This is a genomic window from Clostridium pacaense, assembly GCF_020709765.2.
GTDB lineage: Bacteria > Bacillota > Clostridia > Lachnospirales > Lachnospiraceae > Enterocloster > Enterocloster hominis.
In genome coordinates this window covers 1-57,671 of sequence record NZ_JAJFEB020000022.1, presented here as the reverse complement: position 1 = coordinate 57,671, position 57,671 = coordinate 1, and the positions used below count along the sequence as shown (strand labels likewise).

The window sequence follows — 57,671 nt, the reverse complement described above, 5'->3', positions numbered from 1 at the left end:
ATGGGCGAGCGCTACGTGGTTCTGGGACAGCAGGACGGATGGATTCAGATAGAAGAAGGATATATTTCCGCTGATTACGCAGAAGTATCCTATTCCCTGAATGAAGGCCGTAAGCTGGATATGAAGGCCATGGCCATCAACCAGTATGATAACCTGGTCATTTCCAAGGTGAATAATTATCTGAATGTCCGCGAGGAACCTAAGAGCGACGGCAAGATCATCGGTAAGATGACCAGTAAGGCGGCCGGAGAGGTACTAGAGACCTTGGACGGCTGGTATAAGATTAAATCCGGCCCCATCATCGGATATATTTCCGCGGACCCCCAGTACACGGCGACGGGGCAGGAGGCCAAGGACATTGCCATGCAGACCGCAACCCTGCGTGCGGTCATCAACACGGACGTGCTGAATGTGCGCACGGAACCCACTACGGATGCCAAGATATGGACCCAGATTGTTAAGGATGAGCGTTATCCTGTTGTGGCCCAGCTGGACGGATGGGTGGAGATTGAACTGGATTCCGTGGATGAAGAAGACGGTACCACCACGGACAAGGCTTACATTTCCACAAGGGATAATAACGTGGAGGTGCGCTATGCCCTTAACGAGGCAATCAAGTTCTCGCCGGCAGAGGTTGCGGCCAACAATGCCGCGTCCCGCCGTTCACAGATTGTCAACTATGCGCTCCAGTTCGTGGGCAATCCATATGTATGGGGAGGCACCAGCCTGACAAAGGGCGCGGACTGTTCCGGTTTCACCATGAGCGTCCTGTCCAAATTCGGGGTGTCACTGCCTCATTATTCAGGCTCACAGGCCAAGATGGGCAAGGCGGTGACCTCAGGCAACATGAGGCCCGGCGACCTGATATTCTACGCGGGCAGCGGCGGCCAGGTAAACCACGTGGCCATGTATATCGGCAACGGACAGATTGTCCATGCAGCCAGCCGTAAGAGCGGCATCAAGATATCTACCTGGAACTACAGGTCCCCGGTGGCTATCAGGAACGTGTTAGGCGATTAATGAGATAAAGAATGGATGAAATAAAGATTTCCGGCAGCAGCCAGCCTTCATGGGACAGACATGGGGCTGGCTGCTTTTTCTTTTGTTTTCTGTTTCATGAAAACATATCATGCATATTTTCGTCCCGGAAGTGCAGACTAATGGATAAAGTGTACCAACACAGGATGATTCATGAAAGGAAGTTGCGACCATGGGACAGGCGAAAAACAGCAAAAAGAAAATGGATGACCAGGAGCCGGTAAAAAAGGATGACGAGGCTAAAAGACTGGAACGTGAGATAGAAGAAAAAGAGGACAACCGTCTGGAGGAATACGGACAGGTTATCCTGGAGGACAACCAGAAGCAGAGGAAAATCCATCTGATTACCATCATCGGCGAGGTGGAAGGACATGAGAATTCCTCCGGCAGCAGCAAGACCACCAAGTATGACCATATCCTCCCGAAGCTGGCTGAGATAGAGGATGATGACAGCGTGGATGGCCTTCTGGTCCTGCTTAACACGTCGGGCGGTGACGTGGACGCGGGCCTGGCCATTGCCGAGATGATTGCATCCTTAAGCCTGCCCACGGTATCCCTGGTACTGGGCGGCAGCCACTCAATCGGTGTGCCGCTGGCTGTTTCCACCAATTACTCCTTCATCGTGCCCTCAGGGACCATGATGATCCACCCGGTGCGCATGACCGGCATGGTAATCGGCACGGCCCAGACCTATGAGTATTTTGAAATGATCCAGGACAGGATCCTTACCTTTGTGGCCAGCCACGCCGACATTGCATATGACCAGTTAAGGGACCTGATGCACAATACAAAGATGCTGACCAGGGACCTGGGAACCGTGCTGGTGGGGGAACAGGCAGTGGAGGCAGGGCTCATCAACCAGGTTGGCGGGATTAAGGAAGCCCTTGGGAAACTTTATGAGATGATTGACGGGAGAAAGCGTTACAGATAGCGTTACAGATAGATTGGCGGATACGGAGAGATTGGCGTATACAGACAGCCCCAAAATGTTAAAGTTGCATTTCTTATGATTTTTTTGTATACTAAATGTAACTGGGCCCAAATGGAAGAAATGGATATGCCGGATACGCGGGCCTGGCAAAAAGACTTGTAAGAGAATGACAGGGGGCTATGTTTGTGGCTGAATCAAGTAAACGACAGCAGAGTGGGAACAGAAAACCGGGAAGGCCAAAGGGCAGTACCGCAGGGAAGAAGACAACTCCCTCAAAGGGCCGCAAAGCCTCAGGTAAAAAAGGGTATACGGAAGAGAATACAGAGTTTATAAGAGCAGAAGTGGTCATCATCTGCTCTTTTGCTGTTGCCATTCTTTTGTTTTTAAGCAACTTTAAGTTATGCGGCGTGGTCGGCGATGTGCTGAGGGGCGTACAGCTGGGGATTTTTGGTATGGTGGGTTATCTCCTGCCCATATTGATATTCGTGGGTACCTGCTTCCATCTTTCCAACCAGGGCAACCTCCATGCAGCCATGAAGCTGGCTGCCGTGGTGGTGGCGGTCCTGGTGATATGCGGCCTGCTGCAGCTGTTTTTCGGGACAACCCCGGCAGGGGCGCCCTGGGGGGATTATTATAAGCAGTCCACCCTCAGCGGTGTGGGAGGCGGATTCCTGGGCGGTATCCTTACCTCCTTCCTGGTGGTGGGCCTGGGTAAGCCAGGGACCTTCCTGGTGCTTGCCGTGCTGTTCATCATCTGCATGGTGTGCATCACGGAGCGCTCCTTTGTCAGCGTGGTGAAAAAGGGCGGGGACAAGGCTTACCAGTATGCAAGGGAAGACATGGACAGGCGCAGGGAAATCCACGCCCAGAGGGCGGAAGAGAGGAAGCGTCTCAGGGAGGAGCAGAAGGTACGGGGAGTCAATCTGGACGCTACCCGGCTGACTGCCTATGATGAATACGACGGGGACGGCGGATACGATGAGTATGACGAGGAGGCATTTGACCGGGAATACGGCGCGGATTTGGAGCCGCTGGAGGAACCATATGAGGACGAGGCTTCCCTGGGCCGTGTGGGGGCTGCCGCTGCGCCGTCCCTGGACCGCGGGGCCGCTGCTGCGCCGGTCAATGAATTCAGAGGTAAATTCGACCCGCCATTGGAACATGGGACCGGGGAAGATGCCTCCTTTGACATGGATGACGTGGGGGCCTTGGCCCGTTCCATCGAAGGACACAGGCACAGGCGGGAAGATGCTCCGGTGGTGACCGGCATAACCGTGGAGGAAGATGGATTTGGCTTGGAAGGCAGCCAGGATGTCATCCATGTACATAAGGATTCCCGCACCCTGGAAGAAATGGATATGGCTGTGGCTGCACAGGGGAACGGCTGGCCCGAAGAGGAGGTCCCGTGGGATTCAGGGACTGAGGACCCAGGGACAGGGGACGGCGCCAGAGGGCAGGAGGAGGATTTCCCTGAAACGGATACATATATGGAGGATGACTCGGAACAGGGGCTTAATTATGACAGCGTGTTTGTGCCGGAGGAACCAAAACGTGTGGTGACCGCTTCCGGCAAGGTCATAGAAACAGAGACCGAACTGCTTAAGAAAAAGATAGAGAAAAAGAAAGAAGGGACTGCCAAAGGGGATACGGAGATTTCCGTGGCAGAGGAGATTAAGAAGAAGGAAGAGGTGGTCAAGAAGGAATATGTATTTCCTCCCACCACCCTGCTCAAGAAGGGCAGCAAGAGCGCAGGCGCATTTTCAGGTGAAGAATACAAGGCCACGGCCATCAAGCTGCAGCAGACCCTGCACAACTTCGGGGTGGGCGTTACCGTGACCAACATAAGCTGCGGTCCTGCGGTGACAAGATATGAACTGCTTCCGGAACAGGGGGTTAAGGTCAGCAAGATCGTGGGCCTGACCGATGACATCAAGCTGAGCCTGGCTGCCGCAGACATAAGGATTGAGGCGCCGATACCAGGCAAGTCCGCAGTGGGCATTGAGGTGCCCAATAAAGAGAACAACATGGTCTATCTCAGGGAACTTCTGGAGGCGGAATCATTCATCAGCCACAAGTCACGTCTGGCCTTTGCAGTGGGCAAGGATATCGGCGGGCAGGTGGTGGTGACGGATATTGCCAAGATGCCCCACCTTTTAATCGCAGGCGCCACGGGTTCCGGTAAATCCGTATGCATCAACACCCTGATCATGAGCATCATCTTCAAATCAAAGCCTGAGGATGTGAAGCTGATCATGGTGGACCCCAAGGTGGTGGAACTGAGCGTCTATAATGGAATCCCGCACCTGCTGATCCCGGTGGTCACGGACCCCAAGAAGGCGTCCGGCGCCCTTAACTGGGCCGTGGCTGAGATGACGGACCGCTACAAGAAGTTTGCGGAATGCAATGTCAGGGATCTGAAGGGATATAATGAAAGGGTTGAAAAGATTAAGGATATTGAGGATGAGAAAAAACCTCAGAAACTGCCCCAGATTGTCATTATCGTGGATGAGCTGGCAGACCTTATGATGGTGGCCCCAGGCGAGGTGGAGGATGCCATCTGCCGTCTGGCACAGCTGGCCCGTGCAGCAGGCATCCATCTGGTCATTGCCACCCAGAGGCCTTCAGTTAACGTCATTACAGGCCTTATCAAGGCCAATGTGCCGTCCAGGATTGCATTTTCCGTATCTTCCGGCGTGGACTCCAGGACCATCATTGACATGAATGGGGCTGAGAAGCTGCTGGGCAAGGGGGACATGCTCTTTTATCCGGCAGGCTTTCCAAAGCCCCAGCGTGTCCAGGGCGCCTTTGTGTCCGATGAGGAAGTGGGCCGGGTAGTGGATTTCCTTACGGAACAGGGAATGGTGGCTGAGTACAGTCCTGAGGTGGAGAGCAGGGTATCCTCGCCTTCCATGGACGCGGGAAGCAGCCAGAGCGACAGGGATGAGTATTTCATCCAGGCCGCCAGGTTCATCATAGAAAAGGACAAGGCATCCATCGGCATGCTTCAGAGGATGTTCAAGATTGGATTTAACCGTGCCGCGCGTATCATGGACCAGCTGGCGGAAGCAGGCGTGGTGGGGGAGGAGGAAGGAACCAAGCCCAGGAAGATACTTATGAGTGCACAGGAGTTTGAGGAGTTTATGGAACAGTAAACATAAATGATATAAAAAACAAGGAGGATATACCCATGAAGTCAGATATCGAGATTGCTCAGGAAGCAGTAATGCAGCCCATTAAGGAGGTTGCGGCGTCTTACGGGATTTCCGAGGATGACCTGGAACTGTATGGTAAGTATAAAGCCAAGCTGACAGATAAGCTGTGGGACAAGGTTAAGGACAGGCCGGACGGAAAGCTGGTGCTGGTGACGGCCATCAACCCCACCCCGGCCGGAGAAGGTAAGACCACCACAACAGTGGGCCTGGGTGAGGCATTCGGGCGCATGAAGAAGAGCGCCATCATCGCCCTGCGGGAACCGTCCTTAGGACCCTGCTTTGGAATCAAGGGAGGCGCTGCAGGAGGCGGATTTGCACAGGTGGTTCCCATGGAGGACTTAAACCTGCATTTCACAGGGGATTTCCACGCCATCACCTCGGCCAATAACCTGCTGGCAGCCCTCCTTGACAACCATATCCAGCAGGGCAATGCGCTGGGAATCGACCCAAGACAGGTGATGTGGAAGCGCTGTGAGGACATGAATGACCGGGCGCTGCGCAATATCGTCATCGGCCTGGGGGCAAAGGCGGACGGCATGGTGAGGGAAGACCACTTTGTCATCACGGTTGCCTCCGAAATCATGGCAATCCTCTGTCTGGCTGACAATATGGAGGACTTAAAGGCCCGTCTGGGCAGGATCATCGTGGCCTATAATTTTGCAGGACAGCCAGTAACCGCAGATGACCTCCATGCAACCGGCTCCATGGCAGCCCTTTTAAAGGACGCCTTAAAGCCCAACCTGATCCAGACCCTGGAGCACACAGGCGCCCTGGTGCACGGCGGACCATTTGCCAATATTGCCCATGGATGCAACAGCGTAAGGGCCACCAAGACTGCCCTTAAGCTGGCGGATATTGTTGTGACAGAGGCCGGGTTCGGCGCCGACCTTGGGGCAGAGAAGTTCCTGGACATCAAGTGCCGCATGGCGGGCCTTAAGCCGGACGCAGTTGTGCTGGTTGCCACGGTAAGGGCGCTTAAGTACAATGGCGGTGTTCCCAAGGACCAGCTGTCCGGGGAGAACCTGGATGCGTTAAAGCGCGGTATCGTCAACCTGGAAAAACACATTGAGAATATCCAGAAGTACGATGTGCCTGTCATCGTGACCCTCAATTCCTTCATAACCGATACAGAGGCAGAATATGCTTATATCAAGAAGTTCTGCGAGGACAGAGGCTGCGAGTTCGCCCTTTCCGAGGTCTGGGCCAAGGGCGGCGAGGGCGGGATTGCCCTTGCACAGAAAGTGCTTGAAACCCTGGAGCACAGGCCGTCCAATTTCCGTGTGCTGTATCCCGATGATATATCATTAAAGGATAAAATCCACACGGTTGCCACGGAGATTTACGGAGCGGACGGTGTGTCCTATGCGCCAGCTGCCTTAAAGGCATTAAAGAACATAGAGGACATGGGATTCGCCAACCTGCCCGTATGCATGGCAAAGACCCAGTATTCCCTGTCCGATGACCAGACAAAGCTGGGCAGGCCCACTGGCTTTACCATCAATGTAAGGGATGCCTATGTGTCGGCAGGCGCAGGTTTTGTGGTTGCCCTCACAGGCTCCATCATGACCATGCCGGGACTTCCTAAGAAACCGGCGGCTGAGAATATTGATGTGGATAAGAATGGAAGGATAACAGGACTTTTCTAGTACAGCTGGCGGAAAGCAATTTTCAAACACGCCCAAGGCAGAACAGACAGAGAGGACTTCATAATGGTATTAAGAGATTGGCTTAAAGGACTTGAATATGAGTGTATCAGGGGCAGCCTGGACACGGAAGTAGCGGAAGTGGTTTATGACTCCAGAAAGGCTGCGCCGGGGGCGGTGTTTGTGTGCATGGCAGGAACCAGGGTGGATTCCCACCGGTTTGTGCCGGATGTGCTGAAGGCAGGCGTCCGGGTATTGGTGACGGAGCGGGGGATTGAGGAAGAACTTAAGAAGGCAAAGGAGGAAGGCGGACTGACAGAGGAAGCTCTGTCTGAGGTCACGGTCCTTCAGACAGGGGACGGACGGCATGCCCTGGCCCTTCTGTCAGCCGCCAGGTTCGGATATCCGGCAGCAAAGATGGTTACCATCGGCGTCACAGGCACCAAGGGAAAGACCACCACCACCCATATGATTAAGACAATCCTTGAGGCGGCAGGCAAAAAGGTGGGGATGATCGGCACCACGGGCACCGTCATAGGCGATAAGGTGACCCCGACCATGAATACCACCCCGGAATCCTGGCAGCTGCACCAGGCATTTGCACAGATGGCAGACAGCGGCTGCCAGTATATGATCATGGAGGTTTCCTCTCAGGGCATCAAGATGCACCGGGTGGATGGGATTACCTTTGATTACGGTATTTTCACCAACATTTCCCCGGACCATATCGGGCCGGATGAACATGCGGATTTTGCGGAATATCTGTACTGTAAATCCAGGCTCCTGAATATGTGCAGGATTGGCCTGGTAAACCGGAATGACAGCCACTTTGAGGATATCATTAAGGACGCGGACTGTGAGCTTTATACCTACAGCGTGACGGAAGAAAGGGGCGGACTTCACGGAAGCGGGGAGTCCGGGGCTGATTTTACGGCTTCAGATGTCCGTTATGTGTCCCAGCCGGATTTCGTGGGCACTGAATTTGATGTGAAGGGCAGATATGAGATGGATGTCCGCCTTGGGATTCCGGGACTTTTCAATGTGGATAATGCCCTGGCAGCAGTCAGCGTGTGCAGCTTCCTGGGGCTTAAGAAAGAGTGCGTCAGCCATGCCCTGGAGCATATCCGTGTCAACGGCCGCATGGAAATCGTACACACCTCTGCCAGGTGCACCGTGCTTGTGGACTATGCCCACAATGCGGTAAGCATGGAAAGCCTGCTGACCACCCTGCGCCAGTATCATCCGAAGCGCCTGGTGGTGGTCTTTGGCTGCGGGGGGAACCGTTCCAAGGACCGCAGGTATACCATGGGCGAGATTGGCGGACGGCTGGCTGATTTAAGCATCGTGACCGCAGATAATTCCCGCTATGAAAAGGTGGAGGACATCATTGCGGATATCAGGGGAAGCATCGAGAAGACCGGAGGCGCGTTCCTTGAGATACCTGACAGGCGGGAGGCCATTGAGTACAGCATAAGCCATGCAATGCCCGGGGACATGATTGCAGTCATCGGCAAGGGACATGAGGACTACCAGGAAATCAACGGAGTACGCCACCATTTCCTGGACAGGGAAGTGATAGAAGAGGTGGTGGGAAAGCTGGGTGGAGAGGCATGAGCATGGATGGATTCACGTGCAGGGATTTAGTCCTGGCAACAGGAGGAACACTTCTTTTGGGAAAGGAAGATACGCCCATCCGGCATATCAGTCTGGATTCCCGGAAGATGGAGGGGGATGACCTCTTTGTTCCCATCATCGGTGAAAATGTGGATGCCCACGGATTTCTCTGCCAGGCCATCGTCAATGGGGCCGCCGCGGTATTCACCAGCCGCCACCGCCAGCCGGAGGAGGTCAGGGCGGATATCATCAGACAGTGCGGGGATGATGTCCCCAGGATGGAAGCTGTCATGTCCGCTGCCTGGATTGGGGTAGCGGATACCAAAAAGGCGCTTCAGGATTTCGGTATATACTGCAGGAGCCGCCAGAAGCTTCCCCTAGTGGGGATTACCGGCAGCGTGGGCAAGACCACCACCAGGGAGATGATAGCGGCTGCCCTGAGCGCCGGCTTTACCGTCTATAAGACACCGGGCAACAGCAACAGCCAGGTGGGGGTCCCCATCACCATAGCAGCGATTCCAAAGCAGGCCCAGATCGGCGTTATTGAGCTGGGCATGAGTGAACCCGGGGAGATGACAAGGATAGCCAGGATAGCCAGGGTGGACTGCGCCGTCATGACCAATATCGGCGTCACCCATATCGAGCAGCTCGGCTCACAGGATAATATCCTGAAGGAGAAGCTGCATATACAGGATGGGATGGCAGAAAACGGAAGCCTGATATTAAACGGGGATGACAGATTATTAAGGTCCGTCATCCCCGAGGGGAACAGGAGGAAAATCCTTTACGGCATGTCGGATGACTGCCAGTACCGGGGGGAGGACCTGCACCTTGTGAATGGATATCCGGTGTTCAGCGCGGTCCATGAAAACAAGAGGGTCACGGTCCGCCTGCGGGTCATGGGAAGCCACATGGTAAGCAATGCCCTGGCAGCCCTGGCAGTGGCCCATGAATATGGGATACCCATGGAAGCCGCCGCCGCTAAGCTGGAAGAATTTGAGGGGTTTAAGGGACGCCAGCAGATTTTCACGCTGAAGGGCGGTATAACGGTCATCGACGACAGCTACAACGCAAGCCCTGTGTCCATGAAGGCCGGGCTGGAAGTCCTTGGTTCCATGGAACCGGAAGGAACCGGGCGCAGGATTGCAGTGCTGGCCGACATGAAGGAGCTGGGACCGGATGCGCCCAGGTTCCACCGGGAAATCGGGGAATACATAGCAGTACATCCGGTGGGCCAGGTAGTTCTTTTAGGCGGACTGGCGGCTGAAATCGGACACGGGCTATGCGCATCCTCATCCCCGGTGCCCGTGGTGTTCTGTGAGGAACTGGAACAGGTAGGGCAGTGGCTTAATGGGAACCTGAAGCAGGGGGACTGTGTCCTGTTCAAAGGGTCCAACAGCATGAAGCTTTCACAGGCGGTCAGGCATCTGGAAGAATGGAAAGGGCGGGAAGGCTCTTAAGATCCTTAAAATAGTTCCTGATGCAGTTTAAAGCAGTCTTTTCCTGGTCACGCAGACTGGCTGCCCCGCGGTGGAGCAGGCACAAATACATGGTATTGGGATTCTGCTCTGTTTCAATGAGCGGAATTGCTTTAAAAAGATGATGGTTATCTCCGGGCGCGCTGCAGATGGCCAGGCCGGGCAGGATGGCAGCCATGTTCTGGCTTAAGATGCTCCGCCTGATTAGGGCAATGTTGCTGAAAATAGTGTAACGGTTGTCCGGTCCCAGGGTTTTAAGATAGACCGGACAGGTTTCCGATGCAACATAGTGTTCTAACATGGCCAGGTCAATGTTCTGCAGTTCTTCCTGGGAAATCTGCCTCCTTCCTGCCAGAGGATGGTCCCTTCGCACCAGGAGGTAAAAATGGTCGGTATACAGGCAGTCTGTCCGTATCTGGTAACGGGATGCAATCATGCGGTAATTTTCCTGGCTTTCTTCCGTAAAATAGGTCAGGCCAAGATTACCGCTATTTTTAATCAGACGGGACCCCACGTCCATTCCCTTCACAATCTGGAATTCCAGCCTTCCCCTGGATTCCTGCTCCCAGAACAGCTGGTTGATGGGAACCGCCAGTGCGCTGTGGATACTGGGGGATATGACGATGGACACGGGCTGGGTAAGCAGGGCGTTGACCGTACTGAGCTTTTGTATATCCTCAAAACATCGATACATTTCTTCCATAAGGGCCAGGGCTTCCTCGCCTTCAGTGGTCACCTTCACACCTCCCTGTACTCTCTGGAACAGGGGGAATCCCAATTCTTTTTCAGCACCTTTCAGGATGGAACTTAAGGTAGTGTGGCTCAGGTATAGCTTCCCGGCTGCGGATGAGATTGAACGGCTGCGCCCGATTTCAATCAGATATTTAAGCTGTTCAATCTTCATGCACTGCCTCCTCCTGGTCATTGTCTTTTCTCCGGCTGACTGTTCGGAAATATCTCCTGATACATGTGGCCAGGACTTCTTCCTGGTGTTTCAGCTTCCGGTCGCTGCATGTGACCATGCAGAGGTAGAGCTGGTTTGGATGTTCCGTGTTTTTTAAGGAAATCATGGAAAAGTCCCTGATATCTTCAGCAGATTCACCGCCCGCTGAAAATCCGGGGATAAAACCAACCATTCCCTGGTTCTGTATTGCCTGATACATGGCACTCATGTCTGCGAAGCTGGTGACGCTGGGGCAGAGGGAGGGAAGGGAACCGAGCACCATATCATTTTTCATCAGTTTTATGGTGGCCAGCCGTTCCAGGGGAATGGAACGGGCATCAATTTCCCTGAGTCCGGCCAGCGGATGGTTTTTGGATACAAGTAGGTAAAGGCTGTCTTCCAGCAGTGGTTTGATGGAAAGGGCCGGATTCCCGCTGCCATGCCTAAACTGGCAGATGGTATCTCCGGACAGGTAAAGCAGGCCTATATTTGCCCTGTGTTCCAAAATAAAACCAGGGATGTCCTCGCTGGAACATTCTTCCAGGGACAGGCCGCCCGGTATATTAAGACGGTAAAACTGCTCCAGGAGAGGTATGGACAGGCGCACGGAAATGGTGGGCGCCATCAGCACATTGATGGATGGGGCCCCGGCTGTTGTGCGGCGTTTGAGCGCCATCAGCTTTTCGTACTGTAAATTGATTTCCCAGGCAAGGGTCATGAATTTTTCTCCTGCTGAGGTGGTCAATACTCCTTCCGGCACCCTCTGGAAAATCTGGAACCCGGCCTCCTCCTCAGCCGCCTTGACAATCGCGCTCAGGGTTGTCTGGCCGATGTGAAGCTTACGGGAAGCGGCTGAGATGGAGTGGAACCTGTGGATTTCCAACAGATAATGAAAATGTTCTAGTTTCATGAAAGCAGTGACCTCCTTGTGTATCAGGATAAGTCCCAAAATAAATATGAGAAAATACCCCTTTGTCTAGTGTAACGCATTTTGAAATAAAAATAAAGTGTGTAAAACTTCTGCGCAGCATATCTGCCCTTTCAAATCCCATTATTTATCTACCATTTTTTTCGTTGGATAGTACTAATTCCTCCTTTTTACAAATCAAAGTTATAGTGTTATATTTATAACAAGAGATGTGAAAAATAACCAAAAAAAATATGTAAATCATAAAAAAATATGCAAAATGATTGACTGCAGCAGTCGTTTCCATAATAAAGCCATATCAAAAGGAGTGATGGCAGGTGTACTACTTATTGAGGAAAGGAAGTTGTTCATGAAAAAAATTGGAATTATCGGCGCGGGAGCGACAGGTATCGCGCTGGCGGCAGACATGTTGTTAGGTGGTCATAAGGTAATCCTTTTTGAAGAACCTGAATGCAGCAGCAATTTAGATGATTTGAGGAAAGCGGGCTGCATACATAAAGCAGGATGCTGTAAGCAGCAGGATGTCCCGCTTCCTGAACTTACCACGGAGATGGGGAAGGCTTTGGATGATGCGGACATTGTATTTGTCGCTACGGTGGCAAACCGTCATCCGAAACTTTGCGGACTGATGGCGCCACATTTAAAGGATGGCCAGACAGTATGCTTTTTTAATGGAAACTGCGGCTCAATCTTCCTTAAGCCTTTCCTGGGGGGGAAGGATATTCTGGTCGGGGAGACAATGGGGGCGTATTCTTCCATAAGGTATCGCGGGAATGCAGTTGTATATTACTGTATGCCTGTGGCAGAAAAGGCGAAAGGGGTTGCCGCATATCCTGCCAAAGACAGCAGGCGTTTTGTGGAAAGCCTGAAAGAGTGTTATGACTGCGTCTGTTATCCCGACATTCCTCAAAAGAATGTTTTAGAGATAGCTTTAAATGCTCCGAATGTGGCAATCCATCTGATTGCTTCCACTGTTAATATAGCTGCGGTTGAGCGGTCGGCTGATTTCAGGCTGTACAGGGATGGTCTTTCTGCTTCAGTTGTGAAGCTGATTGAAGCGGTTGAAAAGGAGCGGGATGCCGTGTTTGGGAAATTTGGTTTCAGCGGGCGCAGCAATATGGAAATGATGAATGCATGCCTTAACTATGTGGATTCACCGAAACCGGAACTGCTGGGATTTTATCTTACGACCACAGGACCTGATGGGGTTGCACACCGTTACTACACAGAGGACGCATATGCCGGCAATTGTCTGCTGTTATCCATGGCAGATGCAGTTGGCATGAAGATGCCTTTGATGTCCTCTGCTGTTACAATCATATCGGCTGTAAATGGAAAGGATTATAGACGGGAGGGTATTACTTTGGAAAAGCTCGGCTTTGCAGGGATGGATCCAACAGAAATCAATCATCGTCTTTTTGAGGGGTAGATAGCTAGTACAGCCTTACGCAAGGCTGTACCAGGAAGATCATGAATGTATATGGAGGGAGAATAATGGGTAACAGGAGTTTGAACAAAAACGTTTCTTATTACATGATAGTTGCGGCGAGTCTCTTCCTGATGTTTTTTGGAGGAATCATAATACCTCCCTTTGCTTCTGAAATAACACAGACAGGTATGCAGATTCTCTGTATTTTTGTATCCATGGTCATCTTATGGTCCACGGTTGGCGGAATTGTCTGGCCCAGCATACTTGGCATCATAGCCCTGGGGCTTACAGAATATACAACCGTTGGAAACGCAATCACGGCTGCTATTGGGCAGAGTACCATCTGGCAGGTAATGATGTGTCTGACCCTTGCTTCTGCAATTGCCCAAAGTGGCGCAGGTGAACTGGTAGCCAGATGGGCGCTTAGCCGGAAGGCCATGCAGGGCAGACCACTGCTGTTCAGTTTCATTTTCCTGTTTATTTTAAGAATGATTTCCGCTGTCAGCAATCCGCTTGGCATGATCCTGCTTGGCTGGGCGATTATTGAGGGGGTTGCAAATGTTTTGGATCAGGATCTGTCTGAGAAATATTTCCGCTGTATGACGGTGTTCGTGGTGGTGACCTGCGTGAACGGTGATATGATCATTCCCTTTAAAACATGGCTTACTGCCATGTGGAATGCGTTTGGCGAGATGATGGGTTCGGAACTGAATTTCATGACATATCTGGCAATTGTATTCATATTCGGCACCCTAACGGAATTGGCATGTGTTCTATTCATAAAGCTGGCAAAAATCGATGTATCCTTTATGAAGGATATGGACAATGAATCCTTAGCAAAAGGGAGTACCAGGCTGAACAGCAGGCAGACCGCTTACTTCCTGGCCATGCTGGCCTCCATCATCATTGGTCTTTCCGGATATATATTCCCAACGACAAATATCCTGTGTAAGATTTCAAAGACCCTTACCATGGCAGGTGTATTCAGCGTTGCGGTTGCAGTCCTTATTCTACTTCGCGATAAAGATGGACGCCCTATGCTTGACTGGAAAAAAACGATGGCACCTGGTGCATTCTGGGGATCCTTCTTCATTATCGCAGCGGCAATCCCATTGTCTTCTGCCCTGATAAGTGAGAGCACTGGCTTTTCTGTGTGGCTTACCTCCGTGCTTGGACCGACCTTCAGTTCCAGTTCAACCCTTAGGATTTATCTGTTGGTTATGGTCTGCGCGACACTCCTGACCAATATTGCCAGCAATGCGGGCATTGGCATGATGCTGCTTCCGATTGTCCTTCCTGTGGCAGATGCAGCTGGTGCTAATAAGTTTGTGGTTGGTATCTGCTGTATCATGTCTGCATGCTTTGGACTTATGACTCCTGGTGGTTCTGCGGCCGCGGCGCTTATTTTCGGCAGTAAGGACCAGCTTAAAGTCAGCGTTAAGGATATCATGGGATACAGTGCGGTGTTCATTCTGTTTTATTTTGTTGTTGGCGCCATTGTATTTCCAATATTAGATAAAATCATTTAATTATTTTCGAAGATGTCTGAGATTTTTTCAAGCAGGGCATTTTCTGCCTCGGATAGGCAGTTACCATGTTTATGAACCAGAAAACTATGTTTCGTGCAGCTGGGTGGTCCATCAAGAAGTTTAATCTTTTTGATGGAGGTACCGCTGCAGAACCAGTCTGTTTTCTGGCTTGTACAGGGAATATAAAAGGCAATCATATTTTCCTGTTCAACGGCTTTGCGAACAAGATGTATATTTGCAAGGATAACCGGATTCCCCAGGACCTTGGCGTGTTCCGGCGTATGGAAGGTATGGTAGCCATTTTCGGAAATCGCCAGCCTCTCACCATACAGTTCATAAAGGGATACGGATTCCCTCCCGGCAAACCTGGACATTGAGTTTACATACAGATAGGTTTCATGTATGCCTAAAGGGACAAAATGGAAGTTGTTTTTTACAAATAAGGCTTTTACATGAACCATGTCATCCGGAGCAGTTAATCCGATACCCATTTTGAAGTTCCCTGTCAGCATCTGAGGGATGAAATCATTCTGCAGGATTGTGGCAATGGACAGGCTCCCCTGGGGCGCAAGCTTCCGGTATGCACTGAGAAAAAGAAGCGAATACTGGTCGGCTATGATAGTGGGGGTAAGCAGCAGTGAATTTTGGTTTTCCGGTTGTTTAAGCGAAAGTGACAGGATCTGCTCCCATTTGTCTATGATTTCCTGGGCAAGGGAGACGAGTTCCTTGCCGGCATCTGTAAGAACAATCCCGTTTTTATTGCGGGTAAAGATTTCAACACCGGTAGTGGTCTCTATATTCTTGATTGCTGAACTTAAAGTGGTCTGGTGAAGGAAAAGACGGTCAGCTGCATCGGTAATCGATGTACATTGCGCGGTAACAACAAGATATTGCAGTAATTCAATCTTCATAATCCATGCTCCATGTGGTCATATGCCGGAATGATGGGAACTGTTTTAAGAATAGCTTATTGTTAAAGAATTTGCAAGTCAAAAAGGAGGGGATTTCATGTCAGGATGGCGCGCAAGGATTGGTTTGATATGTCCTATAGGGGAAAGCATTGAAAGAGCTTTCAATCTGTATGCACCGGAGGGGGTTGCCATTAATTCAACAAAATTATGGTTTCCTGGTCCTACCATAGAAGGTCTGGTGTATTTGTCAGACCAACTTGAAACGGCGGCGGGAATGTATAAAAAACAGCGCCATGAGTTATTGGTTTTTGGATGTACATCAGGAAGCATGGTAAAAGGTTATGGCTTTGATAAGGAGTGTATCCGCCGCATGGAGCTTGCAAGCGGGGTTCCTTCCATCACTACCAGCACAGCGGTCCTTGAAGCATTTGATTGTTTAGGAATGCCAAAGACAGCCGTGATCACACCTTATCCGGATGAAACCAATGCCATGGAAAAGAGGTTTCTGGAAGATAATGGCGTACACGTTACGTCAATTGCCGGAATGGACTGCAGTCCCATACGCCAGTTCGGGGTACCGGATATATCCCAGGGAATCGTGCGTGTAAAGGGGGATATGGCAGATATTGAACCCAGTCAGATATACCGTGCGGTACGTGAGATGGATTTAGGGGATGCACAGTGCCTTTTCATCAGCTGTACAGGTCTTAACACCATGGAAATCATTTCCTTGCTGGAGCAGGATTTGGGGATTCCGGTCATTACCAGCAATCAGGCAAGCCTGTATGGTGCGTTAAGGCACTGCGGCATAGGAACCTGTATTCCCGGACTTGGACGTTTATTTGCTGATACTTAATGAACGATTTAACATTTGGAGGTAAAATATATGAATACGGATTTTGCAACAAATTATACTAAGACCTTGGCAGGGTATTTTGTCAACCTCAGATACGAAGACATACCTGCAGAGGTCCTGGAACGCGCAAAATTGCTGACCCTGCATGCATTGGGGGTTTCCCTTGCGGCTTCGAAGATAAAGATGGCTGGGGATGCGGCAATGATTGCAGAAAATATGAACGGCGGTCAGGGCGGGGATGCAACCATCTGGTATAATGGCAAGAAGGTCACACCGGCACTGGCTTCATTTGCCAATAGTGTTGCATGTGACATACTTGACTGGGAGGACTGTGCATGGACAGGGCATCCTCTTTGCGGGGCGGTCCCCGCAGGCATTGCATTTGCAGAGGCTGGAAAAAAGAGCGGGAAGGATTACCTTGCGGCATTGGTTGCAGGACTGGAAGGCTACAACCGGATTGCCATGGCAGTACAGCCGCTTCCTGATTTTGACCATATGAAAGGGTGGGCGATTTGCAGCTGGCAGATTTTTGCTTCTAACATTACTGCTGGCAAACTCCTTGGTCTCGATGAAACGCAGACAAACAAGAGTGTCAGTCTTGCCGGTTCCCTTGCAAAAAATGGAAGTAATATTTCCCAGGCAACCATGTCGGACGGATATAAATACGAGCAGGGTTCTGCCGCGATTTCCGGCTGTATAGCAGCGCTTTGCGCACAGGCTGGCATACATAACATGGAGGATGGGCTGGATATACCATATGCTTTCTGTGAACAGTATACCCCGGAGGTGCACCGTGAGTGGTTGGACCGTGGCCTGGGAAAAGATTATTATACCATGGACATCCTGGTAAAACACTGGCCTGCTAATATGTGGGTGCAGACCCCTGTGGAATTGACACGCAACATGGTCAGGGATTATGGTATCAATGTGGATGATATTGAGGAAATCATGATTGACCCTCCCACCCAGTACCGCATGCGTTTTAAAGAAGATGGTTATACATCCCTTACCGAAGCGCAGTTCAGCATGCCTTATGTGGTAGCTGCGTCACTTCTGAATCCTGTACCTGGAGCAAACTGGTATACGGATGATATGATGAAGAATCCGAAGCTGATTGAACTGGCAGGGCGCATTAAAGGTGGTCCCAGCCAGGAGCATACATTGATTGCATCTTTCAATCTCTATCAGGGAGGAAGCCATCCAAAGAAGACCGCAACCATCCGTACGAAAGACGGAAGGGTCTATGTGGATTCCATGTCTGCACACAAAGGACATCCTGCCAATATGCTTACAAAAGAAGAGTTTTGTGAGATGTTCCGCCTGGAAACGCAGGATGTGCTGTCACGGGAGGCAACGGAAAAGATGATGGATTTTATTCTTAATATTGAAAAGATAGAGGATATGTCCATGTTCAGCCAGCTTCTAAAGTAACAGCATTGCGGCCGTGACCGCTTGTTCATGTGATAACAATAAGAAAGGAGAAATTATGATTGCTCAAAAGAAAGTGATGGAATGTGATTTACTGATTGCCGGTGGCGGCGCTGGCGGTATGCAGGCAGCAATTGATGCTGCTGAAGCTGGTTTGAAGGTGATTGTCGCTGAAAAGGCAAATACCAGGCGCAGCGGTAATGGTGCTACCGGTAATGATCATTTTATGGTCTACATTCCGGAAATTCATGGTTCAGAACAGGACTTCATGAACCATCTTGTCTATGCCCAGGAAGCAAAGGGCGGTAAGGACAAGGATTATCTCGTGGCATTTATGCGCAATAGTTTTGATGTTGTTAAGGCCTGGGAGTCCTACGGCATTCCGATGCGCCCTCACGGTGACTGGGAATTCACCGGGCACTGCCGTCCGGGCGTACAGGGGATTTATCTTAAGTATGAAGGCCTGAACCAGAAACCGCTGCTCACAAAAGCAGCATTAAAGAGAGGGGTTACGATTCTGAACCGTTGTCCTCTCACCGAAGTCATCACAAATAAACAGGATGAGGTCTGCGGCGGCATCTGCATTGATCTGAATGAAGAGGAGCCGATGGTACAGGTCATCCGTGCCAAGAGCGTGCTTATTGCAACTGCGGGTTCCATGATGATGAACGGTTCAAGTTCCATGGGCTGGATGTTTAACATGATTGGATGTCCTGCAAGCACTGGCGTCAGTACTGCGGCTGCATACCGGGCGGGTGCAAGGCTGGTCTGCCTGGACGGGGCTGTCGCGCCCATCGGTGTATCCGGCTGCAAGTATTTTAACCGGGGCGGCAAAGCCACATGGGTCGGGGTTTATACTGATATAGACGGAAATCCTCTTGGGCCTTTTGTTAAAAAGCCTGATTACAGATATGGCGATTTTACCGCGGATATCTTCCCGCAGATGTTCAATATGAACTTTGAAAAGGGAAATCCTGTATTTATGAACTGTTCTGAGGGTACGGACTACGATATTGAATATATGAAATGGGCCTTGCTTCATGAGGGCAACGGTGCAACCCTCCAGCACCTTGAGGACGAGGGCTTTGACTTCAGAAAACACATGGTTGAGTTTAATGCCAAGAAAGGCGGAGGCGGTGGAAAGGGAGTGGGCATCGATACATATGCCAATGGTGAAACCACTGTTAAGGGCCTGTATGCAGCCGGTGTTTCAAGCGGTAACGGCATGGTCGGTATAGGGCCGGCAGCAACGACCGGACGTATTGCAGCCCGCAGTGCGGCAGAATACTGCAGGAACCGTGAAATAGAGGCGGCAGAGGATATGGATATCGTTGCGGAGGCAATGGCGTATTACAATGGGATCCTTTCCAATGAAGTCGGTACCGCCACCCCTACCTGGCAGGAAGCAATTGTTGCAATCCAACAGACCATGTGGGATTATCTTGGAAGCGGTGTCCGCAGTGAGAAACTTTTTACAGTAGGAATAGGACATCTTAGCCGTCTGGAGGAGAAGATTAAGACCCTGCATTGTGAAAATAACCATGAGTTCCTTCGGTGTCTTGAGGCTATGAATACGGTGCAGGTAGCGAAATTGTGTATGGAATCCTCGCGTTCACGAAAAGAGACCCGGGGTGCGCATAAACGTGCGGATTACCCATTTACGGATCCCTCTTATGATGGAAAGCTGATGACGGTTCAGAAGATAGATGGAAAACTTGTTACTGGAATCCGCGATATGCGTAAGTGAAAGGAGAGATGGATTATGCCACCTATTATCGATAAAAGTAAATGTAATGGTTGCATGAACTGCGTCACAATCTGCCCTGTTGATGCATTCGGCCATCAGCAAAAGGAAGCAGCCTATCCAGTGGTTCAATATCCTGATGAGTGCTGGCACTGTAATTCCTGTGTACTGGAATGTCCTGCCAAGGCGTGCACGCTCCGTGTCCCGCTGCCTGCCATGATGGTGTTTGTGGATGCACCGAAGAAGGATGGATGAGCAGGAACACGCCATGGTGCCGCCCGGCGTAAATACGCCGGGCGGCACTGGCTTGATGCGGCAGCCTGATATGTATCAGAGTTCCTTGTAGATATCCTCCATCCCTATATCCTCTGCAAACCCCAGATTCCCAAGGGTGCGGCCGCCGTTTATATAATCCCGGTCATTGATTGCACCGGCCACGCCTAAAAAGGAGCGCAACACCGGCATGTCAAGGCCGAGACGCTGGGCAGCGGAGAGGACGAATGCGCCTCCGCAGCTGCAGTCTTCATGGAGATAACGATGATCTACGGCATTGGGACCGTCCATATACTCATAGAATACATGAACCTCCGGGTGATTGTCAAGGTCCAGTACCTTGTCAATCATCCCGATGGGATTGCCGTGGACCGTCAGGCCCATGGCTTCAATCACCTGCTTCCTTTCCTCGCTGATTTTCCGTATGCAGCGGACCACGGAGGGGGTGAATGCATACTTGAATAAGGAAAACTGATTTCCCTTTCGGTCGATTTCAGGAGTGGACAGGACGGTGCTGGCGATGTGGTTGATGACATTGCCTGCATTGACCACGCCTTCAAATACATTCTCATTGGCAGTGTATTCCACTACGCCTTCTAATGCTTTCAGCACCTTTTCCGTGTCAGAGGCGGGAAGGGAGGCTGCCTTTCCCTTTAAGTTTAACGGCATGCCGACCGTGACCTCGGCGGGGGCGGAGAGACGGCAGGGACAGAAGTTGCCTTCCTTTTCCGTCAGGGTGACCTTTGCAGTAACACCCATTTCCTTAAACACATCCCTGAAAATGAACGATCCCAGGTTTCCCGGAATGATGAGGATGTGCTGTCCGTCCCTGACATAAGGGGCAATCCGGCGTGCAATTTCCTCGTGGCGGTCCGAGGGGACGTGGATGAAGATGGCCTCTGCATGTTCAACGGCTTCCCCTGGGTCCAATGTGATTTTTGCCGGCGTGCCGGTCCCGTGGACCTTGCCGCGCAGCTGGATGAATCCCATTTCTTTTACGGCATCCAGCTCCTTCTGGAAACGCGCGTCATCATGGAAGGTTACCTGAAAGCCCCTCTGCGACATGATGGCGGCAACCGCATGACCGGTGGAACCGGCTCCGATTACAGTGATATTCTGGATCATTTTGAATTCCTCTCTTTCTTACACGATTTTATCATTCATCCCGCAATCAGCTGGGCGATGGAGAATACAACGGTAGTTGTTATAAGGATGAGCAGCGCGCCGAAGCAGACCACCTTGGTACGCATGGCGGCATCCGGTATCTCGCTCCGCCCATGGAAAATGGAGGCCGGGGCGGATGCGCCGGGAAGGACAATCCCGATGTTGGCAATCCAGATCAGGGCAGCGCCCGCTATGACCGGGTTCATGCCCGCGGCCATTACAAAGGGACTGACCACGGGAATCATGGCCCCTCCGAAGGCAATATTGGACCCGATGTTGGTAAGGATCATCATCACGATGATGGTGAAGATTAAGATAAACAGCGGACCCCTTCCGGCAAATAAGGGTTCGAATATTCCCGTAAGCCAGGGAAGGATCCCGGTTGCCTCGTTGGTCATGGCAGTGGCCAGGGGGATGGTGATTGCGCACATCATGATGACGGGCCAGCTGACCGCTGCGTCAGAGTGCTTGATGTCATTAAACACAATGGCTGCCTTTTTGTCCCCCTCGCCGCTGGGAAGGACCATCAGGATGGCGGAGCACAGGCAGTACAGACCGCCCACGGTCAGGGTGTTGTTGACGAAATTGGAAACCGGGTTTTTGGTAAAGGTCCCGGCAAAAATGGACAGCAGCATGATGATGACATAAACAATGATGATGCGTTTGGCCCTGGGCCTTAAATGCTTACTGTCCTCACCCATTTTTTCCACGTCAAAGCCCTTCATGATGCTGAAATCCACCTTGAAAAGCTTGGCGCCCAGGATGACGTAAGCCGTCATCACGATGGTCCCCACCAGGCCGGTGAGAAGGAACATGAATCCCAGGTTGACGATTTCCCCGGTAACATCGGCCCAGGTCGTTGCAAGGCCCAGCATCCAGCTCTTATAGGGAATCATCCCTCCGCCCATGACCATGGACAAAAGGATGCCGCCAAAGCCGTAATAGCGGAATGTGCTGTCCTTGTCATAGCCGCAGGAATCAGCGATATCCGTCCAGATGGCGTAGAGCAGCAGGGCCATGGCTATCTGGCTCAATACAATGGCGGACCACATGAAGATGAACATGAAGCACCATGTGTAAAACAGCGGTTTTCCCTTAAATGCCTTCTGGGACAGGGACCAGCGGATGAACCATTTCCCAAAACCATATATTACAATGGCCCCTGCGGTAAAGTACTGGGTGATGATCTGGAACACGGTAGAACTTCCCATGGTGGCGGATATACCCGCGTTCATGCTGCCCGGGAACCCGCTTAAGCCGTAAGCGATGAAGGCGAAAAGGGAGGGCCAGATGATCTCGCAGGTGGAATATCCGTAAATAACGCCCAGGAACGTGCCTAACAGCCTCATACCCATGGGGGTAAGGGTGGCAAAGGGCGGAATGAAACCAAAGCCGAACATAAGAAACAGCGTGATGATGATGTGCACATACATCATAGGTGAATAACCTTTCTTCATACCAATCTTCTCCTTATTCTTTGTATCACTAGATGAAGCATTAATCTGTCGGTTAATTTGTCCGGCACCTGGGGCAGGGTGCAAGGACAATGTTGCAAGGAGCAGGTTGGGGCTATTATATCATCTGTGCGGAAAAATAAAAGACATTCCAAAGAATCTGCCTGCACGTTTCTTTGCTAATGGATACCAAAAATATCGGATGGCAAAAGGTGCCAAGGGTTGCTAGAATGATGGCAGGAGCAGACAGGGTCAGGGGCATGACTACAGGAAAGGAATGGGAGAAGCGAATTATGTATGGTTGGAGAGCGAAAATCGGGCTGATTACCCCAATGAGTGAAAATGCCGAGCATGCGTTTCACATTTATGCACCGGAAGGAGTTTCCTTTGCATCAATGAAAATCAACTTCCCGGGGCCGACCCCGGAAGGACTTATGATCTTAACGGACCAGCTGGAGGAGACGGCTGCCAGGTATAAAGGATATGATGTGGACCTGGTGGTGTTCGGCTGCACATCCGGCAGCTGCATCAAGGGCGCCAACTGGGATAAGGAATGCATCCGCAGGATAGAAAATGCCTGCAATATACCGGGCCTTACCACCAGCACCGCGGTATTGGAGGCTTTTCAGGCGCTGGGAACAAAGAAGGCGGCTGTATTAACCCCTTATCCGGAGGCAACCAATGAGGCGGAAAAGAAGTTTTTAGAGGACAATGGATATGAGGTTACAAGCATCATCGGCATGGACGTAAGCTCTATACGCCGGGACGGACATAAGCTTGAGGAGGCGGATGAATATTTCCTCTACCGCAATGCCATCAACATGGATTTAAAGGGGGCAGATACCTTTTTCTTAAGCTGTATGGGCCTGACTACCATGGAAATCATCGATGATCTGGAGACTGCCCTTAAGATACCCGTGGTCACCAGTCATCAGGCAACTTTATGGAGCGCGCTGCGCCACTGCCGGGTAGGGGCAAAGCTTCCTAAAATGGGCAGACTGTTTACGCTTTGAAGGAGGAATGGGACATGTATAGTTTACGGGCAAGAATCGGTGTGATCGCCCCCTTGGACGATCAGGTGGAATATGCATTTAATAAATATGCCCCGGAAGGGGTCTCCTTTGACAGTACCCGGCTTTCCTTCCCCGGCCCGACGCCGGAGGGGTTGATTTATCTGTCGGACCAGCTGGAGGAAGCCGCCAGGATGTATAAGAAAAAGCGTCATGACGTGGTGCTTTTCGGCTGTACCTCAGGCAGCTGCATCAAAGGTTATGGATTCGATAAGGAATGTATTGAACGGATTGAGAGGGCCTGCGGATGGCCGGGGCTGACCACCAGCACGGCGGTGTTAGAGGCGTTTAGGGCCCTGGGGCTTAACAGGACCGTGGTCATGACCCCTTATCCGGAAGAAACCAACCAGGCTGAGAAAAAGTTCCTGGAGGACAATGGAATTACGGTCACCTCCATTACCGGAGTGGGATTCAACCGGGTGGGTGAATACTCCCATCCGGGCAAGGCCTTTTTATACCGCCAGGCCAAGAAACTGAAAACAGAAGGGGCCGAGGTGTTTTTCTTAAGCTGTATGGGACTGGCCACCATGGAGCTGGTAGAAATCCTGGAGGAGGATCTTGGGATGCCGGTCATTACCAGCCATCAGGCCAGCCTGTGGTCCTGCCTGCGCCACTGCAGGGTGAATGATAAGATTGACGGGCTGGGCAGGCTGTTCACAATTTAGGTAACAAGGAGGATGGAAAATGGGTTTTAATGTTCATGAAATAACAACGGATATGACGAAACAGCTGTGTCATTTTATAAAGACACTGAAGTATGAGGATATTCCGCCTGCAGTCATTGAGCAGGCGAAAATGATGGTGATGCAGACCTGCGGCGTCAGCCTGTGCAGCGCACAGCTAAAGCAGGTCAGGGATGCAATGGAAATCTACAAGGAAATGAGCCCGGGGGAAGAGGGCTGCGCTACCCTTTGGGCGGACGGTAAGAAGGTAAGCTGGGAGGCTGCTGCTTTTACGGCAGGCACAATGGGGGACGCCCTGGACTGGGAGGATTGTTCCGTGACAGGGCATCCGTCCGCAGGTGTGATCCCGGCAGCCGTGATTGCCTCGGAGGTGCTGCACCGGAGCGGGAAGGAACTCCTGACCGCCGTGGTGGCTGGATACGAGGTGTACCAGAGGGTGGCGCTGGCGGGGAGGAGCAGCATTGCCAGCTACAATATCTTTGGGATCCTGCCGGTGCTGATGAAGCTCCTGGACCTGCCTGAAGAGAAGATGAACCAGGCCTTTGGCGTGGGAACCGCCTGTGCCATCATACCGGCCAATGTCCACGAAATCACCATGTCGGATTCCCTGAATTACCTGTACGGTTACCGCATGGAGAACTGCGTGACCATGATTAAGACCGCCTTAAATGGTATCGAGAACATGGAGGACGCCTTTGACGACCCCACCGCATACCTGGCCCACTGCGGATATCAGGAACCGGAATGGCTCACAAAGGAACTGGGGACCCACTGGATGATGATGGATATGCTTCTGGTAAAGCACTGGCCTGCCAATGTATTTGTCCAGACCTATGCGGAGCTGGCTTCCCGTCTGGTGACCAGATATTGTTTTAACCCGGATGAGGTGGACGAAATCATCATACGCCCGTCCGTTGCCTTCCGCCACTGGTACAGTGAGACAGGATATGAGTCCCTGACACAGGCCCAGTTCTCCATTCCGTATGTGACGGCCTGCGCCATGTATCATCCGGAGCCGGGAGCGCTGTGGTATCAGCCCGAAACCATGAAGGATGCGCGGATCATCGCCCTGATGAACAAGGTAAAGGCAGATGGATTTGTGAAAATGTCGGGGATGAAATTCATTAAGGACCTGATTGACGGCAAGCATCCGGAGAAGTTCATGATTGTCCGTTTAAAGGATGGGACCGAGTATACGGAGAGTGCCTTCACCCATCCGGGCCACCCGCGCTACATGCTGACAAGGGATGAATTTAAGGAACGTTTCCGCCTGGAGACAAAAAATATCCTGTCCAAGGAGAAAACAGAAGGCGCCATCGAGTGCATCTGTCATTTGGAGGAATGCCCGGATGCGTCCGTGCTTCCCGGTTTCTTCCATTAATCCGGCGTTCCATTTTTTATCATTCAGCCACTGCGGGAAGCTGGTAAAAGACCCGGCTCCATATCAGTGGAATGTATTGCACATCAGCGCAAAAACAGGCGCCGTAAGCGCCTAAAAGACAGGTGCTGAGTGCTCATAACGAGGAGGTACAAGTATGCGGTATAACCGGTTATATAAAGACAATGATTTCCTTACTCCAACTACATATACCCAGGAACTGTCGGAGTATGCGGAACAATTATCCTATGAGGACATCCCGCCGGAGGTGGTGGAGCGGGCCAAGATGATCCTGCTTCAGACCATTGGCGCGGCCCTGGCTGCCAAGGGAACCCCCATTGCAGAAAAAGCAGGGAAAATGGCCAGGGAGGCCAACGGCGGCCCCGGCGGCCCTACAACGGTCTGGGGCATGGATGGGAAAATGGCTGCGGTCAATGCGGCCCTTGTCCTGGGTACCATCAGCGATGCCCTGGACTGGGAGGACTGTTCCTGGACCGGTCATCCGGCGGCAGGCGTGATTCCCTGCGCATGGCTGGCGGCAGAGGAAAAGCATAAAAGCGGCAAGGACCTGATTACGGCCATCGTGGCCGGGTACGAGGTATACCAGCGCATTGCCATGGCGGTCCAGCCATCGGACGAACGGTGGAAGACAAAGGGCTGGGGATTGACCAGCTGGCAGATATTTGCCTGCATCCTGCCGGTTGTCAAGATTTACGGACTGGATGCCAGGAAGATTAACCAGGCCATCGGAATGGGCTGTGAGTGCAGCACCCTTCCGGTTGCCTACCATGCAACTACCATGTCGGATTTCTATCACTATGAGCACGGTTACCGGGCCAGGGACGGCTTCCTGATTGCCAAGTCCGTGGAGAAAGGAATCCATAACCAGAGGGATGCCCTGGATGAGCCCAGATGCTACACCGGCGTCATCTGCGGGGATGACGGCTCCAACGGTTCAGCCGATACCACAATCAGATCCGGGGAAGCGGACCTGTCCTGGCTTACCAGGGAGCTGGGGGAGCGGTATCTGATCATGGATACCCTGCTTAAGCACTGGCCCGCCAATATGTGGGTGCAGACCCCGGTGGAACTGGTGAACGGAATGGCAAAGGAACACGGATTCGGACCGGATGACATTGAGGAAATCATCCTGGACCCGCCTATCCGCAACCGCATGTGGGCTCCGGATGAAGGCTTTACCTCCGTAACCCATGCCCAGTTCTCCGCCCCCTATGTAATCGCCACCATGCTGCTGCATCCCAATCCCGGCGCCTACTGGTATACGCCGGAGATGATGAAGGACAGGGAGGTCATTGCACTGGCTAAGAGGGTGAAGCCGGGAACCTCTCCCGAGGATTCGCCTATGACGGGCTTTAAGCAGTTCCGGAACGGTTCTTATCCCATGAAGACAATCACGGTAACGTTAAAGGACGGACGGACCTTTACCGGCTCCATGGACTGCCATCCGGGCCATCCGGCCAATATGATGGAACGCGGCGAGTTTGTAAGCAGGTTCCGTATCCAGGCATCCCCTGTGCTGCAGGGAGAAAAGCTGGAGCAGGTCATTGAGACAATCTGCAATATTGAACATGTGGACGATATTGCTTCTGTCAGCGGAATGCTTGCCTAAGCGGAGGACTTTATGAAAAGAATAGCCATTATCGGTTTTGGCGGCGCTGGTTACAGCGCTGCCAGGGAAATACGCAGACTGGATCCGCAGGCTGTCATTGATGTGTATTCGGATACGGATACAGGGCCGTGCAATCCCATGCTCACAACCTATTATGTGAAGGACTCCCTTTCCTATGAGGGGATGTTTCCCTTCGGGACCCTTGAGGAGATTGCAGGAACCCTTGATTTGAATGTGAACTGCCGGACGCCGGTGGCAGGACTGGTTCCCGGTGAGCGGAAGATAATACTTTCAGACGGCAGCCGGAAGGTTTATGATCAAATATTAATCAGCACCGGGGCGTCTGCCGTCATGCCTCCTGTCCCCGGAATCCAGATGCCCGGCGTATTTAAGATGAGGACCCCGGAGGACGCCGTGGATCTTAAGCAGAAGCTGGACTCGGGAAAGGTGCGCAGCTGTGTGGTGATAGGCGCATCCTGGGTGGGAATCAAGGTGGTGGAGGACCTGAGGTCCAGGAACATTCCCTGCACCCTGGTGGACGGGGCGCCCTGGATGTTTTATACCGCTGCATTTGAGGAAACCGCCAAAAGGGTCCAGGCAGACCTGGAACAAAAGGGGGTGGCCGTATCCTGCGGCCAGATGCTCTCGGCCATTGAGCAGGAGGAGGATGGACGCCTGTCAGCCGTCATGGAAAGCGGAAAACGGTTTACGGCCGACCTGATTGCGGTCTGCGTGGGCGTGCGGACCAATACTGCATTTTTACGGGACAGCGGACTCGCAATGGGACGGGCAATTATGGTGGATTCCAGGATGCGGACCAATTATGAGGGGATTTATGCGGCCGGGGACTGCTGCGAGGCCATTGACACCCAAAGCGGGAAAACCAGGAACATAGGGGTATGGCTGAATGCCGTCAAACAGGGACGGACAGCCGGGGCGAACATGGCTGGTGTGCCGATGGAATTTGACGCCAATGTGCTTGTGAACCTGGCCCATTATCTGGACTATGATTTTATCAGCATCGGGGATATCAGCGCCTGCGGCCCGGAGGACCTGGTTTATGAATATGAGGATGAAACATATTATATCCGCGGGACGAAAAACAAGGGCAGGATCCAGTGTATCAATGTCATTAACTCTTCGGACAGCAATGGCCTGTTAAAAAGCATTTTCATCAAATCACTGAAAAGCCCGGATGCCGGTCTGGATGTCCAGAGCATCTGTTATCTGATGGATAAGGGCTTTCCGGCAGGCTTTATAGAATTTTTAGGAGGAAAATCCGTTGACTGAACTTGAGAAAAAAATAAAGGCAAAGATTCCGGGTGAAGATACCGGAATTGAAATAAGACATTCCCTGTGCGCAATCTGCAGTCCGGGCCATCACTGCGGTGTGGACTGCTATGTGAAAGACGGGGAAATCATCCGGGTGGAGGGTACGCCGGAGCATCCCTATAACCATGGCAGGCTTTGCACGAAAGGTTCCGCGCTTAGAAACTACATTTACAGGGAGGACCGCATCAGGACGCCCTTAAAGCGCATAGGGGAAAGGGGGGAAGGCAGGTTCGAACCGATCAGCTGGGATGAGGCTTACCGGATCATTGCAGAAAAGCTGAATCAGGTCAAGGAAACCTATTCCCCTCATTCCGTGGCCTTCTTCAGCGGTTACTGCAAGTGGTACCGCCCTATTTTCCACCGCTTTGCCCATGTGTTCGGAAGCGTGAATTTTGGCACGGATGACAGTACCTGCAGCGCCTCAAAGGTAATTGCGGATAAGGTGACCGCAGGATGCGGCGCAGGACCTGACATGGGCCATGCCAATACATTTTTAGGCTGGAATTACGATGGCTATTATTCCGCCCATCTCTCCGTGGCAGGCGTGCAGAAACTGAGGGAGAGAGGAGGGAAGGTCATCATCATCGACATACGGGATACCCCGGCATCCAGGAACCTGGCTGATATCTTCCTGAAAATCAATCCGGGTACCGACGGGGCGCTGGCCTTAGGGATGGCAAAGCTGATCATTGACAATGGCTGGGCGGACCGGGAATACATTGAAAAATATACATACGGTTTTGACCAGTATAAGGAAATGGTGAACCAGTATCCCCTGGACAGGGTAAGCGGCATCACAGGTCTTGAACCCGATCTGATTTATGAGGCGGCAAAGCTCTATGCCACAAACGGGCCGGCCTGTACCAACTTTTCCGCCTCCGCCCTGGTCCATCACATTAACGGGTTTAACTCCCACAGGGCCATCCTGTGCCTGTCCGCCCTTACCGGCAATTTTGACAGGGCGGGCGGCAATGTCCCCAATCCGCCGACCTACCTGCATAAGCCCGCCGGCTTTAAGGTCAGGGAGCATGAGTTCAGGTCCGACCGTTATCCCAAGGACGGGGAGCGTATCGGGGCGGGGCGGTTCCCCCTGTGGAATGCCCAGTTTGATGAATTCCAGGCAATGGACCTGCTCCGCCAGCTGGAGGAGGGCACACCCTATCCGGTGAAGGCCATCTTTGCGCTGGGAATGAACGCCAAAATGTTTCCTGAGACAGATAAGCTTCTCTCTGCCATGAAGGATAAGCTGGACTTCTTTGTGGACACGGACATGTTCATGACCATGACAGCCAAGTATGCGGATATTGTCCTGCCTGCCTGCTCCTCGGTTGAGAGGGGGGAATTAAAGGCGTATCAGGGCGGTTACCTGACCTTTACAAAACCGGTAATCCCGCCCCTTTATGAGTCTAAATCCGATGTGGATATCCTGTGCGGCCTGGCCCGCATCATGGACCTGGATGACCCGTACCTGAAGGCCGGTTATGAGGCGTCGGCGGACTGGATGATTGAGGGCTGCGGACTGACGGTTGCGGATTTAAAGGCAAGCAGCCTGCCGGTGAAGGTTCCTGCCGCCAAGTGGCCTGTGAAGCCTGGAACGTGCCTGGAGAATGGATTTAAGACCGCCACAGGGAAGTTTGAGTTTTATTCCACTGCCATTGCATCCATAGACCCTGCCTTTGGCCTGAATCCGCTGCCGGATTACCGGGATTCACTGGAAGACCAGAATGACCCTGGGACAAAGGAGAAATATCCATTCTATCTATGCACCGGCGCAAGGCTGGCCCATGCCATCCATTCCAGGGCACATGGGACCCCGTGGCTGCGCAGTATCCGGCCCGACCCCACCTGTGAGATCCACAGGGAGGATGCCAGGAGGCTGGGAATCAGGGAAGGGGACAGGGTTGCATTATCAAGTCCTTACGGCGAGATTTTCATGAAGGCCAAGGTCACGGGAAAGATAAAGCCGGGTGTCATCCTGACGCTCCACGGTTATACGGAGGCCAATGTAAACGAACTGATAGGACGCAATCATGTGGATCCCTATTCCGGTTTTCCCGGATTCAAGGGAATGCGCTGTAATATCCGCAAATGCCAGGAGGTTGAATAATGAAACATGTTTTTGTATTTAATCCGGATAAGTGCTGTGCCTGCTCTGCCTGTATGATGGGCTGCATGGACCAGAATGATATTGACCTGACGGCAGGCGATACCTGTTACCGTAAAACCTTTGACCAGGAGATAGAGGAGGCGGACGGCAGCAATACCTGCGCCTACCTGTCCGCGGCCTGCATGCACTGTACGGATGCTCCCTGTGTGGATGCCTGTCCGGCAGGATGCCTGGGCAAGGACCCGGAAACAGGTTTTACTGTTTATGATAACACCAACTGCATCGGCTGTAAAAGCTGCGCCATGGCCTGCCCCTTCGGCGCCCCCAGATACCGTGTCACGGATGGGAAAATGGTCAAGTGCGACGGCTGCAATGAGCGGGTGAAGCATGGGCTGCAGCCGGCCTGTGTAAGGGCCTGTTCCTTTGAGGCGTTGACCTGTGTGACTGAGGAGGAGTACCGGGACAGCGGAAGTGACAGGGCATGCAACCTACTGATCCAATCCATAAGGAAGCGGACCTGATGTTAATTACAGATGTAGGAAGCGGGGGTAGGAAAATGAATCATATGCTATTTTTAAATGAGGAAGACGTGTGTTCCCTGCTGACCCCGGCTGATGCGATTGCAGCAGCAGAGGACACCTTCCTCCATATCGGCCTGGGGGACATCACGGTGGGGGATATGGCGCTCATGTATGTGGATGAAGCGAAAATGAACAATTTTCATTCCATGCCGGCCATCCTCCACTACAGAAACGCGGCAGGGGTTAAATGGATCAGCACGTATGCGGACCCGCTGCCCGGCTATCCATTCTGTCACGGAACCCTGGTTATCTTAAGTGATACAAAAAGCGGGTCCCCCATAGCCCTTGTAGGGGCCATGAACATCACTGCCATGCGCACGGCCGGAGGCCATGGCGTGGTACAGGCCAGGCACCTGTGCCTGCCAGGGCCAAAGGTCCTCTCGGTCTGCGGATGCGGTGCCCAGGCCAGGTCCGGCATCAAGGGGATGCTTACCCAGTTCCCCTGTATCAGGCAGGTCCGTATCTTCAGCCGGAGTACCGGGCCGATAGAGGCTGTAAGGGAGGAACTGAAGGACAGGGTGGAGGTGATACCCTGTGACAGCCCTTTAAAGGCAGTAACCGGAAGCAATTTAATCCTTATGGCATCCGGCGCACAGACACCCCTTGTTACCTGGGATATGCTAAAGCCCGGCGCAACCGTGATTGGAATCGAGGGATTCCGGGACCTGGACCCGCAGATTGGAAAAAGGGCAGACAAATGGTACCTGGGATACCGCAGGCCGGACGCCCATATTTTGCGGTCACCACGGCTGAATCCAGGCGGATTGCTGAAAGAAGGGGACGTATCCGGCGATATGACGGAACTTCTCACCGGAAAGGTACCTGGCCGGGAACGGGAGGATGAAATCATAGTTTCCACGCATATGGGCATGGGGGCCCACGATGTGAACTGCGCCCTGACCGTCTATGAGCGGGCGCTGGAAAAGGGGATTGGACAGAAGATGGTTTTTTAGGTCTGGTAAAGGCAGCTTCAGGCCGGCGTCACATGACACCGGTCCGGGGCTGCCTTTTTCAGCCGGTCCCCAAAGAATGAAAAAACAGGTATCCGGCTCATATCTTTCATATTTCTGGTAAGAATAATCCTTCAGGGAGACAATTTAACCGGAAAAGGAGAACTACTTATATGGGACAGAGGGACAACGATAAAAAGATTTTATGGCATACCCTTGCATTCATGGCATTTTCCACGGTCTGGGGCTTTGGGAATGTCATCAACGGGTTTTCGGAATACGGGGGCCTCAGGGCGATTGTGTCCTGGATCCTGATATTTGCCATCTATTTTGTGCCGTATGCCCTGATGGTAGGCGAGCTTGGCTCCACCTTCAAGGATGCGGGCGGGGGCGTCAGTTCCTGGATCCAGGAAACCATAGGTCCCAGGATGGCGTACTATGCTGGCTGGACCTATTGGGTGGTGCACATGCCATATATTTCCCAGAAGCCTAATTCCACGGTGATTGCGGCCAGCTGGGCGCTGTTCCAGGACAAGAGGGCCAGCAGTATGGATACCACGGTCATGCAGTTAATCTGTCTGGTCATATTCCTGTTTGCCATGTACCTGTCCAGCAAGGGCATGGGCGTGCTTAAGCGCCTGTCCGCCCTGGCCGGTTCCACCATGTTCATCATGTCCATGCTGTTCATTGCAATGATGGTGGCTGCCCCGGCATTGACAGGAGGAACCTTCATGACGATTGACTGGTCATGGAGGACCTTCATCCCCAGCTTTGACTTAAGCTTCTTCATGGGACTTTCCATCCTGGTCTTCGCAGTGGGGGGATGCGAGAAAATATCCCCCTATGTCAACAAGATGAAGGACCCGTCCAGGGATTTCTCCAAGGGAATGGCGGCCCTGGCCCTTATGGTGGCAGTGACCGCCATACTTGGCACCATTGCCCTTGGGATGATGTTTGATTCAGACCATATCCCGGCGGACCTGATGACAAACGGCGCCTATTACGCCTTCCAGAGGCTTGGGGAGTACTATCATATGGGTAATTTCTTTGTGATTGTATACGCCCTCACCAACCTGATCGGCCAGTTTTCCGTCATGGTGCTGTCCGTGGACGCCCCCCTGCGCATGCTCCTTGACAGCGCGGATACGCGCTTCATACCCAGGAAGATGTTTGAGAAAAATGAACACGGCACCTATGTAAACGGACACAGGCTGGTGATGCTCATTGTCTGCGTCCTGATCATCGTGCCTGCCTTCGGCATCCGGAATGTGGACGTGCTGGTGCGCTGGCTGGTAAAGGTCAACTCGGTCTGCATGCCCCTTCGTTACCTGTGGGTATTCGTGGCCTATATCGCGCTTAAGAGGGCGGGGGATGCCTTCCACGCCCAGTACCGGTTCTTAAAGGGCAGGACAGCCGGTACCCTGGTGGGAATCTGGTGTTTCGGCTTTACGGCATTTGCCTGTATCACAGGTATCTATTCAGATGACCTGTTCCAGCTGGTGCTCAACATCGTAACCCCATTTGTGCTGGTGGGGCTTGGGTTCATCCTGCCCTGGCTGGCTGCCAGGGAGAATTAAACGGCTCTATTGCCTGATGGACCGGTTTGTGGTACAGTAGATGATATAAAAAGGAAATGATTGACAAAGGAGATACATGATGAGTATAGAGAAGGCGGAATGCATCCAGCTGACCAAAGGACTGATACGTTTCCTGGAGGACAGCCCCACCAGCTTCCATGCAGTGGCAAATATAGCAGGAATCCTCAGGGAAGCAGGGTTTACAGAGCTTCATGAAGGTGAGAAGTGGGAATTGAAAAAGAAGGGATCCTACTTCGTGACCAGGAACCAGTCCTCCATCATATCGTTCAGGATACCGGCCGGAACCTGTTCGGGCTACCAGATCATGGCCAGCCACAGTGATTCCCCGTCCTTTAAGATTAAGGAAAACCCGGAGATGGAATCCGAAGGCCATTATATCAGGCTGAATGTGGAAAAGTATGGCGGCATGCTGTGCGCGCCGTGGTTTGACCGGCCCCTGTCCGTGGCAGGGCGTCTGGTGGTGAAGACAGGGAACTGCCTGGTATCAAAGCTTGTGAAGGTGGACCGTGACCTTTTGATGATTCCCAACCTGGCCATCCATTTTAACCGTCAGGTCAATGATGGATACAAGTATAACCCACAGGTGGATATGATTCCCCTGTTTGGCGGCGACGGCTCCAAGGGGACGTTCATGAAGCTTGTGGCTGAAGCTGCAGGCGTCCATGAGGAGGACATCCTGGGCCACGACCTGTTCCTGTACAGCAGGATGCCGGGAACCATTTGGGGGGCTGAAGGCGAGTTCTTCTCCTGCGGGCGGATTGACGACCTGCAGTGCGCATTTGCGTCCCTTAAGGGATTCCTGGAGGGTGAACCCGCGGAGGGGATTGCGGTCCATGCCGTGTTTGACAACGAGGAAGTGGGCAGCGGGACCAAGCAGGGAGCGGATTCCACATTCCTTGAGGATACCCTGAGGCGGATCAACACCGGGCTTGGCAGGGATGAGGAGGCATACCTGATGGCGCTGGCATCCAGTTTCATGATATCGGCGGATAATGCCCATGCGGTCCATCCAAACCTGCCGGACCGGGCAGACCCCACCAACCGTCCTTATATGAACCAGGGGATTGTGATCAAGTACAATGCCAACCAGAAGTACACCACGGACGCGGTGTCCGCAGCCATGTTCAAAGCCCTGTGCCAAAGGGCCGGGGTGCCCTTCCAGACCTTTGCCAACCGTTCGGACATGCCGGGAGGCTCTACCCTTGGCAATATAAGCAATGCCCATGTGTCCCTGAACACGGTGGACATCGGCCTTCCCCAGCTGTCCATGCATTCACCCTATGAGACGGCCGGCATAAAGGATACATGCTATCTTACGGAGGCAGCCGCACACTTTTACTCTGCCTGTATCAGGGCAGGGGAGGGCGGATGTTATGAGATAGTATAAGAAAGGCGTAATATGTTTTCCAAAAAACAACTGATAAAACTGCTGGCCCCCCTGATTGTGGAACAGATCATGGCGGTGCTGGTTGGAATGGTGGACGTGGTGATGGTGGCGGCCGTGGGCGAGGCCGCCGTGTCCGGGGTATCCCTGGTGGACTCCATCAGCGTCCTGATCATACAGATCATGGGCGCCCTGGCAACGGGAGGCGCGGTGATTTCCGCCCAGTATCTTGGAAAGGAACAGCCCAGGGACGCCCGCAAGGCGGCGGGACAGCTGGTCAGCGTTACCCTGACCCTGTCCTTGATAGTGACCCTTATTGCAATCATAGGCAACCGCCATCTCCTGGGCGCCATATTCGGCAAGGTGGAACTGTCCGTGATGGACAATGCACAAACCTATTTCTGGATAACGGCGCTGTCATATCCCTTTATCGGGCTGTATAACGCATGTGCGGCCCTGTTCCGTTCCATGGGTAATTCCAAGGTGTCCATGATGACATCCCTGGTGATGAACATCATCAATATCGTGGGCAATGCCATCTGCGTGTTCGGCCTTAAGATGGGGGTGGCAGGGGTGGCATATCCAACCCTGTTCAGCCGCATCATTGCGGCGGCCATGATGTTTGTCCTCATACAGAACCGCCATAATTCCATCCGCCTGAACAGCATGAAGTCACTGGTGCCGGATATGGGCATGATTAAGAACATCCTTTCCATCGGCATACCGGGCGGGCTGGAGAGCGGTATGTTCCAGTTCGGCAAGATATTCCTGCAGAGCCTTGTGTCCTCCCTGGGCACTGCCTCCATTGCAGGCTATGCGGTTGCCAGCAACCTGGTCACCATCCTGTACCTGCCCGGAACCGCCATCGGGCTGGGCCTTATCACCATTGTGGGACAGTGCGTGGGGGCAGGAAGGCTCTCTGAGGCAAAGCATTATGCCAAGTCCCTCATAGGGGTGAATTACGCCATCCTGCTGGTGCTCAGCTCCTCCATGGTGCTGTTTTCAGGGGAACTGGTGGGGATTTACCAGCTGTCGGGGCAGGCGTCCCGGCTGTCCCGGGACCTGATTACGGCCCACAGCATCGCCATGCTTGTATGGCCTCTGGCATTTACCATTCCCCATACCCTGAGGGCGTCCCTGGATGCCAGGTTTACCATGGCCGTGTCCGTATTTTCCATGTGGGCTTTCCGCATCGGGTTCGCATACCTGTTCGTGTACATATTTAAGCTTGGGGTGATGGGAATCTGGTATGGGATGTTCATAGACTGGATTTTCAGGGCAGTTGTGTTCTCCCTGAGGTTCAAGGGATTTGAAAAACGGGCAATATCGGTCTGATTGATAATAAACATAGGAGGAGGCAGGTGTGTATGCAGGAGCATTTTATGGATATGGCCAGTATGCAGGAACTTCTGCGCATGGCCCGCACCGGGTTATGGACCATTGAACTGGAGGAGGGGAAGGAACCCAGGATGTACGGGGATAAGGCCATGATGGAGCTTCTTGGCCTGGATGGGATGCCGTCCCCGGAGGAATGCTACCGGGTATGGTATGACCGGATTGACCATGATTTTTATCCCATGATAGAGACAGGGGTGGATGAGATGATCCGCAATAAGCGGGCGGAAGTCCAGTATCCATGGGAACATCCCCTGTGGGGGACCATCTATGTGCGCTGCGGGGGCGTCCGGGATGAAAGCCAGGAAGATGGGATATGCCTCAGGGGATATCACCAGAACATCACCGATACCATCATGCTCAGGGAGAAGGCCCGGCTCAGGGACAATGTGCTTTCCAACCTGTGCCAGTGCTATTATTCCATCTATCTGTTTGACCTGGACAATGACGTGGAGGAGGCTGTATGGCAGGAGGATTACATAGAGAAGACAGGGGCATTTCCCAAGGGGAGCCTGAAGGTATATTATGAAAAGTTCATCCGGGAACATGTATGTCCCCAGGACCAGGAGAAGATGCGCCGGGCAGGGAGTCCCGGATTCTTAAAGCAGATCCTGTCCGAGGAACGGCCCGTGTATGACATTGACTTCAGGCGCCAGTACCCGGACCGTGTCCAGTGGGTGCGCTCCCGGTTCAGTGTGGCCCAGATGAAGGACGGCAGTGTGTCAAAGGTGGTATTTGCCAATATGAACATCCACCAGCAGAAGATAAATGAGATGCAGCAGGAAGAGGAAAACAGGAAGGCGCTGATGACCGCCTATGAGACGGCCAAGGAGGCCAGCGAGGCAAAGAGCAGTTTCCTGGCCCAGATGTCCCATGATATCCGCACCCCCATGAACGCAATCATAGGAATGACAGCCATTGCCATGTCCCACAGCCATGAGCCGGAGCGGGTGGAGGACTGCCTGGAGAAAATCAATATGTCCAGCAGCCATCTGCTGGCCCTCATTGATGATGTCCTTGACATGTCAAGGATTGAAAAGGGGAAGATGCAGCTTATGGACGCGCCTTTCTGCATGGATAAGCTGGTAGATGAGGTGGTTACCATCATCCGTCCATCGGCGGAGGAAAGAGGCCATTCCCTGAAGGTGGATACGGCAGACCTTAAGCACCGCCGCCTCATAGGGGACAGCGGGCGCCTGCGCCAGGTACTTTTAAACCTCATGTCCAATTCCGTGAAATATACGCCTGGGAACGGGACCGTGAAACTGACCGTAAAAGAAGTGGCACAGAGGGTTGCCGGCTTCGGCAATTTCGTGTTCATCGTGGAAGACAGCGGAATCGGCATGACAGAAGAGTTCAGGAAGTATATTTTCGTGCCCTTTCTCCGGGAGGAAAAGGTGAGGGAAACACACATTCAGGGCACGGGGCTTGGCATGCCCATTACCCAGGGCATCATAAACGCCATGCAGGGCAGCATCCAGGTGGAGAGCGAACCTGGCAGGGGAAGCCGTTTTACCGTGACGCTGAGCCTGAAACTGGATGAAGAAGAACAGAAGGAAGAGGAAGCGTCCGGGAAAATCGTGGACGTGGGCAGGCGCAGGGATGCATTTTCCGGCAGGACCATCAGGGTGCTGGTGGCGGAGGACAATGAACTCAACATGGAGATTGTCAGGACCATCCTTGGGGAGGCGGGAATCAGTACGGAAGGCGCCTTCAACGGACAGGAGGCATTAAACGCATTCCAGGCATCGGGGGACGGGTATTACCAGGCCATCTTAATGGACCTGCAGATGCCTGTGATGGACGGGTATACGGCGGCCCGGAAAATCAGGGAAAGCACCCACCCGCAGGCGGCGGACATCCCGGTGGTTGCCCTGACGGCCAATGCGTTTGCAGAGGATATTGCCAAGGCGCTGGCCGCCGGAATGAATGACCATGTTGCCAAACCCATTGACTATGAACGGCTTTTTGACGTGCTGGAAAAGTGTCTGGCCTGATGTGTATTCCCCCGTAATTTGCATTTTTAGCTGATGTCATGTATAATAGTCAGGAACTTATAATGGATTCAGATTGACAGGTGACGCAGGTGGGGCAGGAATATGCCAATATTATCATAGATATTTCCCATGAAAGCGTGGACAGGACATTCCAGTACAGGATACCGGAACACCTGTCCGGGAGCATTCATGCGGGGCAGCAGGTCTATATCCCCTTCGGCCAGGGCAACCGGCAGCGCAAAGGTTATGTGGTGGGGCTGACTGACCAGGCGGAGATAGACGAGAATAAGATAAAAGATGTGGCTGGGATTGTGCAGGGAAGCGTGACTGCAGAGTCCCAGCTTATTTGGCTTGCATGGTGGATGAAGGAGCGGTATGGATCCACCATGAACCAGGCATTAAAGACAGTGCTTCCGGTGAAGCAGAAGGTAAAGGAGGCGCCAAAGCGGCAGTTGAAGTGTCTTCTGGACCAGGAGGGGCTGCTACGGGCCGTGGAGGAGGCCAGGAGGAAGAACCATAAGGCCAGGCTCCGGCTTCTGGAGGCATTTCTCCTGGCGCCGGTGATTCCGTATGAGGAAGCCATGAACCGTTTAAGCCTGACGGCGGCAGTGGTTAAGCCGCTGGAGGAGGGCGGCGTCCTTAAGGTGGAGGTGGTGGAGCGGTACCGGAATCCGCTGCTGGAGATGCAGCGGCTGGCCGGCATGCCCCGGGAAGGGACCACCTTTGCTGGCGGAGGCACCGCTGGGAACCCTGGCACCTTCCCGGCCCTGAACCAGGCCCAGCAGGAGATTGCAGATTCCATTCTCCGTGACTATGGGAAGGGGATCCGAAGGACCTATCTGATCCATGGAATCACGGGCAGCGGCAAGACGGAGGTCTACATGGAGCTGATTGCCTATGTGCTCCAGGCGGGGCGCCAGGTGATTGTCCTGATTCCTGAGATATCCCTTACATGGCAGACCGTGATGCGGTTTTACACACGTTTCGGCAACCGGGTGTCCGTGATGAATTCCAGGATGTCCGCCGGGGAACGCTATGACCAGTATGAAAGGGCCAGGACCGGGGATATTGACATTATGATCGGTCCCCGGTCCGCCCTCTTTGCCCCGTTTTCAAACCTTGGCCTCATCATTATAGATGAGGAGCATGAAAATGCCTACAAAAGCGAGCTTTCCCCGCGGTATGACGCCAGGGAGGCTGCCGCCGTGCGGGCGGAGGCGAACCATGCGTCCCTGATCCTCGGTTCGGCCACCCCGTCCTTGGAGTCCTATACAAAGGCGCTGAGGGGGGAATACGGCCTGTTTACCATGAAGGAGAGGGCGAAGGCAGATGCCAGCCTTGCCAAGGTGGAAATCGTGGACCTGCGGGAGGAACTGAGGGCGGGCAACCGTTCCATCTTCAGCCGCCGCCTTCAGGAACTGATGGAGGACAGGCTTGCAAAAAAGGAACAGATCATGCTCTTCATCAACCGCAGGGGATATGCGAACTTTGTATCCTGCCGTTCCTGCGGGGAGGCCATCAAATGCCCCCACTGTGATGTGACACTGACCCTTCACAGGAACGGCCGCATGATGTGCCATTACTGCGGCTACTCCATGGAACAGCCAAAGGTATGTCCTTCCTGCGGCTCCCGGTATATCGCCCCCTTTGGGACAGGGACCCAGAAGATTGAAGCCATGGCGGCCGGGCTGTTCCCGGATGCAGGGATCCTGCGGATGGACCTGGACACCACGTCCAGGAAGGGAGGCCATCAGGAGATACTATCCGCCTTTGCAAGGGGGGAGGCGGATATCCTTATCGGGACCCAGATGATTGTGAAGGGGCATGATTTCCCCAAGGTCACCCTGGTGGGCGCCTTAGCGGCGGACCTTTCCCTTTTCGCATCGGACTACCGGTGCGGGGAGCAGACATTTGCCCTTCTGACCCAGGCCGCGGGCAGGGCCGGGAGAGGGGAACTGGAGGGCAATGTGGTTATCCAGACCTACCAGCCGGACCACTACTGTATCCAGGCAGCCGCAAGGCAGGATTACGAGGCATTTTACGGCCAGGAGATGGCCTACAGGCGCCTCCTTGGCTATCCCCCGGCCGTGGGACTCTTAACCATCCAGATGGCATGTCCCAGGGAGGACGTGGTGGAACAGGCGGCCGGCCGCACCGCCGGATGGGTGGAAGGATGGAAGGCCGGACAGGACAGGAATGGACCCGGCAGGGACCTTAAGTTAATCGGTCCCGTGAATGCGCCTGTTTACAAAGTTAATGATATTTATAGAAAAATTTTATATATAAAGCATGAAAATTATGATATACTGATACAGATTAGGAAAATGGCAGAACTCCGCCTTAAGGAGGCCGAGGGCCGTTTTGGCCTGACAATACAGTATGATTTAACATGACAAAAGGAGATTGGTAGAAAATGGCAGTTCGACAGATAAGGATTATGGGAGATGATATTTTAACAAAGAAGTGCAAGCCTGTGAAGGAGATGACCGGGCGGACCATGGAATTGATTGAAGATATGTTTGAAACCATGTATGAGGCCAATGGCTGCGGCCTGGCCGCCCCGCAGGTTGGAGTGCTGAAGCAGATTGTGACCATTGATGTGGACGACGGCAACCAGTATGTGCTGATTAACCCAGAAATCATCGCTCAGGACGGCAGCCAGACCGGATATGAGGGGTGCTTAAGCCTTCCGGGCAAATCCGGTATCGTGACACGTCCTAACTACGTGAAGGTTAAGGCCCTGGATGAGAACATGGAGCCTTTTGAGCTGGAGGGCGAGGGACTTCTGGCAAGGGCCATCTGCCATGAGGTTGCCCATCTGGAAGGCCAGATGTATGTGGAACTGGTGGAAGGTGAGCTGGTGGACGCCGGCGCTGAGCCTGAGGAAGAGATTGCTGAGTAGGAACGTATATTGCAGGGTTTTACAGATATGATTGAGGAACAGGAGTGTGGACATGCGTATTGTATTTATGGGAACACCGGATTTTTCCGTACCCACGCTTAAGGCGCTGGTGGAAGCAGGACATGATGTGGCTGCCGTGGTAACCCAGCCGGACAAACCAAAGGGCAGGGGCAAAGAGATGCAGATGACGCCTGTGAAGGTCCAGGCGCTGGAATATAAGATACCCGTATACCAGCCGGTGAAGGTAAGGGACCAGGCGTTCATAGAGGTGCTGCGGGAGCTGGAGGCGGACGCGTTTGTCGTGATTGCCTTTGGCCAGATCCTTCCCAAGGCCGTGCTGGAACTTCCCAGGTATGGCTGCGTCAACATCCATGCATCCCTGCTGCCAAAGTACAGGGGGGCGGCTCCCATCCAGTGGTGCGTCATTGACGGCGAGAAAGAGACAGGCATAACCACCATGATGATGGATGTGGGCCTGGATACCGGCGACATGCTGGAGAAGGTGGTCATACCCATCGATGAAAAAGAGACAGGGGGAAGCCTTCACGACAAGCTGAGCCTGGCAGGGGGAAGCCTGATTCTCTCCACACTCAGGAAACTGGAGGAGGGGACGGCCGTGCGCACGCCCCAGACAGAGGAGGGGACCTGCTATGCGAAGATGCTGACCAAGTCCCTTGGGGACATTGACTGGAATCAGGACGCCGTATCCATCGAACGCCTGATACGGGGCCTTAATCCGTGGCCAAGCGCCTACACCATGTGGAACGGAAAGACCATCAAAATCTGGGCCGCGGATGTCATTAAGGATGAGGCCCCTGCAAACAGCCTGCCCTGCGGAGGGGTGGCTCTGTCTGACAGGCATTGCCTGGCAGTCAGGACAGGAGACGGCCTTCTTTCCATCAAAGAACTCCAGATGGAAGGAAAGAAGCGCATGGATATAGAGGCATTCCTGCGCGGATATCCCATACCGGCCGGGGATGTGTTTGTGAACAGGACACAACAGTAACTTTGCATAATGAAAGAGAGTGATGAATAACCATGTTTTATCCATTTTATGATTCAACCTATATACTGGTACTGATTGGCGTCATCGTATCCATGATGGCGTCCGCCAAACTGAATGCCACATACCAGCGCTATTCGGCTGTCAGGAGCATGTGCGGCATGACGGGGGCCGAGGCGGCCAAGCGGTTGCTGAATTCCCAGGGCATCTATGATGTGACCATACGACGCGTGCCGGGGAACCTGACCGACCATTATGACCCCAGGTCCAAGACAGTCAACCTGTCAGATGCGGTATATGGCTCCACGTCCATTGCCGCCATCGGTGTGGCTGCCCATGAGTGCGGTCACGCCATGCAGGACGCAACGGACTATTCACCCTTAAGGATCCGCGCAGCCCTGGTGCCTGCCGCCAATCTTGGTTCCCAGCTGGCATGGCCCCTGATCCTCATAGGCCTGCTCCTTGGAAGCGGCGGTTCCGGCCTTGCCATGGCGGGTATCGTACTGTTTTCACTGGCGGTCCTGTTCCAGCTGGTGACCCTGCCTGTGGAATATAACGCAAGCCACAGGGCGGTTACCCTTCTTGATTCCACGGGAATCCTGGCAGGACAGGAAGTGGGCCAGACCAGAAGCGTGCTGAATGCAGCGGCCCTTACCTATGTGGCGGCGGCGGCAGCCTCCATCCTCCAGCTTCTGCGCCTGCTGATGATTTTCAACAGAAGGAGGGACTGATGGCTGGGAATCCGGACAGGGGAATGGAAAACCGTGGGATTGTGCTGGATATACTGTCGGAAGTGCTGGATAAGGGCAGTTTTGTCCATCTGGTACTGAACCAGGCCCTTCAGAAGTACCAGTACCTGGATAAGTCGGACAGGGCGTTCATTACCCGGGTGACAGAAGGGACCCTGGAATATCTCCTGCAGATTGATCATATCATCAACAAGTATTCAAAGACAAAGACAGACAAGATGAAACCGCTTATCCGCAACCTTCTGCGGATGAGCGTGTATCAGATTTTATACATGGACAGGGTGCCGGATTCCGCGGTCTGCAACGAAGCCGTGAAGCTGGCGGTGAAACGCCGTATCACCGGGCTTAAGGGTTTTGTGAACGGGGTGTTAAGGACCATATCCAGGGAAAAGGCTTCCCTGGTGTTTGATTCCCCCTCCCTGGCCTACAGCATTCCCCAGTGGATGTACGATATGTGGGAAAAAGAATATGGCAGCGCAAAGGCGGAGATGATTGCCGCCTCTTTTCTTGAAGACAGGCCCACGTGGGTGCGCTGCAACCTCAGCAGGGCTTTAAGGGAGGCAATCCTTAATTCCCTGGATTCCCAGGGGGTAATGGTGAAGGAACTTGACTGTCTGCCCTCCGTGCTGGCAATTTCAGGCTATGATTATATGGAAGGACTGGAATGCTTCCAAAACGGATGGATCCAGGTGCAGGATGCCACCTCCGCCTTTGTGGGGGAACTGGCAGACCCGAAGGAGGGGGATTACATCATCGATGTATGCGCTGCCCCCGGAGGCAAAAGCCTGCACCTGGCAGATAAGATGAAGGGAACGGGAATGGTGGAGGCGAGGGATTTAAGTTACCAGAAGACAGCCCTGATTGAGGAAAACGTGGCCCGTTCCGGCGCTGCCAATATCAAGGCGGTGGTCTGGGATGCCCTTGTGCCTGATGAGGATGCCAGGGAAAAGGCGGACATCGTGATTGCGGACCTGCCCTGTTCCGGACTTGGGATCATCGGCAAAAAGCCGGACATCAAGTACAATATGACCATGGATAAGATGAGGGAGCTTTCCAGGCTTCAGCGGGATATCCTCTCCGTGGTATGGCAGTATGTGAAGCCCGGAGGAACCCTGGTGTACAGCACCTGCACCATCGACCCTATGGAAAATGAAGGGAATGCCATGTGGCTGTCAGAAAATTTCCCGCTTGAGCCAGTGGACTTATCCGGCAGGCTGGGGGCGGATTTTGATGAACCATCCCTTAAGGATGGACGGATACAGTTCCTTCCTGGAATCCACCCCTTTGACGGATTTTTCATCAGTGTGTTCAGGCGGGTCTGAGAACCGTGGGTCCTGCGGGCTGAACCGTGAATGGGTCCGGGACAGATGGATGATAATGAAAGAAACAGGAGTTATGCTATGTTGGATTTGACGGATAACAAAGGCCGTAAGGATATAAAATCCATGACACTGGAAGAAGTGACAGAGGAGATGGCGGCCCTGGGGGAGAAACCCTTCAGGGCAAAACAGATTTACGACTGGATACATGTGAAGCTGGCTGGAAGCTTTGACGGCATGTCAAGCCTGTCCAAGGAACTGAGGCAGAAACTGAAGGACAATTATAGCCTTACATGCCTTTCCATCACGGAGGAACGTATATCCCAGGTTGACGGGACCAGGAAGTATCTCTTTTGCCTGGAGGACGGCAATATCATAGAAAGCGTGTGGATGCAGTATCATCATGGGAATTCCGTATGCATCTCTTCCCAGGTGGGGTGCAGGATGGGCTGCCGTTTCTGCGCATCCACCCTGGATGGTCTGGAGCGGAATCTGAGGCCTTCGGAAATGCTGGACCAGATTTACCGGATACAGGCCCACACAGGCCAGCGGGTTTCCAATGTGGTGGTGATGGGTTCAGGAGAACCCTTTGACAACTACGACAATGTAATCCGTTTCCTGCGCCTGATTTCCCACGAAAAAGGGCTTAATATCAGCCAGAGGAACCTGACTGTCTCCACCTGCGGCATTGTGCCGGGCATACGGCAGTTCGCCCAGGAAGGTCTGGCCGTCACCCTTGCACTGTCCCTCCACGCCCCCAATGATGAGGTGCGCAAGACGCTGATGCCCATTGCCAACCGTTATAAGTTAAAGGATGTGCTGGAGGCCTGCCATTACTATTATGAGAAGACAGGGCGCAGGCTTACCTTTGAATACAGCCTGGTCCAGGGGGTCAATGACAATCTGGATGAGGCCAGGGCGCTGAGCCGCCTGATTAAGGACCAGCATGGCCATGTGAACCTGATCCCGGTGAATCCCATCAAGGAACGGGATTACGTGCAGTCAGGCAGGAAGGCCATTGCAGATTTTAAGGACCTGCTTGAAAAAAACGGTATAAATGTTACAATCAGAAGAGAAATGGGCCGGGATATAGGCGGAGCCTGCGGCCAGCTGCGAAAGAGCTATATGGAAAAGGGGGCGGAGTAAGCATGGAAGCATATGCGTTGACAGACATAGGCCAGGTCAGATCCATGAATCAGGATTATATCTACTCGTCGCCGGAGAGGGTTGGCTCCCTGCCTAACCTGTTTTTGGTGGCGGACGGGATGGGAGGCCACCAGGCCGGGGACTATGCTTCCCGGTTTGCGGTTGAGAACCTGGTAATCTATATTAACAGGGAAGGAAAAGGCTCCCCTGTGATGCAGCTGAAGACAGGGATAGGAATCGTGAATGAACAGCTGTATGAGGAATCCCTCCTCAGGGAAGAACTGAAAGGCATGGGCTGTACCCTGGTGGCAGGGGTGGTGGAGGATAACCTGCTCTATGTTGCCAATGTGGGGGATAGCCGCCTGTACCTGATACATAACAAAACCATCCGACAGGTCACGAAGGACCACTCCTATGTGGAGGAAATGGTTGCCATGGGGCAGATGCGCCGGGGCAGCGCGGATTACAACAGCCGCAAGAACATCATTACAAGGGCCATGGGCATTGGCAGGGATGTGGAGCCGGATTTCTTTGAGGTGGACCTGGAAGAGGGGGATTACATCCTTCTCTGTTCGGACGGACTGAGCAACATGGTGGATGATGAATCCATACGCAGGATCATAACAGGAGAGGGCAGCCTTAAGGAAAAGGCATCGCGCCTGATTCAGGAGGCCAACCGCCAGGGCGGTATTGATAATATTGCCGTGGTGCTTGTGAATCCGCTGGGAAGGGAGGATGGCTTATGCTGAACCCCGGAACATACCTGCAGAACAGGTACGAGATATTGGAGCGCATCGGTTCAGGCGGGATGTCTGTTGTGTATAAGGCCCAGTGCCATACATTAAACCGTCTGGTTGCCATCAAGGTCTTAAAGGAAGAATTTGCCTTTGACGAGAATTTTGTCAGCAAGTTTAAGATGGAGGCCCAGGCGGCGGCACGCCTGTCCCATCCTAATATTGTCAGTGTTTATGACGTTGTGGATGAGGATGTGCTGCACTATATTGTCATGGAGCTGATTGAGGGCATTACCCTTAAGAATTACATTGAGAAGAAGGGACATCTGGAGAGTAAGGAAGCCATCGGCATTGCCATCCAGGTTGCCCAGGGAATCGGGGCTGCCCATGAGCAGCATATCATACACCGGGATATCAAGCCCCAGAATATGATCATATCCAGGGACGGCAAGGTTAAGGTGGCGGATTTCGGGATTGCCAGGGCCGTTTCCACCCAGACCATGAACGCCACTGCCGTCGGATCGGTCCATTATATATCCCCGGAACAGGCCAAGGGCGGCTACTGCGATGAGCGCAGTGATATTTACTCCTTTGGCATTACCATGTATGAGATGGTGACGGGAAAGGTCCCGTTTGAGGGCGACAACACGATTACCGTGGCATTGGCCCATCTGGAGGAACCAGTGACGCCCCCAAGGGTATATGTGCCCGAGGTGTCCCATGCCCTGGAACAGATCATCCTCAAATGCACCCAGAAGCGACCGGAGCGCCGCTATTCAAATGTAACGGATGTCATAGCCGACTTAAGGAAGGCGCTGATGGAGCCTGACTGCGATATCTACGCACAGGAAGAGGAGGAGGATGAGTTTGGCAGGACCAGGTCCATATCCAGGGAAGAACTGCTTAACCTTCAGGAAAGCAGGAAACCGGCCAGGGGAAGCCTTGGCGAGGAGGAACTGAGGGATGACCACACCGATCCTTCATCCAGAAACCGCAGGGAACGCAAAGGCCCTTCCCACCTGACATCCAGACAGAAGGACAAGGACGTCAGCACGCAGTTTGAGCGCATTGTCACTGCCATCGGCATTGTGGCGGCCATCATCATCGTGGCCGTGGTCCTGTTCGTGTTTTCAAGGCTCACAGGCCTGTTCCGGGCGGGAACCAGCGAAAAACCCACGGTGGCTGTAAGCACGGAAGCGGAGACTGCCAGCCTGGAGGTCAACATTACGGATAACCAGACCTATGTGCCCTATATCCTCAGCATGACGGAACAGCAGGCCAGGGAAGAGCTGGCACAGGTGGATCTGAAGCTGGAAGTGACGGGCAGTGATTATTCGGATAATTATGCGGAAGGCCAGGTCATGGCCCAGACCATTGTCCAGGATACGGTTGTGGATAAAGGAAGCACGGTGGGGGTCACCTTAAGCAAGGGGAGCGATAAAGTAAACCTTGGCACACTGAACCTTACGGTGCTGACTGTCCTGGATGCATCCAGGCTTCTGGAGGAAAAGGGGCTTGTGGTGGATGTAAAGGAAGAATTCAGCAATACGGCGGCAGCGGGAACCATCCTGCGCTTCAGCCCGGAGACTGCCAAGATAGGGGAGCGTGTGACCCTTTTTGTCAGCAAGGGAGTGGAGAATGAGCAGGGCAGGGTGCCCAACCTCATAGGACAGGACCGGGTTTCGGCGGACGCCCTCCTGGCTGGTTCAGGGCTTGTGACCGGCAATGTGACAACGGAGCGCAGCGATACGGTGGCGGAAGGACTGGTCATCAACCAGGTGCCGCTGCCGGATACCATGCTGGCCCCGGGCACTCCTGTGGATTATGTGATAAGCGGGGAACCGGACGCATCGGAGACAGAGGCGTCCCAGTACTATCTCAGCTCCATCGACACCACCTGTTCCCTGAGCAATTATATAGGCCCGGCATCCCAGACCAGCAGCGTCCGGGTGATGATCCGGCTGAAACAGACGGTTAACGGGGATGTGGTATACACACCGCTCATGAAGGAAAGGCTTGTAGTAGGGGCGCAGACCATACCTGTGGTGATTCCCAGGATTAAGGGCGCCTATGGCGTGGACAGCGGTACCGTGGAAGTGGTGGACGCAGGAAGTGCGGACCTGACTGTAATAGCATCCTATCCGGTAACATTTTTCCCGGTGGGATAAGAGGAGTTTATGACTGGTAAGATAATTAAGGGAATTGCAGGTTTTTATTATGTGCATGATGGTAAGGACCGGGTTTATGAGTGTAAGGCAAAAGGAATTTTCAGGAATAAAAAGATAAAGCCCCTGGTAGGGGATAATGTGGAGTTCTCGGTACTGGATGAGACAGAGGGGGAGGGCAATATTGACGCCATCCTTCCCAGGGCCAATGCCCTGGTGCGCCCGGCAGTGGCCAATATAGACCAGGCCCTGGTGGTCTTCTCCCTGACCCACCCGTCCCCCAACCTGAACCTGCTGGACCGTTTCCTGGTCATGATGGAAATCCAGCAGGTTCCGGTCATCATCTGTTTCAACAAGATGGATTTAGGGGATGATGAGCTGATGGGGACCTACAGAAGCATCTATGAGGCAGCTGGATATGAGGTGAAATTCATCAGCGCCATTGACGAGACAGGTGTGGAAGAAGTGAGGAAAATCCTCAGAGGAAAAACCTCAGTCCTGGCAGGTCCTTCGGGTGTGGGAAAATCCTCACTGACCAACTGCATCCAGCCCCGGGCAGCCATGGAGACAGGGGATATCAGCCACAAGATTGAGCGGGGAAAACATACCACCCGCCACTCCCAGCTGTTCTATGTGGAGGAAAATACGTATATGATGGACACCCCGGGATTCAGTTCCATGTTCACCCCGGATCTGGAAGAAGGGGAACTGAAGGATTATTTTCCCGAGTTTGCCCAGTATGAGGAAGACTGCAGGTTCCTTGGGTGCGTCCATGTGGGCGAGAAGGTGTGCGGGGTAAAGGAAGCGCTAAAGGACGGCAGGCTGAGCCGGAGCCGCTATGGGAATTATCTTCTGATGTATGATGAGCTTAAGAAAAAGAGGAGGTATTAACAATGTACTATAAATTGGCGCCGTCAATCCTGGCGGCTGATTTTGGCAGCCTGGGCGCCCAGGTCAGGACCGTGGCCCAGGCAGGGGCTGAATACATCCATCTGGATGTGATGGACGGGGCCTTTGTGCCCAGCATTTCCTTTGGGATGCCGGTCATCAAGAGCTTGCGTTCCTGCACGGACGCTGTTTTTGACGTCCATATGATGGTTGAGGAGCCGGGACGGTATGTGGAGGATATGAAGGCCTGCGGGGCGGATATCATCACGGTCCATGCCGAGGCCTGTACCCATCTGGACCGTGTGGTGAACCAGATTAAGGATCTGGGCTTAAAGGCAGGCGTTGCCCTGAACCCTGCCACGCCCATCCAGGCGCTGGACTGTATCCTTGACCAGCTGGACATGGTGCTTATCATGACCGTGAACCCGGGCTTTGGCGGCCAGAAATTCATTCCCTACACCCTTGACAAGGTAAGGGGGCTCAGGGCCAGGATTGACCAGCTGGGACTTCCTGTGGATATCCAGGTGGACGGAGGCGTCAGCGCCCGCAATGTGAAGGAAATCATGGATGCGGGTGCCAATGTGTTTGTGGCTGGTTCTGCCGTGTTTGGCGGTGATGCGGCTGCAAGGACAAAGGAGTTCCTGGAGATATTCAGCTCCATGGAATGAGCCTTTGCAGGAACCCGGACAATGGATGAATCAAGTATGATTGACCAAGTAAGGAATAAGTGATATGAAACGATGTCTGATCATTACCGGCGGAAAACTGGACCTGGCTTTCGCCGGCTCTTTTTTGGAACAGGAACATTTTGATAAAATAATCGCGGTGGACGCCGGGTTGGAGGCCGTAAAGGCCCTGGGGCTGGAACCGGACATGATTGTCGGGGACTTTGACACGGTGAAGCCCGGTATACTTGAATATTACAGACAGAAGGAACACATTATCTGGGATACCCACCAGCCGGAAAAGGACGAGACCGACACCGAACTGGCGCTTTTGAAGGCCCAGGCCACGGGCTGTACCCAGATAGTGATACTGGGGGCCACAGGCGGGCGCATGGACCACATGCTGGGCAATATCCACCTGCTGTTCCCCTGCCTCCAGAAAGGGATAGAGGCCTATATCCTGGACAGCCAGAACCGGATATACCTGATTGATGGTTATCATACCTTCAGGAGCAGCGGGCTGTGGGGCAGATACGTTTCCTTCCTTCCGTTGACCGAACATGTGGACGGCATCACGCTGACCGGATTCAAATATCCTCTTTCCGACAAGGATATTGAAATCGGTACCAGCCTGTGCATCAGCAATGAGCTGACCGGGGAGGAAGGCACCATCAGCTTTACGGACGGCGTGCTGATTGTGGTGGAATCCCATGACTGAGATGATATCCATGCCCTGACAGAACTGGACTGGTTAAAAAGCATAAAACTGGATATTTATAACACTCCACTCCGGTGATAAGATATGGACCATGAAGTCCATGGATTGAATCATCATAAAAATAAACCGCAGTGCGGTCCAAGGAGTGAAAGAGTATGAAAGTGAACCAGATAACAGCCAGGGGATATGCGGGGGCGGAGGATAAGCATCTATATAAGCTGGCGCTGACCGGGCTGTTTGCAGCCATGTCCTATGTTGTATTTACCTTTTTGCAGATTAAGATTACCCTTCCGGGCGGGGACGCCACGTCCATTCATCTGGGCAATGCGGTGTGTGTGCTGGGCGCCCTTGTGTTAGGCGGTTTTTACGGCGGCCTGGGCGGAGCCATCGGCATGACCATCGGTGACCTGTTTGACCCGGTCTATGTGGTATATGCGCCCAAGACATTCATCCTCAAGCTGTGCATCGGCCTGATAACCGGCCTGGTGGCCCACAAGCTTGGCAGGATTAACGAAATCAGTGATAAGAAGAAGGTATTCCGCTATGTACTGGCTGCGGCTGTGTGCGGACTGCTGTTCAACGTGGTATTTGACCCCATGGTGGGATATTTTTACAAGCTGCTGATACTGGGGAAGCCCGCGGCCCAGCTGGTACTGGCATGGAACATTACCAGCACCTCCATCAATGCCGTGACCTCCACCCTTGTTTCCGTGGCAATCTACATGCCCCTTCGCAGCGCCCTCATACGGGCCGGACTGTTTGACAGGCTACGATAGTTAGGAGATATATATGAGTGGATACCGTCAAAAGAAGATTGCAATGATAAACGATTTATCCGGATATGGCCGCTGTTCCCTGACAGTGGCTATCCCCATCATATCCGCCATGAAGGTGCAGTGCTGTCCCATCCCCACCTCCATCCTTTCCAACCATACCGGTTTCCCGGTCTATTTCTTTGACGATTATACCGGGAAGATGCCGGCATATATTGAAAAATGGAAAGAGCTGGATCTGTCCTTTGACGGGATTGTCAGCGGGTTCCTGGGCTCGGAGGACCAGATTGGGATAGTGATGGATATGATCCGTGATTTTGGCCATGAGGACACAAAAATCATCATCGACCCCATCATGGGCGATCACGGGGAGACCTATGCCACCTATACCCAGGCCATGTGCAGGCGCATGAAGGCCCTGGTATCCATGGGGAGCATCGTCACCCCCAACCTGACCGAAGCCTGTATCCTGACGGACAGGCCCTTCCGCAAAAAGGGCTGGACAAGGGAGGAACTAAAGGAGATGGCAAGGGATATCCAGGCCATGGGACCAGGCTCCGTGGTCATAACCGGCGTGAACCAGGGCGGCTATCTTGTGAATGTGGTGGCGGAAGGGGAACGGGAGATTTCATTCCCAAAGACAATCCGGGTGGGCCAGGAAAGGCCGGGAACCGGGGACGTGTTTTCCTCCGTGGTGGCAGCGGCAGCCGTCAGGGGGTGGAAGCTTGAGGAAGGGGTACGTCTGGCAGCCTCCTTTGTCAAGCAGTGCATCAGGCGTTCCGAGGAATTAAACATTCCCACGGCCAATGGGGTGTGCTTTGAGGAAGTGATGGATGTGCTGATACATGCGGTCAGCAGCAGACATGAAAGCGAAAAATGTTGACAGTTCCGGCTTCTGATAGTATGATGTTAATGAATCGTTAATAAAATAGGATGCGATAGAGGCGCGGTAAACATCAGTACCTGTACACGACATAAGTCAGGAGCGTATGCATACGTTCCACGGCCGGCAGGCCGGGCGTACGGGAAAAGGGTTTTCCGCCGAAACAGGTTCCGTCTGCCGGCGGGATGTGTTGGGATACAGTCTAACAGGCTGTGTACTCTCACTTAATCAAAGTGGTGGCGCTATTGGTTGGTTCCGTCAGAGGATACCGGATATGGAAGCAATGGCCTTGGCTGTTGCTTTTTCTTTGCCGAAAATCCACATCAGCATCCAGACTAAAGACAAGGGGGATTCAACAAATGACAGATTTTTTAAACTGGCTCAACGGTGAGATCATATGGGGGCCGCCATTAATCGCACTGATTATCATTACCGGTGTTTACGTCACGGTGCGGTCCAGGTTTTTCCAGGTGTGCCATCTGGGTTACATCTTTAAGCGCACCCTGGGCTGCATCCTGCGCAAGGACCATGTGCAGGATGAAAACGATAAGGGACTTTTAAGCCCTTATGAGGCCATTGCCACCGCGGTAGGCGGTTCCGTGGGCTTTGGCAACATTGCAGGCGTGGCAACCGCTGTCACCACCGGCGGACCGGGCGCCGTGCTGTGGATGTGGCTTACCGCCTTCATGGGCATGCTGATTAAGCAGGTTGAGGTTACCCTGGCTGTTTATTACCGCCGCACCGACGAGGAGGGCAACCCTTACGGCGGACCCACCTACTATATGGAGTACGGGCTTGGGGAGGAGCGCCATTGGGGAAAGAAATGGCTGCCCCTGGCATTTATATTCGGCCTTGGCATCTTTTCCACCTTTTTCATCAGCGCATCTAATTTTACCACCTCCGAGGTGCTGGCACAGTCCTTCGGGGTAAAGCAGGAGCTGGCCTCCCTTATGCTGGTCATCTTCATCTATGCCCTAATCTGGAGGGGCGTTAAGAACCTGAGTAAGATCTTCGTCAAGCTGGTGCCTGTGATGAGCCTTGGCTATATGCTGTTCGGTATCTTAATCATCATCCTTAACATAGGGAACCTGGTTCCCACCATTGCCTCCATTTTCACCAATGCCTTTACAGGAACCGCTGCCATGGGCGGATTTGCAGGCGTTACCGTGTCAAAGGCCATTGCCACAGGCATGCAGAGAAGCGTATACTCCAACGAAGCCGGCTGGGGTACCAGCCCCATGGTACACGCTTCCAGCAAGACCAGGCATCCGGTGGAGCAGGGGCTTTGGGGTTCCTTTGAGGTTTTTGTGGATACCTTCATCGTATGTACCATCACGGCCCTCAGCGTACTGATCACAGGGGAATGGACCTCCGGCGCAACCAATGCGACCCTGGCCCTCAATGTGTTCCAGCACAGCCTGGGAACATTCGGGACCGTGTTCATGACAGCCACCATGGTCATTTTCTCCGTTACCACTTCCGGGGGCTGGTATGTGTACTATGAGGTTACCCTGCGCCACCTGGCCAAGGACCATCCGGTGCTGAAGAAATGGCTGCTTATGCTGTTCAAGTATTTTTACGCCCTGCCGCCGTTCCTCCTTACCCTGTACCTGATTAACGTCGGGGACCTGAGCATCTGGACCCTGGTGGACATCACAAGCGGCATCCCTACCTTTATCAACGTGTTTGTCGTGCTGATCCTGTCCGGCACCTACTTTAAGCTGTTAAAGGATTATAAGGCCCGCTACATGGGCATCGGCACCCTGGATGAGGATATCCCCCTGTTCTATGAGGATAAGAAGAAACTGGAAAAGACAGAATAAGGAGACACATCATGAGGATAATATACCGGAACGGGGCCGTGTACACAGGGGAACTTCCCCTGTGTGAGGCCTTTGTGACAGAAGGGAACCGGTTCGTATACGCCGGGACCAATGAAGGCGCCATGGCCTTTAAGGAGGAAGGGGATGAGGTAAGGGAGCTGGACGGCCGTTTTGTCTGTGCCGGATTCAATGATTCCCACATGCATCTCCTGAACTACGGCAATGCGCTGCGCATGGCGGATCTGTCTGCCCACACTTCATCCATGGGCGCCATGAAGGAATATATGAAGGATTTCATCCTTGAAAATAACATCAGGCCGGGAACCTGGGTCAAGGGCCGGGGATGGAACCATGATTACTTTGAGGACGGCAGGCGTTTCCCAGACCGTCATGACCTGGATGAAATATCAGAGGACCACCCCATCTGCCTGACCAGGACCTGCGGCCATGCATGCGTGGTCAACACCAAGGCCCTGGAACTTACCGGAATCACAAAGGACACGCCCCAGGTGGATGGCGGACGGTTCGAGGTGGATGCGGATGGAGGACCAAACGGCATTTTCCGTGAGAACGCAATGGATCTGATATACAGCCGCCTGCCGGAGCCGGACAAGGAGGATATCAAGGAAATGATCCTTGCCGCATCCCGCGCCCTGAACCGCTACGGGGTCACTTCTTCCCAGACCGATGACCTGCTGGCCTTTAACAATGTGCCCTATGAGCGGGTATTGGAAGCATACAGGGAACTGGAGGCAGAAGGCCGCATGACGGTCAGGGTATATGAGCAGTCCCAGTTCACAACCTTAAAAGACCTGAAAGGATTTCTGGAAAAAGGGTATAATACCGGATGGGGAACCCCGTGGTTTAAGATCGGACCATTAAAAATGCTGGGGGACGGCTCATTGGGCGCCAGGAGCGCATACTTAAGCAGCCCCTATGCCGATGACCCGTCTACCTGCGGTATCCCTATATTTACCAGGGAACAGTTTGAGGAGATGGCCGGGTATGCCAACTCCCATGGGATGCAGGTGGCCATCCATGCCATCGGCGACGGGATACTGGATGACATACTGGCTGCATACGAAAAAGCCCTTTCAGAGTGCCCAAGGCCGGACCACCGCCACGGTATTGTCCACTGTCAGATAACAAGGCCGGACCAGTTAAGGAAATTTGAGGAGCTGTCCCTGCACGCCTATATCCAGTCCATTTTCCTGGATTACGATATCCATATCGTGGAAGAGCGCATCGGGAAGGAGAGGGCCGCATCCAGCTATAACTTTAAGACCCTGTATGAGACAACCCATGCATCCAATGGCTCCGACTGTCCGGTGGAACTGCCGGATGTGATGAAGGGCATCCAGTGTGCGGTGACCAGGACAACGGTAAAGGACCATGTGGGACCGTATCTCATGGAACAGGCCATGAGCGTTAAGCAGGCCCTTGATTCTTTTACAATCGAAGGCGCCCATGCTTCCTTTGAGGAAAATGAAAAAGGCCGGATTGCGCCGGGCTTGGCCGCGGACTTCGTGGTACTGGACGCTAACCCCTTTGATGTGCCTGCCAATGAACTGGCCCGGATTCAGGTGGAGGCCACCTATGTGGATGGCGTATGCTGTTATGCGAAACAGGGCTGATGTCATGGGATGCACTAAAAATCAGTAAAAAGGGGCTTTTATTTCCCTGGAAAATGTTATATACTTTGTAACAGTACAGGAATGCCTGTCTTTTAATGGAAGGCAATAAAAGGCATTACATCAAGGAAACCCAGGAGGAATACCATGTTAGATTTGAAGTTTGTAAGAGAAAACCCGGACATCGTCAAACAGAACATTAAAAATAAATTCCAGGAGGGCAAACTGGCGCTGGTGGACGAAGTGATTGCATTGGATGCAGAAAACCGCGTCACCCAGAAGGAAGCAGACGACCTGCGCGCCAGCCGTAACAAACTGTCCAAGGAGATTGGGAAGCTGATGGCACAGGGGAAGAAGGAGGAGGCTGAGTCCGTCAAGGCCCAGGTAAGCGCCAACTCCACCCGTCTGGCCGAACTGGAGGCAAAGGAAGGGGAACTGTCTGAGAAAATCATGAAGATCATGATGACCATCCCCAACATCATCGACCCCAGCGTCCCCATTGGAAAGGATGACAGCGAGAACGTGGAGGTGGAGCGTTTTGGGGAACCAGCGGTTCCTGATTTTGAAATCCCATACCACACCGAGATCATGGAGCGCTTTGAGGGCATTGACCTGGACGCTGCAAGAAGGGTTGCAGGCAACGGATTCTATTATCTGATGGGCGATATTGCACGGCTTCATTCCTCTGTCATTTCCTATGCAAGGGATTTCATGATTAACCGTGGATTCACCTACTGTGTGCCGCCTTTCATGATCCGCAGCAACGTTGTGACCGGCGTCATGAGCTTTGCGGAGATGGACGCCATGATGTACAAGATTGAGGGGGAGGACCTGTATCTGATCGGTACCAGCGAACACTCCATGATTGGTAAATTCATCGATACAATCACGCCGGAAGCCCAGCTTCCCCAGACCCTGACCAGCTACTCCCCATGCTTCCGTAAGGAGAAGGGTGCCCATGGCATTGAGGAGAGGGGCGTTTACCGTATCCATCAGTTTGAGAAGCAGGAGATGATTGTTGTCTGCAAGCCGGAGGAAAGCCCCATGTGGTACGACAGGCTGTGGCAGAACACCGTTGACCTGTTCCGGACCCTGGATATCCCGGTACGTACCCTGGAGTGCTGTTCCGGCGACCTGGCCGACCTTAAGGTTAAGTCCGTGGACGTGGAGGCATGGTCCCCGAGACAGAAGAAGTACTTTGAGGTGGGAAGCTGTTCCAACCTTGGGGATGCCCAGGCCCGCCGCCTGAAGATCCGTGTACAGGGAGAGGATGGAAGCAAGTACCTGGCCCACACCCTGAACAATACCGTGGTTGCACCGCCGCGTATGCTGATTGCCTTCCTGGAGAACAACCTGCAGGCTGACGGCAGCGTGAAGATTCCGGAGGCGCTGCGTCCCTACATGGGCGGAATGGAAGTCATGGTCCCAAAGAAGTGATGGGTGGTTTCCGCCTGACGGATTTCATATGAACCAGCCTGACCGGCCCATATATGTGGAGCCGGTCTGCTTTTTTCCGGCTCTTTGTCAATAGTTGGGGTGGGATTTGTAAAATCCCGCCCCAATTCTATGAAAAGGGCCCTTTTTATGTTTAG

General features: G+C 53.1%; 45 protein-coding genes and 1 riboswitch (1 of these 46 running past the window's edge). Of the genes, 40 read left to right on the top strand and 5 right to left on the bottom strand.

Translation table 11 applies throughout. The features are described from left to right. The 6 genes from LK536_RS53815 to LK536_RS53790 form a co-directional block, all read left to right on the top strand. Positions 1–1,020, top strand: partial view of a C40 family peptidase gene (locus LK536_RS53815; RefSeq protein WP_008716468.1) — the 3' portion only. Its footprint begins 609 nt before the window's first position; 1,020 of the gene's 1,629 nt are visible here — the last part of the coding sequence; the start codon falls outside the window, past its left edge; it ends in the stop codon at positions 1,018–1,020. A gap of 190 nt (positions 1,021–1,210) precedes the next feature. After that, complete coding sequence (locus tag LK536_RS53810) at positions 1,211–1,969, top strand: ClpP family protease (protein WP_008716466.1); 759 nt, start codon at positions 1,211–1,213, stop codon at positions 1,967–1,969. 185 nt (positions 1,970–2,154) lie between these two features. Further along, the gene (locus tag LK536_RS53805; RefSeq protein WP_227797044.1) at positions 2,155–5,121 is read left to right on the top strand and encodes a DNA translocase FtsK; all 2,967 of its coding nucleotides are present in this window, start codon (positions 2,155–2,157) and stop codon (positions 5,119–5,121) included. A gap of 35 nt (positions 5,122–5,156) precedes the next feature. Then, the gene (locus LK536_RS53800; protein WP_008716463.1) at positions 5,157–6,827 is read left to right on the top strand and encodes a formate--tetrahydrofolate ligase; all 1,671 of its coding nucleotides are present in this window, start codon (positions 5,157–5,159) and stop codon (positions 6,825–6,827) included. 63 nt (positions 6,828–6,890) lie between these two features. Continuing rightward, positions 6,891–8,438 (top strand): UDP-N-acetylmuramoyl-L-alanyl-D-glutamate--2,6-diaminopimelate ligase, encoded by a 1,548-nt coding sequence (locus LK536_RS53795; RefSeq protein ID WP_227797045.1) that lies wholly within the window; start codon positions 6,891–6,893, stop codon positions 8,436–8,438. A 2-nt stretch (positions 8,439–8,440) separates the two neighbouring features. Then, entirely contained in the window at positions 8,441–9,898 is a 1,458-nt protein-coding gene (locus LK536_RS53790; RefSeq protein WP_227797046.1) for a UDP-N-acetylmuramoyl-tripeptide--D-alanyl-D-alanine ligase, read from the top strand. On the opposite strand, the gene LK536_RS53785 is transcribed toward LK536_RS53790, so the two are convergent. Beyond that, the gene (locus LK536_RS53785) at positions 9,858–10,820 is read right to left on the bottom strand and encodes a LysR family transcriptional regulator (RefSeq protein ID WP_227797048.1); all 963 of its coding nucleotides are present in this window, start codon (positions 10,818–10,820) and stop codon (positions 9,858–9,860) included. The two genes, LK536_RS53790 and LK536_RS53785, sit on opposite strands and share 41 nt — an antisense overlap. Further along, positions 10,810–11,769 carry a LysR family transcriptional regulator gene (locus tag LK536_RS53780; RefSeq protein ID WP_227797050.1) on the bottom strand — a complete coding sequence of 320 codons (960 nt, stop codon included), beginning with the start codon at positions 11,767–11,769 and terminating at the stop codon, positions 10,810–10,812. The genes LK536_RS53785 and LK536_RS53780 overlap by 11 nt, the downstream gene beginning before the upstream one ends. 367 nt (positions 11,770–12,136) lie before the next feature. Between LK536_RS53780 and LK536_RS53775 the strand changes: the two genes are divergently transcribed. After that, on the top strand, positions 12,137–13,216 hold the full coding sequence (locus LK536_RS53775; protein WP_025487103.1) for an NAD/NADP-dependent octopine/nopaline dehydrogenase family protein: 1,080 nt from the start codon (positions 12,137–12,139) through the stop codon (positions 13,214–13,216). 41 nt (positions 13,217–13,257) lie between these two features. Beyond that, a complete protein-coding gene (locus LK536_RS53770) occupies positions 13,258–14,745 on the top strand; it encodes an SLC13 family permease (RefSeq protein ID WP_120055758.1) in 1,488 nt (495 codons plus the stop codon). Here the strand turns inward: LK536_RS53770 and LK536_RS53765 are convergent. Continuing rightward, positions 14,742–15,656, bottom strand: coding sequence for a LysR family transcriptional regulator (locus LK536_RS53765; protein ID WP_120055760.1), 915 nt, complete (start codon positions 15,654–15,656; stop codon positions 14,742–14,744). The genes LK536_RS53770 and LK536_RS53765 overlap by 4 nt on opposite strands. Positions 15,657–15,753: 97 nt before the next feature. Between LK536_RS53765 and LK536_RS53760 the strand changes: the two genes are divergently transcribed. Genes LK536_RS53760 through LK536_RS53745 form a run of 4 tightly spaced genes read left to right on the top strand, consistent with a single transcriptional unit; the run spans position 15,754 to position 19,939 of the window. After that, positions 15,754–16,512 (top strand): maleate cis-trans isomerase family protein, encoded by a 759-nt coding sequence (locus tag LK536_RS53760; RefSeq protein ID WP_025487106.1) that lies wholly within the window; start codon positions 15,754–15,756, stop codon positions 16,510–16,512. 30 nt (positions 16,513–16,542) lie between these two features. Then, positions 16,543–17,943, top strand: a complete 1,401-nt coding sequence (locus tag LK536_RS53755; RefSeq protein WP_227797052.1) for an MmgE/PrpD family protein — start codon at positions 16,543–16,545, stop codon at positions 17,941–17,943. 55 nt (positions 17,944–17,998) lie between these two features. Next, a complete protein-coding gene (locus LK536_RS53750; protein WP_120055763.1) occupies positions 17,999–19,687 on the top strand; it encodes an FAD-dependent oxidoreductase in 1,689 nt (562 codons plus the stop codon). 15 nt (positions 19,688–19,702) lie between these two features. After that, on the top strand, positions 19,703–19,939 hold the full coding sequence (locus LK536_RS53745) for a 4Fe-4S dicluster domain-containing protein (RefSeq protein ID WP_227797054.1): 237 nt from the start codon (positions 19,703–19,705) through the stop codon (positions 19,937–19,939). Positions 19,940–20,014: 75 nt separating this feature from the next. On the opposite strand, the gene LK536_RS53740 is transcribed toward LK536_RS53745, so the two are convergent. Both LK536_RS53740 and LK536_RS53735 read right to left on the bottom strand, forming a co-directional pair. After that, on the bottom strand, positions 20,015–21,082 hold the full coding sequence (locus LK536_RS53740) for an NAD/NADP octopine/nopaline dehydrogenase family protein (protein ID WP_227797055.1): 1,068 nt from the start codon (positions 21,080–21,082) through the stop codon (positions 20,015–20,017). Between the two features lie 35 nt (positions 21,083–21,117). Beyond that, entirely contained in the window at positions 21,118–22,578 is a 1,461-nt protein-coding gene (locus tag LK536_RS53735; RefSeq protein WP_008716452.1) for an SLC13 family permease, read from the bottom strand. Between the two features lie 290 nt (positions 22,579–22,868). Here LK536_RS53735 and LK536_RS53730 point away from each other — a divergent pair, with 290 nt between their 5' ends. The 28 genes from LK536_RS53730 to serS all read left to right on the top strand — a co-directional run bounded on the left by LK536_RS53730 (position 22,869) and on the right by serS (position 57,516). Further along, the gene (locus tag LK536_RS53730; RefSeq protein ID WP_008716450.1) at positions 22,869–23,588 is read left to right on the top strand and encodes a maleate cis-trans isomerase family protein; all 720 of its coding nucleotides are present in this window, start codon (positions 22,869–22,871) and stop codon (positions 23,586–23,588) included. Positions 23,589–23,602: 14 nt separating this feature from the next. Further along, positions 23,603–24,310 (top strand): maleate cis-trans isomerase family protein, encoded by a 708-nt coding sequence (locus LK536_RS53725; protein WP_008716448.1) that lies wholly within the window; start codon positions 23,603–23,605, stop codon positions 24,308–24,310. Positions 24,311–24,329: 19 nt separating this feature from the next. Beyond that, entirely contained in the window at positions 24,330–25,709 is a 1,380-nt protein-coding gene (locus LK536_RS53720; RefSeq protein ID WP_227797056.1) for an MmgE/PrpD family protein, read from the top strand. A 154-nt stretch (positions 25,710–25,863) separates the two neighbouring features. Beyond that, positions 25,864–27,336 carry an MmgE/PrpD family protein gene (locus LK536_RS53715; protein ID WP_120055767.1) on the top strand — a complete coding sequence of 491 codons (1,473 nt, stop codon included), beginning with the start codon at positions 25,864–25,866 and terminating at the stop codon, positions 27,334–27,336. A 12-nt stretch (positions 27,337–27,348) separates the two neighbouring features. Beyond that, on the top strand, positions 27,349–28,626 hold the full coding sequence (locus tag LK536_RS53710) for an NAD(P)/FAD-dependent oxidoreductase (RefSeq protein ID WP_227797057.1): 1,278 nt from the start codon (positions 27,349–27,351) through the stop codon (positions 28,624–28,626). Continuing rightward, the gene (locus LK536_RS53705) at positions 28,619–30,775 is read left to right on the top strand and encodes a molybdopterin-containing oxidoreductase family protein (RefSeq protein ID WP_227797059.1); all 2,157 of its coding nucleotides are present in this window, start codon (positions 28,619–28,621) and stop codon (positions 30,773–30,775) included. Before LK536_RS53710 ends, LK536_RS53705 begins: the two co-directional genes overlap by 8 nt. Next, positions 30,775–31,296 carry a 4Fe-4S dicluster domain-containing protein gene (locus LK536_RS53700; RefSeq protein ID WP_008716437.1) on the top strand — a complete coding sequence of 174 codons (522 nt, stop codon included), beginning with the start codon at positions 30,775–30,777 and terminating at the stop codon, positions 31,294–31,296. The genes LK536_RS53705 and LK536_RS53700 overlap by 1 nt, the downstream gene beginning before the upstream one ends. 35 nt (positions 31,297–31,331) lie before the next feature. Next, complete coding sequence (locus LK536_RS53695) at positions 31,332–32,309, top strand: ornithine cyclodeaminase family protein (RefSeq protein ID WP_506092237.1); 978 nt, start codon at positions 31,332–31,334, stop codon at positions 32,307–32,309. Between the two features lie 170 nt (positions 32,310–32,479). Further along, entirely contained in the window at positions 32,480–33,883 is a 1,404-nt protein-coding gene (locus LK536_RS53690) for an APC family permease (RefSeq protein WP_120055775.1), read from the top strand. Positions 33,884–33,962: 79 nt separating this feature from the next. Then, positions 33,963–35,291: a M18 family aminopeptidase gene (locus LK536_RS53685; protein WP_008716431.1), complete on the top strand. Its 1,329-nt coding sequence runs from the start codon at positions 33,963–33,965 to the stop codon at positions 35,289–35,291. 12 nt (positions 35,292–35,303) lie between these two features. Further along, complete coding sequence (locus tag LK536_RS53680) at positions 35,304–36,623, top strand: MATE family efflux transporter (RefSeq protein ID WP_008716429.1); 1,320 nt, start codon at positions 35,304–35,306, stop codon at positions 36,621–36,623. A 32-nt stretch (positions 36,624–36,655) separates the two neighbouring features. Further along, positions 36,656–38,680: a hybrid sensor histidine kinase/response regulator gene (locus LK536_RS53675; protein ID WP_120055781.1), complete on the top strand. Its 2,025-nt coding sequence runs from the start codon at positions 36,656–36,658 to the stop codon at positions 38,678–38,680. 89 nt (positions 38,681–38,769) lie between these two features. Then, positions 38,770–41,073: a replication restart helicase PriA gene (gene priA, locus LK536_RS53670; protein WP_227797060.1), complete on the top strand. Its 2,304-nt coding sequence runs from the start codon at positions 38,770–38,772 to the stop codon at positions 41,071–41,073. A 20-nt stretch (positions 41,074–41,093) separates the two neighbouring features. Then, entirely contained in the window at positions 41,094–41,582 is a 489-nt protein-coding gene (gene def, locus LK536_RS53665) for a peptide deformylase (RefSeq protein WP_120055785.1), read from the top strand. Between the two features lie 52 nt (positions 41,583–41,634). Next, the gene (gene fmt, locus LK536_RS53660; RefSeq protein WP_025487122.1) at positions 41,635–42,588 is read left to right on the top strand and encodes a methionyl-tRNA formyltransferase; all 954 of its coding nucleotides are present in this window, start codon (positions 41,635–41,637) and stop codon (positions 42,586–42,588) included. Between the two features lie 32 nt (positions 42,589–42,620). Next, positions 42,621–43,316 carry a zinc metallopeptidase gene (locus tag LK536_RS53655; protein ID WP_008716420.1) on the top strand — a complete coding sequence of 232 codons (696 nt, stop codon included), beginning with the start codon at positions 42,621–42,623 and terminating at the stop codon, positions 43,314–43,316. Further along, positions 43,316–44,656, top strand: coding sequence for a 16S rRNA (cytosine(967)-C(5))-methyltransferase RsmB (rsmB, locus tag LK536_RS53650; protein WP_227797062.1), 1,341 nt, complete (start codon positions 43,316–43,318; stop codon positions 44,654–44,656). Before LK536_RS53655 ends, rsmB begins: the two co-directional genes overlap by 1 nt. Positions 44,657–44,734: 78 nt before the next feature. Beyond that, entirely contained in the window at positions 44,735–45,799 is a 1,065-nt protein-coding gene (gene rlmN / locus LK536_RS53645) for a dual-specificity RNA methyltransferase RlmN (protein WP_025487124.1), read from the top strand. Positions 45,800–45,801: 2 nt separating this feature from the next. Further along, on the top strand, positions 45,802–46,548 hold the full coding sequence (locus LK536_RS53640; protein ID WP_008716414.1) for a Stp1/IreP family PP2C-type Ser/Thr phosphatase: 747 nt from the start codon (positions 45,802–45,804) through the stop codon (positions 46,546–46,548). Beyond that, the gene (gene pknB, locus LK536_RS53635; protein ID WP_227797064.1) at positions 46,542–48,701 is read left to right on the top strand and encodes a Stk1 family PASTA domain-containing Ser/Thr kinase; all 2,160 of its coding nucleotides are present in this window, start codon (positions 46,542–46,544) and stop codon (positions 48,699–48,701) included. The genes LK536_RS53640 and pknB overlap by 7 nt, the downstream gene beginning before the upstream one ends. 9 nt (positions 48,702–48,710) lie before the next feature. After that, the gene (gene rsgA / locus LK536_RS53630; RefSeq protein WP_227797065.1) at positions 48,711–49,589 is read left to right on the top strand and encodes a ribosome small subunit-dependent GTPase A; all 879 of its coding nucleotides are present in this window, start codon (positions 48,711–48,713) and stop codon (positions 49,587–49,589) included. A 2-nt stretch (positions 49,590–49,591) separates the two neighbouring features. Further along, positions 49,592–50,254 carry a ribulose-phosphate 3-epimerase gene (gene rpe, locus LK536_RS53625; RefSeq protein WP_025487127.1) on the top strand — a complete coding sequence of 221 codons (663 nt, stop codon included), beginning with the start codon at positions 49,592–49,594 and terminating at the stop codon, positions 50,252–50,254. Between the two features lie 64 nt (positions 50,255–50,318). Further along, positions 50,319–50,969: a thiamine diphosphokinase gene (locus tag LK536_RS53620; protein ID WP_008716406.1), complete on the top strand. Its 651-nt coding sequence runs from the start codon at positions 50,319–50,321 to the stop codon at positions 50,967–50,969. Between the two features lie 155 nt (positions 50,970–51,124). Beyond that, positions 51,125–51,745 carry an ECF transporter S component gene (locus LK536_RS53615; protein WP_008716404.1) on the top strand — a complete coding sequence of 207 codons (621 nt, stop codon included), beginning with the start codon at positions 51,125–51,127 and terminating at the stop codon, positions 51,743–51,745. A gap of 13 nt (positions 51,746–51,758) precedes the next feature. Next, a complete protein-coding gene (locus LK536_RS53610) occupies positions 51,759–52,625 on the top strand; it encodes a pyridoxamine kinase (protein WP_008716403.1) in 867 nt (288 codons plus the stop codon). A 48-nt stretch (positions 52,626–52,673) separates the two neighbouring features. Further along, positions 52,674–52,878: riboswitch (Lysine riboswitch) on the top strand. 106 nt (positions 52,879–52,984) lie between these two features. Next, positions 52,985–54,448 (top strand): alanine/glycine:cation symporter family protein, encoded by a 1,464-nt coding sequence (locus LK536_RS53605; protein WP_008716399.1) that lies wholly within the window; start codon positions 52,985–52,987, stop codon positions 54,446–54,448. A gap of 11 nt (positions 54,449–54,459) precedes the next feature. Next, positions 54,460–56,082, top strand: coding sequence for an amidohydrolase (locus LK536_RS53600; protein ID WP_227797067.1), 1,623 nt, complete (start codon positions 54,460–54,462; stop codon positions 56,080–56,082). A 144-nt stretch (positions 56,083–56,226) separates the two neighbouring features. After that, the gene (gene serS, locus LK536_RS53595; protein WP_008716396.1) at positions 56,227–57,516 is read left to right on the top strand and encodes a serine--tRNA ligase; all 1,290 of its coding nucleotides are present in this window, start codon (positions 56,227–56,229) and stop codon (positions 57,514–57,516) included. The last annotated feature ends 155 nt before the right edge of the window (positions 57,517–57,671 follow it).

Bases quoted from the DNA above. Each gene is read 5' to 3' on its own strand.
- LK536_RS53810 (WP_008716466.1), top strand. From the start codon at position 1,211: ATGGGACAGGCGAAAAACAGCAAAAAGAAAATGGATGACCAGGAGCCG.
- LK536_RS53800 (WP_008716463.1), top strand. From the start codon at position 5,157: ATGAAGTCAGATATCGAGATTGCTCAGGAAGCAGTAATGCAGCCCATT.
- LK536_RS53795 (WP_227797045.1), top strand. From the start codon at position 6,891: ATGGTATTAAGAGATTGGCTTAAAGGACTTGAATATGAGTGTATCAGG.
- LK536_RS53790 (WP_227797046.1), top strand. From the start codon at position 8,441: ATGGATGGATTCACGTGCAGGGATTTAGTCCTGGCAACAGGAGGAACA.
- LK536_RS53785 (WP_227797048.1), bottom strand. From the start codon at position 10,820: ATGAAGATTGAACAGCTTAAATATCTGATTGAAATCGGGCGCAGCCGT.
- LK536_RS53780 (WP_227797050.1), bottom strand. From the start codon at position 11,769: ATGAAACTAGAACATTTTCATTATCTGTTGGAAATCCACAGGTTCCAC.
- LK536_RS53775 (WP_025487103.1), top strand. From the start codon at position 12,137: ATGAAAAAAATTGGAATTATCGGCGCGGGAGCGACAGGTATCGCGCTG.
- LK536_RS53770 (WP_120055758.1), top strand. From the start codon at position 13,258: ATGAATGTATATGGAGGGAGAATAATGGGTAACAGGAGTTTGAACAAA.
- LK536_RS53765 (WP_120055760.1), bottom strand. From the start codon at position 15,656: ATGAAGATTGAATTACTGCAATATCTTGTTGTTACCGCGCAATGTACA.
- LK536_RS53760 (WP_025487106.1), top strand. From the start codon at position 15,754: ATGTCAGGATGGCGCGCAAGGATTGGTTTGATATGTCCTATAGGGGAA.
- LK536_RS53755 (WP_227797052.1), top strand. From the start codon at position 16,543: ATGAATACGGATTTTGCAACAAATTATACTAAGACCTTGGCAGGGTAT.
- LK536_RS53750 (WP_120055763.1), top strand. From the start codon at position 17,999: ATGATTGCTCAAAAGAAAGTGATGGAATGTGATTTACTGATTGCCGGT.
- LK536_RS53745 (WP_227797054.1), top strand. From the start codon at position 19,703: ATGCCACCTATTATCGATAAAAGTAAATGTAATGGTTGCATGAACTGC.
- LK536_RS53740 (WP_227797055.1), bottom strand. From the start codon at position 21,082: ATGATCCAGAATATCACTGTAATCGGAGCCGGTTCCACCGGTCATGCG.
- LK536_RS53735 (WP_008716452.1), bottom strand. From the start codon at position 22,578: ATGAAGAAAGGTTATTCACCTATGATGTATGTGCACATCATCATCACG.
- LK536_RS53730 (WP_008716450.1), top strand. From the start codon at position 22,869: ATGTATGGTTGGAGAGCGAAAATCGGGCTGATTACCCCAATGAGTGAA.
- LK536_RS53725 (WP_008716448.1), top strand. From the start codon at position 23,603: ATGTATAGTTTACGGGCAAGAATCGGTGTGATCGCCCCCTTGGACGAT.
- LK536_RS53720 (WP_227797056.1), top strand. From the start codon at position 24,330: ATGGGTTTTAATGTTCATGAAATAACAACGGATATGACGAAACAGCTG.
- LK536_RS53715 (WP_120055767.1), top strand. From the start codon at position 25,864: ATGCGGTATAACCGGTTATATAAAGACAATGATTTCCTTACTCCAACT.
- LK536_RS53710 (WP_227797057.1), top strand. From the start codon at position 27,349: ATGAAAAGAATAGCCATTATCGGTTTTGGCGGCGCTGGTTACAGCGCT.
- LK536_RS53700 (WP_008716437.1), top strand. From the start codon at position 30,775: ATGAAACATGTTTTTGTATTTAATCCGGATAAGTGCTGTGCCTGCTCT.
- LK536_RS53695 (WP_506092237.1), top strand. From the start codon at position 31,332: ATGAATCATATGCTATTTTTAAATGAGGAAGACGTGTGTTCCCTGCTG.
- LK536_RS53690 (WP_120055775.1), top strand. From the start codon at position 32,480: ATGGGACAGAGGGACAACGATAAAAAGATTTTATGGCATACCCTTGCA.
- LK536_RS53685 (WP_008716431.1), top strand. From the start codon at position 33,963: ATGAGTATAGAGAAGGCGGAATGCATCCAGCTGACCAAAGGACTGATA.
- LK536_RS53680 (WP_008716429.1), top strand. From the start codon at position 35,304: ATGTTTTCCAAAAAACAACTGATAAAACTGCTGGCCCCCCTGATTGTG.
- LK536_RS53675 (WP_120055781.1), top strand. From the start codon at position 36,656: ATGCAGGAGCATTTTATGGATATGGCCAGTATGCAGGAACTTCTGCGC.
- def (WP_120055785.1), top strand. From the start codon at position 41,094: ATGGCAGTTCGACAGATAAGGATTATGGGAGATGATATTTTAACAAAG.
- fmt (WP_025487122.1), top strand. From the start codon at position 41,635: ATGCGTATTGTATTTATGGGAACACCGGATTTTTCCGTACCCACGCTT.
- LK536_RS53655 (WP_008716420.1), top strand. From the start codon at position 42,621: ATGTTTTATCCATTTTATGATTCAACCTATATACTGGTACTGATTGGC.
- rsmB (WP_227797062.1), top strand. From the start codon at position 43,316: ATGGCTGGGAATCCGGACAGGGGAATGGAAAACCGTGGGATTGTGCTG.
- rlmN (WP_025487124.1), top strand. From the start codon at position 44,735: ATGTTGGATTTGACGGATAACAAAGGCCGTAAGGATATAAAATCCATG.
- LK536_RS53640 (WP_008716414.1), top strand. From the start codon at position 45,802: ATGGAAGCATATGCGTTGACAGACATAGGCCAGGTCAGATCCATGAAT.
- pknB (WP_227797064.1), top strand. From the start codon at position 46,542: ATGCTGAACCCCGGAACATACCTGCAGAACAGGTACGAGATATTGGAG.
- rsgA (WP_227797065.1), top strand. From the start codon at position 48,711: ATGACTGGTAAGATAATTAAGGGAATTGCAGGTTTTTATTATGTGCAT.
- rpe (WP_025487127.1), top strand. From the start codon at position 49,592: ATGTACTATAAATTGGCGCCGTCAATCCTGGCGGCTGATTTTGGCAGC.
- LK536_RS53620 (WP_008716406.1), top strand. From the start codon at position 50,319: ATGAAACGATGTCTGATCATTACCGGCGGAAAACTGGACCTGGCTTTC.
- LK536_RS53615 (WP_008716404.1), top strand. From the start codon at position 51,125: ATGAAAGTGAACCAGATAACAGCCAGGGGATATGCGGGGGCGGAGGAT.
- LK536_RS53610 (WP_008716403.1), top strand. From the start codon at position 51,759: ATGAGTGGATACCGTCAAAAGAAGATTGCAATGATAAACGATTTATCC.
- LK536_RS53605 (WP_008716399.1), top strand. From the start codon at position 52,985: ATGACAGATTTTTTAAACTGGCTCAACGGTGAGATCATATGGGGGCCG.
- LK536_RS53600 (WP_227797067.1), top strand. From the start codon at position 54,460: ATGAGGATAATATACCGGAACGGGGCCGTGTACACAGGGGAACTTCCC.
- serS (WP_008716396.1), top strand. From the start codon at position 56,227: ATGTTAGATTTGAAGTTTGTAAGAGAAAACCCGGACATCGTCAAACAG.